The sequence below is a fragment of the Paludibaculum fermentans genome (assembly GCF_015277775.1).
GTDB classification, from domain to species: Bacteria; Acidobacteriota; Terriglobia; order Bryobacterales; family Bryobacteraceae; genus Paludibaculum; species Paludibaculum fermentans.
Genome location: NZ_CP063849.1, coordinates 1037707 through 1095377 on the forward strand (window position 1 = coordinate 1037707; position 57671 = coordinate 1095377).

The 57671-nt window shown below is 62.1% G+C and carries 47 protein-coding genes (2 of these 47 only partly in view); 21 read left to right on the forward strand and 26 right to left on the reverse strand.

Annotated features, from left to right (window positions below; translation table 11 throughout):
• The 3 genes in view from IRI77_RS04125 to IRI77_RS04135 are tightly spaced (at most 3 nt apart) and all read right to left on the reverse strand, a layout consistent with a single transcriptional unit that may run on beyond the window.
• A protein-coding gene (locus IRI77_RS04125; protein WP_194450816.1) for an exo-beta-N-acetylmuramidase NamZ domain-containing protein crosses the window boundary here: on the reverse strand, window positions 1-719 show its beginning. 1609 nt of this gene lie to the left of the window's left edge; the window shows 719 of its 2328 coding nt (coding positions 1-719); it begins with the start codon at window positions 717-719; its stop codon lies off the left edge, out of view.
• Window positions 716-1006 (reverse strand): 4a-hydroxytetrahydrobiopterin dehydratase, encoded by a 291-nt coding sequence (locus IRI77_RS04130; protein ID WP_194450817.1) that lies wholly within the window; start codon window positions 1004-1006, stop codon window positions 716-718. The genes IRI77_RS04125 and IRI77_RS04130 overlap by 4 nt, the downstream gene beginning before the upstream one ends.
• A 3-nt stretch (window positions 1007-1009) precedes the next feature.
• Window positions 1010-1696, reverse strand: coding sequence for an SDR family oxidoreductase (locus IRI77_RS04135; protein ID WP_194450818.1), 687 nt, complete (start codon window positions 1694-1696; stop codon window positions 1010-1012).
• A 22-nt stretch (window positions 1697-1718) separates the two neighbouring features.
• Here IRI77_RS04135 and amrB point away from each other — a divergent pair, with 22 nt between their 5' ends.
• Window positions 1719-2948 carry an AmmeMemoRadiSam system protein B gene (gene amrB / locus IRI77_RS04140; RefSeq protein WP_194450819.1) on the forward strand — a complete coding sequence of 410 codons (1230 nt, stop codon included), beginning with the start codon at window positions 1719-1721 and terminating at the stop codon, window positions 2946-2948.
• 261 nt (window positions 2949-3209) lie between these two features.
• Here the strand turns inward: amrB and IRI77_RS04145 are convergent, their stop codons facing one another.
• The 4 genes from IRI77_RS04145 to IRI77_RS04160 are packed head-to-tail and all read right to left on the reverse strand — an operon-like array spanning window position 3210 to window position 6584.
• Window positions 3210-4385, reverse strand: a complete 1176-nt coding sequence (locus IRI77_RS04145; RefSeq protein ID WP_194450820.1) for a VWA domain-containing protein — start codon at window positions 4383-4385, stop codon at window positions 3210-3212.
• 20 nt (window positions 4386-4405) lie between these two features.
• Complete coding sequence (locus IRI77_RS04150) at window positions 4406-4912, reverse strand: MogA/MoaB family molybdenum cofactor biosynthesis protein (RefSeq protein WP_194450821.1); 507 nt, start codon at window positions 4910-4912, stop codon at window positions 4406-4408.
• Entirely contained in the window at window positions 4909-5373 is a 465-nt protein-coding gene (moaC, locus tag IRI77_RS04155; protein ID WP_194450822.1) for a cyclic pyranopterin monophosphate synthase MoaC, read from the reverse strand. Before moaC ends, IRI77_RS04150 begins: the two co-directional genes overlap by 4 nt.
• Complete coding sequence (locus IRI77_RS04160; protein WP_194450823.1) at window positions 5370-6584, reverse strand: molybdopterin molybdotransferase MoeA; 1215 nt, start codon at window positions 6582-6584, stop codon at window positions 5370-5372. The genes moaC and IRI77_RS04160 overlap by 4 nt, the downstream gene beginning before the upstream one ends.
• Window positions 6585-6613: 29 nt before the next feature.
• On the opposite strand from IRI77_RS04160, the gene IRI77_RS04165 reads away from it, so the two are divergent.
• Genes IRI77_RS04165 through IRI77_RS04175 form a run of 3 tightly spaced genes read left to right on the forward strand, consistent with a single transcriptional unit; the run spans window position 6614 to window position 10619 of the window.
• Entirely contained in the window at window positions 6614-7984 is a 1371-nt protein-coding gene (locus tag IRI77_RS04165) for an amidase (RefSeq protein ID WP_194450824.1), read from the forward strand.
• Window positions 7924-9204 (forward strand): M16 family metallopeptidase, encoded by a 1281-nt coding sequence (locus tag IRI77_RS04170; RefSeq protein ID WP_194450825.1) that lies wholly within the window; start codon window positions 7924-7926, stop codon window positions 9202-9204. The genes IRI77_RS04165 and IRI77_RS04170 overlap by 61 nt, the downstream gene beginning before the upstream one ends.
• On the forward strand, window positions 9201-10619 hold the full coding sequence (locus IRI77_RS04175) for a M16 family metallopeptidase (protein WP_194450826.1): 1419 nt from the start codon (window positions 9201-9203) through the stop codon (window positions 10617-10619). The genes IRI77_RS04170 and IRI77_RS04175 overlap by 4 nt, the downstream gene beginning before the upstream one ends.
• Before the next feature lie 64 nt (window positions 10620-10683).
• Here the strand turns inward: IRI77_RS04175 and IRI77_RS04180 are convergent, their stop codons facing one another.
• From IRI77_RS04180 to IRI77_RS04215, 8 genes are all read right to left on the reverse strand, one after another.
• Window positions 10684-11322, reverse strand: coding sequence for an NF038129 family PEP-CTERM protein (locus IRI77_RS04180; protein ID WP_194450827.1), 639 nt, complete (start codon window positions 11320-11322; stop codon window positions 10684-10686).
• Between the two features lie 13 nt (window positions 11323-11335).
• Window positions 11336-11791, reverse strand: coding sequence for a hypothetical protein (locus tag IRI77_RS04185; RefSeq protein WP_194450828.1), 456 nt, complete (start codon window positions 11789-11791; stop codon window positions 11336-11338).
• Window positions 11792-11848: 57 nt separating this feature from the next.
• Window positions 11849-14194 carry a choice-of-anchor L domain-containing protein gene (locus IRI77_RS04190; RefSeq protein ID WP_194450829.1) on the reverse strand — a complete coding sequence of 782 codons (2346 nt, stop codon included), beginning with the start codon at window positions 14192-14194 and terminating at the stop codon, window positions 11849-11851.
• Window positions 14195-14454: 260 nt separating this feature from the next.
• Window positions 14455-15705 carry an enolase C-terminal domain-like protein gene (locus IRI77_RS04195; protein WP_228486592.1) on the reverse strand — a complete coding sequence of 417 codons (1251 nt, stop codon included), beginning with the start codon at window positions 15703-15705 and terminating at the stop codon, window positions 14455-14457.
• Window positions 15684-16493, reverse strand: a complete 810-nt coding sequence (locus IRI77_RS04200; protein WP_194450831.1) for a 50S ribosomal protein L11 methyltransferase — start codon at window positions 16491-16493, stop codon at window positions 15684-15686. The genes IRI77_RS04195 and IRI77_RS04200 overlap by 22 nt, the downstream gene beginning before the upstream one ends.
• 10 nt (window positions 16494-16503) lie before the next feature.
• On the reverse strand, window positions 16504-18093 hold the full coding sequence (locus IRI77_RS04205) for a long-chain-fatty-acid--CoA ligase (RefSeq protein ID WP_194450832.1): 1590 nt from the start codon (window positions 18091-18093) through the stop codon (window positions 16504-16506).
• A gap of 309 nt (window positions 18094-18402) precedes the next feature.
• Window positions 18403-18945, reverse strand: a complete 543-nt coding sequence (locus tag IRI77_RS04210) for a cupin domain-containing protein (protein ID WP_194450833.1) — start codon at window positions 18943-18945, stop codon at window positions 18403-18405.
• 432 nt (window positions 18946-19377) lie between these two features.
• Window positions 19378-19800 carry a hypothetical protein gene (locus tag IRI77_RS04215; RefSeq protein ID WP_194450834.1) on the reverse strand — a complete coding sequence of 141 codons (423 nt, stop codon included), beginning with the start codon at window positions 19798-19800 and terminating at the stop codon, window positions 19378-19380.
• 584 nt (window positions 19801-20384) lie between these two features.
• Between IRI77_RS04215 and IRI77_RS04220 the strand changes: the two genes are divergently transcribed.
• Window positions 20385-21065 carry an SMI1/KNR4 family protein gene (locus IRI77_RS04220; RefSeq protein ID WP_194450835.1) on the forward strand — a complete coding sequence of 227 codons (681 nt, stop codon included), beginning with the start codon at window positions 20385-20387 and terminating at the stop codon, window positions 21063-21065.
• A gap of 16 nt (window positions 21066-21081) precedes the next feature.
• On the opposite strand, the gene IRI77_RS04225 is transcribed toward IRI77_RS04220, so the two are convergent.
• Window positions 21082-21939, reverse strand: coding sequence for an NHL repeat-containing protein (locus IRI77_RS04225; RefSeq protein ID WP_194450836.1), 858 nt, complete (start codon window positions 21937-21939; stop codon window positions 21082-21084).
• Between the two features lie 837 nt (window positions 21940-22776).
• Here IRI77_RS04225 and IRI77_RS04230 point away from each other — a divergent pair.
• Both IRI77_RS04230 and IRI77_RS04235 read left to right on the forward strand, forming a co-directional pair.
• The gene (locus tag IRI77_RS04230) at window positions 22777-23787 is read left to right on the forward strand and encodes a DUF1801 domain-containing protein (RefSeq protein WP_194450837.1); all 1011 of its coding nucleotides are present in this window, start codon (window positions 22777-22779) and stop codon (window positions 23785-23787) included.
• 495 nt (window positions 23788-24282) lie between these two features.
• Window positions 24283-25434 (forward strand): mandelate racemase/muconate lactonizing enzyme family protein, encoded by a 1152-nt coding sequence (locus tag IRI77_RS04235; protein WP_194450838.1) that lies wholly within the window; start codon window positions 24283-24285, stop codon window positions 25432-25434.
• A gap of 95 nt (window positions 25435-25529) precedes the next feature.
• On the opposite strand, the gene IRI77_RS04240 is transcribed toward IRI77_RS04235, so the two are convergent.
• Entirely contained in the window at window positions 25530-29756 is a 4227-nt protein-coding gene (locus IRI77_RS04240) for an InlB B-repeat-containing protein (protein ID WP_194450839.1), read from the reverse strand.
• Window positions 29757-29992: 236 nt separating this feature from the next.
• Window positions 29993-30523: a GNAT family N-acetyltransferase gene (locus tag IRI77_RS04245; RefSeq protein WP_228486593.1), complete on the reverse strand. Its 531-nt coding sequence runs from the start codon at window positions 30521-30523 to the stop codon at window positions 29993-29995.
• A gap of 329 nt (window positions 30524-30852) precedes the next feature.
• On the opposite strand from IRI77_RS04245, the gene IRI77_RS04250 reads away from it, so the two are divergent.
• Window positions 30853-31866: a phosphotransferase gene (locus tag IRI77_RS04250; protein WP_194450840.1), complete on the forward strand. Its 1014-nt coding sequence runs from the start codon at window positions 30853-30855 to the stop codon at window positions 31864-31866.
• An 83-nt stretch (window positions 31867-31949) separates the two neighbouring features.
• On the opposite strand, the gene IRI77_RS04255 is transcribed toward IRI77_RS04250, so the two are convergent.
• Entirely contained in the window at window positions 31950-35465 is a 3516-nt protein-coding gene (locus IRI77_RS04255) for a TonB-dependent receptor (RefSeq protein ID WP_194450841.1), read from the reverse strand.
• 280 nt (window positions 35466-35745) lie between these two features.
• Between IRI77_RS04255 and IRI77_RS04260 the strand changes: the two genes are divergently transcribed.
• On the forward strand, window positions 35746-36705 hold the full coding sequence (locus IRI77_RS04260; RefSeq protein ID WP_194450842.1) for a ketopantoate reductase family protein: 960 nt from the start codon (window positions 35746-35748) through the stop codon (window positions 36703-36705).
• Window positions 36706-37068: 363 nt separating this feature from the next.
• Window positions 37069-37701, forward strand: coding sequence for an HDIG domain-containing metalloprotein (locus IRI77_RS04265; RefSeq protein WP_194450843.1), 633 nt, complete (start codon window positions 37069-37071; stop codon window positions 37699-37701).
• Window positions 37702-38436: 735 nt separating this feature from the next.
• On the opposite strand, the gene IRI77_RS04270 is transcribed toward IRI77_RS04265, so the two are convergent.
• The 6 genes from IRI77_RS04270 to IRI77_RS04295 all read right to left on the reverse strand — a co-directional run bounded on the left by IRI77_RS04270 (window position 38437) and on the right by IRI77_RS04295 (window position 46126).
• On the reverse strand, window positions 38437-39645 hold the full coding sequence (locus IRI77_RS04270) for a tetratricopeptide repeat protein (protein WP_194450844.1): 1209 nt from the start codon (window positions 39643-39645) through the stop codon (window positions 38437-38439).
• 774 nt (window positions 39646-40419) lie between these two features.
• A complete protein-coding gene (locus IRI77_RS04275; RefSeq protein WP_194450845.1) occupies window positions 40420-40803 on the reverse strand; it encodes a VOC family protein in 384 nt (127 codons plus the stop codon).
• Window positions 40804-41019: 216 nt separating this feature from the next.
• Window positions 41020-42969: a hypothetical protein gene (locus tag IRI77_RS04280; protein WP_194450846.1), complete on the reverse strand. Its 1950-nt coding sequence runs from the start codon at window positions 42967-42969 to the stop codon at window positions 41020-41022.
• 238 nt (window positions 42970-43207) lie between these two features.
• The gene (locus tag IRI77_RS04285) at window positions 43208-43420 is read right to left on the reverse strand and encodes a hypothetical protein (protein WP_194450847.1); all 213 of its coding nucleotides are present in this window, start codon (window positions 43418-43420) and stop codon (window positions 43208-43210) included.
• Window positions 43421-43493: 73 nt separating this feature from the next.
• The gene (locus IRI77_RS04290; RefSeq protein ID WP_194450848.1) at window positions 43494-45722 is read right to left on the reverse strand and encodes an ArnT family glycosyltransferase; all 2229 of its coding nucleotides are present in this window, start codon (window positions 45720-45722) and stop codon (window positions 43494-43496) included.
• Window positions 45719-46126 carry a hypothetical protein gene (locus IRI77_RS04295; protein ID WP_194450849.1) on the reverse strand — a complete coding sequence of 136 codons (408 nt, stop codon included), beginning with the start codon at window positions 46124-46126 and terminating at the stop codon, window positions 45719-45721. Before IRI77_RS04295 ends, IRI77_RS04290 begins: the two co-directional genes overlap by 4 nt.
• 553 nt (window positions 46127-46679) lie before the next feature.
• On the opposite strand from IRI77_RS04295, the gene IRI77_RS04300 reads away from it, so the two are divergent.
• The 11 genes from IRI77_RS04300 (at window position 46680) to IRI77_RS04350 (ending at window position 57432) form a co-directional block, all read left to right on the forward strand.
• Entirely contained in the window at window positions 46680-47345 is a 666-nt protein-coding gene (locus IRI77_RS04300; protein ID WP_194450850.1) for a hypothetical protein, read from the forward strand.
• Between the two features lie 375 nt (window positions 47346-47720).
• Window positions 47721-49022, forward strand: coding sequence for a class II aldolase/adducin family protein (locus tag IRI77_RS04305; protein WP_194450851.1), 1302 nt, complete (start codon window positions 47721-47723; stop codon window positions 49020-49022).
• A gap of 4 nt (window positions 49023-49026) precedes the next feature.
• Window positions 49027-49776, forward strand: a complete 750-nt coding sequence (locus IRI77_RS04310) for a (Fe-S)-binding protein (protein WP_194450852.1) — start codon at window positions 49027-49029, stop codon at window positions 49774-49776.
• Window positions 49773-51137, forward strand: a complete 1365-nt coding sequence (locus IRI77_RS04315) for a lactate utilization protein B (protein WP_194450853.1) — start codon at window positions 49773-49775, stop codon at window positions 51135-51137. The genes IRI77_RS04310 and IRI77_RS04315 overlap by 4 nt, the downstream gene beginning before the upstream one ends.
• Window positions 51137-51733: a LutC/YkgG family protein gene (locus IRI77_RS04320; RefSeq protein WP_194450854.1), complete on the forward strand. Its 597-nt coding sequence runs from the start codon at window positions 51137-51139 to the stop codon at window positions 51731-51733. The genes IRI77_RS04315 and IRI77_RS04320 overlap by 1 nt, the downstream gene beginning before the upstream one ends.
• Window positions 51734-51869: 136 nt before the next feature.
• A complete protein-coding gene (locus IRI77_RS04325; protein WP_194450855.1) occupies window positions 51870-52451 on the forward strand; it encodes a hypothetical protein in 582 nt (193 codons plus the stop codon).
• 51 nt (window positions 52452-52502) lie between these two features.
• Window positions 52503-53840, forward strand: coding sequence for a glycosyl hydrolase family 28 protein (locus tag IRI77_RS04330; protein ID WP_194450856.1), 1338 nt, complete (start codon window positions 52503-52505; stop codon window positions 53838-53840).
• Between the two features lie 21 nt (window positions 53841-53861).
• The gene (locus IRI77_RS04335; RefSeq protein ID WP_194450857.1) at window positions 53862-55058 is read left to right on the forward strand and encodes a Gfo/Idh/MocA family protein; all 1197 of its coding nucleotides are present in this window, start codon (window positions 53862-53864) and stop codon (window positions 55056-55058) included.
• Window positions 55059-55060: 2 nt separating this feature from the next.
• Window positions 55061-55834, forward strand: a complete 774-nt coding sequence (locus tag IRI77_RS04340) for a cysteine hydrolase family protein (RefSeq protein ID WP_194450858.1) — start codon at window positions 55061-55063, stop codon at window positions 55832-55834.
• Between the two features lie 28 nt (window positions 55835-55862).
• A complete protein-coding gene (locus IRI77_RS04345) occupies window positions 55863-56981 on the forward strand; it encodes a DUF362 domain-containing protein (RefSeq protein WP_194450859.1) in 1119 nt (372 codons plus the stop codon).
• Window positions 56982-56994: 13 nt separating this feature from the next.
• Window positions 56995-57432, forward strand: coding sequence for a RidA family protein (locus IRI77_RS04350; protein ID WP_194450860.1), 438 nt, complete (start codon window positions 56995-56997; stop codon window positions 57430-57432).
• Here IRI77_RS04350 and IRI77_RS04355 read toward each other — a convergent pair.
• A protein-coding gene (locus IRI77_RS04355; RefSeq protein WP_228486594.1) for a selenocysteine synthase crosses the window boundary here: on the reverse strand, window positions 57429-57671 show its final stretch. The gene runs 912 nt beyond the window's last position; only the last 243 of its 1155 coding nucleotides appear in the window; its start codon lies beyond the right edge, outside the window; it ends in the stop codon at window positions 57429-57431. The two genes, IRI77_RS04350 and IRI77_RS04355, sit on opposite strands and share 4 nt — an antisense overlap.

Here is a 57671-nt window from a genome sequence, read left to right on the forward strand (position 1 = left end):
GTGGGGTCGTGCACGACACCACGCAGCACCGCGCCCTTCCACATCTCGGTGGGGGCGATTCGAGGCTTCCACGAGGCTGGCGGATTGAACATCGATTCCTTCATGCCCAACGGTAGGAAGATCTCCCGCCGCGCGTACTCGTCCAGCGGTACACCACTCACTTTATGGACAATCTCGCCGAGCAGCTCGAAATTGATGTCGGAGTAGATCATGCGCTCACCGGGCTCGGCCACCGGCTTGTCCACCAGCGCCTTGGAGATGCCCGTTTCGTAACCCGACCATTCCGGTGTCAGGGTGAGGTCTGGCCGCAGGCCAGAGAAGTGCGTCAGCAACTGCCGGATCGTGATGTCACTCTTGCCGCCCTGAAAGCCCGGCAAATATACAGTCACCTTGTCGTTCAGCCGGATGCGTCCCTCGTCAAAGAGCTTCATGATCGACGAGGTGGTGGCGACCACCTTGGTCAGCGAGGCCGCGTCGAAGATCGTGTCCAGCGTCATGGGCTCCACGGACGGCACCAACGCCCGATTGCCATAGGCCTTGAAGTGCAGGATCCTGCCCGGCTGCCCGATCAGGGCGACGGCGCCGGGAATCCGGTCTTCCTTAATGGCTTCTTCGATTACGCGGTCCACATCCGGCGATGCCGAATAGGAAACGGGCGCCTGAGCCAGTAGCGTCTGCGCCACGAGAGCGCACAGCGGAGCGAGTTGTATCAACTTCATTGCAGTTTCTTCGCGAACGATTCCATCAGTCCGGCCAGTTCCAGGTCTTTCTTCGTGATGCCGCCGGCGTCGTGCGTGGAGAGGTCCACCACCACGCGGTTGTAGACGTTAAACCACTCAGGATGGTGGCCCATGCGCTCAGCGGAGGTCGCAGCCAGGGCCATAAACCCAAAGGCGTGTGTGAAGTCCGGGAACTTATACTCCCGATGCAGCTTGCCATCCGCCAATTTCCATTCAGGCAGCTTGGCCAAGCCCGCCCGCAGTTGTACCGCAGTCAGTTTCTTCATCGACTAAGCCTTTCCATAGACAGGAATCAAAGCGCCACTCACGTCCGCTGAGGCGTCCGAGGCCAGCCACACCAGCAGTCCGGCAATCGAATCCGGCTTCACCCACCTGGTGAAATCCGCGTCCGGCATGGCCGCCCGGTTCGCAGCCGTGTCGATTGTCGAAGGCATCACGACATTCGCCGTGATGCCGGTAAACTTGTTCTCCGCCGCGATGACCTGCACCAGGGAGTCCAGCGCCGCCTTTGAGGCCGCATACGCGGAAAGCCCGGCTGGCGCTGTCTCTCCGGCGCGCGAGCCAATCGCGATAATCCGCCCGCGTCCAGCGGCCCGCATCGGTTTCAGCGCGGCCCGGAACACGAGGAACGGCGCCCGTGTATTCAGCGCAAACATCTTATCCCAGGTCTGTTCCGACGTATCCTGCGTCTCACCGTCCGTCGCAAACCCGCCCAGCACGTGCACCACGCCGTCCAATTGACCACGTGCTTCCAGCACCGTCCGTACCGCGGCCTCCGCGCCTTCCGCCGTTGTCAGGTCAGCGGGCACCGCCAATTGTGCGGGATTGGAACTGTCTACTTTCCGCGCCGACGCCGCAACAAATGCGCCGGCTTCCACGAATGCGGCTGTCACGGCTTCGCCCAGTCCGCCTGTCGCACCGGTTATCAGTATGGTCTTGCCCAGGAGCAGCTTCATGAAATCTCATTATGATGGAGTGGTGTCTAAACCTCTACCGCGCCTGCGCATGGACCTCGACTTCATGCCTTCCCCCGTCGAGGACCGGCCTGGCCTGCTGATGCGTGACCCGTTCCACTACTCCGACGTCACGCTCATCATCCCGCCGCCCCTCGTGCCCGTCCTCTCCATGTTCGACGGAGAACAGACCGAGGACGCCATGTGCCGTGTCCTGCTCGAAATGACCGGCGATGTCCGCGTCGGCGAGCTGCAGCGCCACCTGCTGGAATCTCTCGATCAGGCGGGCTTCCTCGAGGGCGAACGATTCGATGAGATGCGCGCCGCGACGGAGCGGGCTTTCGCCGAGTCCGGCATCCGCGAACCGGCCCACGCCAACGTCGCCTATCCGGGCGATCCCGCCGAACTCGCCGCCTGGATGACCGAGAATATGGACAGCGGCGGCGCCCGCCCTGCCGCGGCAGCCGGCGGACTCATCGGCATCGCCGCTCCGCACGTCAGCCCCGACGGTGGTTGGGATTCCTACCGCGCCGCCTATCAGGCCCTCACGCCTGATCTCGCCGACAAGACCTTCATCGTCCTGGGTACGTCGCACTATGGCCAGCCTGAGACGTTTGGTCTCACCCGTAAGCAGTTCGTCACGCCGTTCGGTACGGCCCAGACCGATCTCGATCTGGTGAACCGCCTCGCCGCCAAGGCGCCTCGCGCGGTCCGCATGGAAGATTACTGCCATGCGATCGAGCATTCCATCGAATTCCAGATCGTGTTCCTGCAGTCGATCTATGGCCCCAACGTGAAGGTGCTCCCCATCCTGTGCGGCCCGTTCGGGAAGAGTCTCTACGTGGGCGGAAAGCCCGAGGACGACGACGGCGTAGCCGAGTTCTTCGAGGCTCTCGGTGATCTCTACGCCCGAGAGGCCCAGCGGTTGCACTGGGTGCTCGGTGTCGACATGGCCCACATGGGCCGCCGCTACGGTGACGAGCTTGTGGCGGAAGCGCATACCGGCGAGATGCTGGCCGTGGCAGCACGGGATAAGGAGCGCATCGAACAACTGGCGCTCGGCGACGCTCGGGGCTTCTGGGATCGCGTCCAGCCCAACCACGATGACCTGAAGTGGTGCGGCAGCGCCCCCTTCTACACGTTCCTCAGCAGCGTCCCTCAGGCGGTCGGTCAGCTCCGGCACTACGAGCACTGGAACATCGACCCGGAGAGTGTCGTCAGTTTTGGCGCCATGGCATTTCACAAGGATATGTGAGTACTAGTACAATAAAGACACGTCCTATATCCCTCAGGGGATAGTCAGTTCATGAGGGGGACTAGACAATAAAGGGGTAGAGAACAAGTTTCTCCTCCTCCAAATTAAACGGCCGGCCATCACCTCCTCCGATGACCGGCCAGTTTTTTGCCCCGGCACAAACAGAACCGCCCCCTGGCTGTCGCAATCGCCGCGCCGGATCCGGCTGCGAACTGCGACCCCAAGGGGGCGGTGGCTGACTCCTAAGTCTTTACTTCCCAGTTAGTTCGGAACGCCGGCCATCCAATAGCCGGGCCGCGTCCGCACCTTCAGGCCGGGCCGGTTCACGGTCACCTGGATCTTGTGGAACCCGCCTTCGATTTTGTTATTCGGCGAGTAAGACAAAATGTACTGCGCACGTATCTCTGAGCCGATGGCCGCAATCGCATTCTCCAGATCTTTCTGGGACATGAACGAATACTCCCGCCCACCAGTGAACTGCGTGTAGACCTCGGCTGGATTCTTGATGAAAATGGCCTTGGTCGCCGTGAAAATCTCTTCGATCACCGGAACGAAGTCCACTCCATAGCCGGGGGCGCCGAACACCTGGCTCTGCGTCGTCGGATCGTTGCTGACGATGCCGGGCATCGGGCGCGAGCCCGGAGGGAAAGGGTTGGGCCGTGGAACGCCGGGCTTCTCGCCAAAGCGCGTGATGATGCGGCTGATGTTCAGCGTGAACACGTCGATGTTGTACAACTGGAGCTCGGTGGCCACTTCCTTCACCTTGGCTTCGCTCGAGCGGTCCATCGTCTCGGAAACCAGCAGAATCGTCTTGCGGCGGTCTTTCTTCGACCGCAACATGTGGGCTGCTTCCTGGATGGAGTCGTTCAACCGGCTGGTCCGGCTGCCCGGCTTCAGCTTCTCCACCGCGGCGTTGATCTTCTCGGCATCGTTCGTGAAATCCTGCAAAACCTCCACGCGATGGTCGAAGCCGATCACGGCCGCCTCGCCGTCCTGGCCAATCAGCAGGTCGTGCATGACGTTGCCCATCTGCTTGATCTTCGGCAGCACCATATCCACGTTGCTGCTGCGCTGGATGCAGACCACCATCGACAACGGCAGGAACGTGACGTCGCGGCTGATCTGCTGCGCCTTTTCGTTGTCCAGCAGGACGAAGTCCTGCGGTTTCAACCCGTTGACGGTGTTGCCCTTCTTGTCGGTGACCGTCGTCGGCACCAGCACGACCTGAACCTGCGTCCGGAATACGGTATCGCCTTCGTCTGCCTTCTGGGCGTCGGGCTTTTGCCCTTCGTCCTTAGGCGCCGGCGTCCCCGGAGCAACCCTCTTCTGGTCTGGCGGTTTGGGGGCCGGTGTGCCCGGCATGATCCTCGTCTGCGTCTGCGCCGGCAGCATGGGCAGCAGACAGATGGTGGCGATCAAAAGGACGATTCTCATCATAGAGTTGGATGCTTCAGGACCTACCGGCGTTTCGATTCGTCTGGACCCGCTTCGGAATGGGCGGTGTTGCCCGCCAGCAATTCCACAATGTGGGGTACGAGATCCAAGATAGCATCCATCGACTGCCGGGCTCCCTTGGGCGATCCCGGCAGGTTCACGATGAGACACTGCCCCCTCGTTCCAGCTACAGCGCGCGACAAAACGGCCCTCCGCGTGTACTTTAGGCCGGCCGTTCGCATGATCTCGCCCAATCCGGGCAACTCCTTCTCCAGCACTGCCTTAGTGGCTTCCGGAGTGACATCCCGGGTGGCCACGCCCGTGCCGCCGGTGGTCAGGATGAGCTCGCATCGGGGGCTCCACTCCGCCACGGCTGCACTAATCTGCACGGCCTCGTCAGGCAAGGCTTGCCTGTGGACCACCGTCCAGCCTTGAGACTCGCAGAGTCCGGCCAACTCCGGTCCGGATAGGTCTTCCCGCGTCCCGGCACAGGTGGAATCAGAAATGGTGAGAACGGCCGCCCGGATCACCGCTTGTAGTGCCCCGACTTCCCGCCCGACTTCTCCACCAGCTCGATGCGCTCAATCGTGATCGACTTGTCCAGGGCTTTCGTCATGTCGTAAATCGTCAGTGCCGCCACGCTCACGGCCGTCAGCGCCTCCATCTCCACCCCGGTCTGCGAAGTCGTGGATACGGTGGCTTCCACCGCGATGCCATCTTTCTTCACCTTGGCGTCCACATCAACATGCGAGAGCGCCAACGGGTGGCACAACGGAATCAGCTCGTGGGTTCGTTTCGCCGCCATGATCCCGGCGATCCGCGCCACTTCCAGCGGATTCCCTTTGGGGTTGTCAGGCAGGGCCTTCAGCACCGCCGCCTTCATCCGCACAAAGCCGCGTGCCTGAGCCGTGCGCTTGGTGGCTGACTTCTCGCTGACGTCCACCATCCGCGCCACGCCCGCCTCATCGTAATGCGATAGCTTCTTCTTCATCGCGCCATCACTCCAATCCAATCACCAGCCGCATACTCGCCCTTTTCCGGATCCGAGACCAGGTAAGCGTTCGCCCGGGTCAGCGCCGCGATATCGCCCGACCCTGACCACCCAATCGGCGTCAGCAATCCTTCTTCGTCCAACCGCGCCGGCAGGAACCGCGTCAAGCCGGTCTTCTGCCGGAACGGCGACTTCAGTTGCGCGCCGGTAATCGCCAGCATCGGTTCGACGACTCCGCTGATCAGTTCCAGTGCCGCGCGGGCGAAGATCTCGAAACACACCATGGTCGACGCCGGATTCCCGGGCAATCCAAAGAAGAACGTGCCCTGGGCTTGTCCGAACACGCACGGCTGTCCCGGCTGGATCAGCACGCGGTCGAAGTACATCTCCGCGCCGAAACTGTGCAGGGCCGTCTCGACAAGATCGTACTTGCCTGCCGAGACACCGCCCGACAGCAGCAGCACGTCGCACTCCAGGCCGTTCGCAATCAGCTCCTTGGTGATCTCCAGTTCGTCCGGAGCCACGGGCAGGACCACCGCCTCGCCTCCGGCCCGAATCACCTGCGCCGCCAGCGACCACGTGTTCGAATTCCTGATCTGATGTGGCTCCGGCTTGGTCTCCACCTCCACCAGTTCGTCGCCGGTCGCCAGAATCGCCACGCGCGGCCGCTTGTAGACCGCCACTTCCGCCTGGCCGATCGATGCCAGCAGCGCGATCTCCGCATACCCCAGGCGGATGCCGGGCCTCAGGATCAGCGCGCCCGCCACGGCATCGCGCCCCTGTGGATTCACGTTGGCGCCCATCTCCAGTGCTTTCGGCACATCCACGCGATCGCCTGCCACCGTGGTGTGCTCGACCATCACGACCGTATCGGCGCCCTCAGGCACCGACGCGCCGGTCATAATCTCGACGGCTTCGCCCGGCTCCACCCGGCAATCCGAGGACTGTCCGGCCCGGACCTCTCCGACGATGGTGAAGGTGCCTGGCAGGTCGGCCGCGCGCACCGCGAACCCATCCCGCATCGAGCGTGGTTCCGGAGGGTAGTCTCGATCCGCGAAAGCAGGTTCAGCCAGCACGCGGCCGGTGGCCTGCTCCAGCGGCAGGAATTCCATATGTGGAGTGACACGCGCGGCCCGCACGCGTGCCAGCACCTCACTCCGGGCCTTCAGAAAAGAAAGGGCTTCCACTATGCCCAGTGTAGCAGCGGCCATACAGTTGCTACCCTGTTGGAATGTTCGATTTGCTGGGACTCACAGAGATGGCGGGCGCCGTGGCGCAAGGTTCCATCTCTCCCCTCGAACTCACCGACATCCATCTCCATACGATTGAGGCCAGAAACCCGGGCATCAACGCTTTCATAGAAGTCTATGCGGAGCAGGCACGCGCTCAGGCCCGGGGCCCTCTGTCAGGCCCTCTGGCGGGCGTTCCTGTCACGGTGAAGGACTCCTTCGATATCGCCGGACGCGTGACGAACTGCGGCAGCCTGTTGCGCAGCGAGGCCGTCGCCTCTCGGCACTCCACCGCCGTCGAACGCCTGCTCGACGCGGGCGCCATCCTCATAGGCAAGACGTCGACGCCCGAATTTCTTTACTACTACGAGACGGACAACCGCCTCATCGGCCGCACCAATCACCCGTGGGACGAGACCCGCACCAGCGGCGGCAGCAGTGGTGGGGAAGCGGCGGCCATCGCTTCCGGCATGTCAGCCGGCGGGGTGGGCAGCGACGGCGGCGGCTCCATTCGGGAACCTGCGCACTTTTGCGGCATCTGCGGACTCAAACCCACGCCCGGACGCGTCGGCGCCGGAGGGCATTGGCCCGAAATCGCGCATCCCACCGGCTTCATGGGCGTGGCCGGACCCATGGCGCGCACGGCCGCGGACGTTCGCCTGCTGTTTCAAGTGCTGGCTGGCTACGACCCCCGCGACCCCTTCTCCGCGCCGGTGCTCCCGCCGCCCCAGCCGTCGCGCCACGCCCGCATCTTCGTCATCACCGGCTACCGTACTGAGCCCGCCTGCGCCCAGGCGGCCGAACAGGCCGTCACGCTCCTCAGCGGCCTTGGCCACTGTGTCGAGGAGTTCCCTTTCGCCCTGATCGAGAAGGCCCATGAATTGTGGCGCCTCCTTTTCGTCGACTACCTCACCGCGGGTATTCGCCACATGGTGCGGGGCAGGGAAGAGGATTGCTCGTGGACTGGCCTGGAACTCACCCGCTACGCTCGCGAAACTGTAGATGCATCGCGCCTGGCGGGCATCCTGCTGGAGCGCGATCGCATGCGCGCCCGCCTGCTGGAGTTCCTGGGCTCCGACGCCGTCCTGGTCGCCCCCGCCTTTGGCGTGACGGCCTATCCCCATCGCCAGTGCCCCATGGACCTGATGGAAGCCATCCGGCCTGTCTCGCCCTGGAACCTGTTGGGCATGCCGGCCCTGGTCGTCCCCATGCTCAGCACGCCTGAAGGAATGCCCGCGGGCGTCCAACTGATTGGCGCCCCCTGGACCGACGAATTACTGCTGGACCTCGGAGTCCGGTTCGAAACTGCAAGAGGAAGCCGATGGCTGACGCAAAGATCTTCGCCTACGACTACGACCAACACGACTACCCCAACGGTCTGAGACTCATTACCGTCCCCGCGCCCTACCCCCAGGTAGTCAGCCTCTATATCGTGGTGCAGGCCGGCTCGCGCAATGAAGTGGAGGAGGGCCGCAGCGGTTTTGCCCACTTCTTCGAACACATGATGTTCCGCGGGACGCCCGCCTTCCCGCCAGAGCGGTATGAGGCCGTGCTCCAGGAGACCGGAGCCTCGTCCAACGCTTATACCGATGACGACCGCACGGTCTACCACACGACCCTCACGAAAGAGGACTTCGAAACCCTGCTGGCCATGGAGGCCGATCGTTTCCAGCACCTCGACTATCCACTAGAAGGATTTCAAACCGAAGCCCTGGCCGTCCTCGGCGAGTACAACAAGGACAGCACCGAGCCCATCAACAAGCTCATGGAGGTCCTGCGCGACACGGCTTTTGACGCGCATACCTACAAACACACCACCATGGGCTTCCTGCGCGACATCGAGCGCATGCCGCAGATGTACGACTACAGCCGTACTTTCTTCGACCGCTTCTACCGCCCCGAGTACACCACTCTCATCGTGGCCGGCGATGTCGACCCCGCCGAAGTCCGCGCCCAGGTGGAGCGGCACTGGGGCGCATGGCAGCGCGGCAGTTACATCTGTGCGCCTGCTGTCGAGCCCGCTCAATCCTCGCCGCGCGAGGCGCACATCCCCTGGCCCACGCACACGCTGCCCTATCTGCTCGTCGCCCACCACTCACCTGCGTATAGCGACGAAATTACTGATGGGGCCGCCCTCGACATCATCAGCTTCCTTGGCTTCTCGGAAAGCTCGCCGCTCTACGAAAAGCTTGTCATCGAGGACCAGAGCGTGGACCTCCTCTGGGCCAGCAACGCCGATCACGTCGATCCCTACCTCTTCACCGTCATGGCTCGCGTCAAGGAGGACCCGATGGTGCCGGACGTCCGCGAGTCCATCCTCGCTACCTTGCGCGGCTTTGCGGAAACGCCCGTCGACGACTCTCTGCTGGCGAACGTAAAAAGCCATCTGCGCTACCGTTTCGCTCTCAGCCTCGACAACAGCGAAGCCATTGCTTCGACGCTCGCGCATTACGTCTCGCTGCGCCGCACGCCGGAGACCATCAACCGTCTATTTTACCTCTACGAGCAGGTCACGCCGCAGCTCCTGCAAACCGTCGCCGCCCGTTTCTTTCAGCCCAACGGCCGCACCATCGTTACGCTCGCCAATGGAGACGCGAAGTGAAGTTCATCACTCTCCCCGACACCACGCCGCTCATCAGCCTCCGCGTGGTCTTCCAGACCGGAGCGTCGCAGGATCCACCGAACCAGGGCGGCGTTGCCTGGATGACCGCCATGATGCTGGCCGGGGGCGGCAGCCGCACCCTCACCTACAAGCAGATTCTCGACGCCTTCTTCCCCATGGGCCTCTCCGTCGGCTGCCAGGTGGATAAGGAACTCATTACCTTCACCGCCGAGGTCCACGCCGATCATCTGGAAGAGTTCTATGAGATCTTCCGTGGCATGTTGCTCGATCCTGGCTGGCGCGCCGACGACTTTGCCCGCCTGACTGACGATGCCGTCAACATGCTGGAAGTGGAGCTCCGCGGCCAGAACGATGAGGAACTCGCCAAGGAGATCCTCTACCAGCGTATCTACCAGGGCCATCCTTATGAACGCCACGACGCCGGAACCGTCTCCTCCTTGCAGGCCCTGGCCCTGGATCAGTTGAAGGCCTTCTACCTGGCTGAATTTGCGTCCTCGAACCTCATCATCGCCATCGGCGGCGGCTACCCGGATGGCTTCGAGCAGCGCCTCCGCAAGGACTTCTCGGCGCTTCCTCTCCGGGCCCGTGCCGGCGTCGAGATTCCGCCTGCGCCGCCAGTCGCTGAGACCGAACTCTATTTGCTGGAGAAGCCGGCCCGCGGCGTTGCGATCTCGCTGGGGTTCCCCATCGAAGTGCGCCGCGGCCATCCCGATTACCCGGCCCTGCTGCTGGCGACCTCCGCGTTAGGCCAGCACCGCATGAGCAGCGGCCGCCTCTTCACGCGCATGCGCCAGTATCGCGGCCTGAACTATGGCGACTACGCCTATATCGAATACTTCCCTGGAGGGATGTACACCCTCCAGCCCAGTCCGAACCATGCGCGCGCCAACGACATCTTCCAGCTTTGGATCCGCCCGGTGGATCGGGAACAGTCGTTGTTCGCTCTCCGGCTGGCCCTCCACGAGCTCGAAAGCTTCGTCACCGGAGGGCTGTCGCAGGACGAGTTCCAGCGCGCCCGCAGTTTCCTTTCGAAATACGTCAACCTGCTGCTGAAGACGAAATCAGAGGAGCTTGGGTATGCGGTGGACAGCGCCTATTACGGCATCCCGGCGTATCCCGATTATGTGCGGGCCGGCCTGTCCCAGTTGACGCTGGAGGAGGTGAACGCCGCGATTCGCCGCCATCTTCGCTACGACCGACTGCGCATCGTGGCGGTGGGCGAGGGCATGCAGGACTTCAAGGATGCCATCCTGGAAAATCGCGTCTCGTCCATGACTTACAACTCGCCCAAGCCGGAGGAGATTCTCGAGGAAGACAAGGTCGTGGAGCGCAGGCCGATCCTTGTGCTGCCCGGCTCCATCGTTATCGCCGGCGCCGATGCCGCGTTTGCCTGAGCTCACGCAAATCAGAGGTGGCCGGAGGCCCGATACCCTCCCCCCGGCCACCCTTTCCAGGGTCTTACCTCTTGCGCGCCCGCAGGGCCAGAAGCCCGAGTCCCACCAGGCAGATGAGCCCTGTCGACGGCTCGGGAACACCCTGAAAGTCAGCCGTCGCCGCGCCCAGCACCGGGTCATCGCCAACGGCGATCCCCTGATACTGACTGATCACTGGAGGAGTCTTCAGGTCGACGAAAACCAGTTCGTTCGCCATGCCGGTAGTCGACACCTCCAGGAGTGAGCCGTTCAGAATCGCGAATGAGAAGCCGTCCGGTGTCGGCGCCACGTAGTTGCCGGTCACTGTCACCTGAAAGGCAAGCAGATTGCCCGGCACAAACGGCTGGTAGAACGTGTTGAAGAACGACGTATCGTTCATCACCACACTGCTGGACAGGTCGCCCGTCACGCCGCCCAGCACTGTTGCCGCCCCGCTCGCCGACCCTCCTCCAAAGGTGAACGAATCAATCGTCACCGTGTTGTTGGCGATGCCGTCCCCGTCCACCAGCTGGAACTCAATCGAATACGGACCGGTCACCCCCGTCATCAGCGGCGTTGTATCAATACTCACCAGAATCACAGCGGCCTGCGAAGGCACTGCCATTAACAACAGCAGCAACGCGCCCGCGGCCGCCTTGGCCATCAAGTTTCTATATGCCGACATCCATTCCTCCAAATCACTTCAGTTTGAAATTGTTTGCTTTGAGAACCTGCTTCAAGGCCTCAGTGCCGTGCTCACACAGGACATGATCAGTCGCGCTATACGCCCGGCCGCCCTCCAGTCGGTACACCATCAGGTTCTCCGGCAGCGATCCACCCAGTGGGACCAGCAGCGCCATAACCCGCACCTGCCGGCCTTCCAGCTCCAACAGCGCCGGTTCCGGATAAATCACCTCCACCGCGGCCGCCTTCCGCTCCACTGCCTGGATCCTGTCCGGAGTCACCAACAACAACATGCGGTTCTTTGCTCCTGCCAGCAATCGTTCGCATTCATGCTGCACCGCGTCCGCCGCCGCACCGGTCAATGTCCGCGTCTGGCCCTTCTCGTGCACCAGAACACGCACTCCATCCGCCGCTCGCGCCGCGCCGGCGGTCAACCACACGCACCCGAGTAGAAGCAGAAACCAGTTCACAAGTTCCTTCAGAAGAGGGCGCCGTGACGGTCCGCGGTGCCCCCTCCAGGCACAGGGCTATTTGTTGATCACGATCTTGTCCAGCAGGATCGCCGTGTCGTAGATGCTGTCACCCACGTCACCCGCCGCGAAGGTCAGCGTCACCGGCTTGCCTTCGTTGGCTGTCGCAATGGCCGCCACGTTCAATGACGCCGTCTTCCAGCCATTGCTGTACGCATCACCCCGGTCAAAGCTGAACGGCACCTTGTAAGTCGCCGCGCAGATGGAGTCCACGTTCACGTACATCAGGTTCGTCGTTCCCGATTCTGTTGTCACCGACACTCGGAAGAAGTCCTGATACTGTGTTCCGCACCACTCCTTGAACTCCTCCGAGGTGAAGTTCCAACTGAACGTCAGCGTCTTCGCCTCCTTCGGCATGCAAACCTTCTGGCTGATCTGGCCCGACGACGTCGTGTAACCCAGGCCAGTCGAAATGATCCCCATCTGGACGCCATCCTGGGGATAGAAATAGCCGCCCAGTTGGGTGACGACGCGCCCGTCGCCCTCCGCCGTCCAGGCGCCCAGGTTGCCGGACTCGAAATCACCGTTCTGCAGCTCATTCCCCAACCCCGCTTCCAGGTTGGTCGCGCCCGTCATCTTCCACTCCGCCGGCGGAGTGTTGCCGTCCTTCAACCCGGCCGTGAACGACTCACCCGTGGTCACCAGGTTCGTCGAATCCAGCACCCACTTGTTGAAGAAGTCTTTGGTTCTTTCGGCTGCAAAGTCCACATTCACATACTCGCTATACGCCAGGTACGTCTTCGCCCCCGCCCCCGTGAATGCATTCGCCATCGTGCTGTTGTAGAACGAACGGCACGCGTTGATGAACACCAGGCTCGACGGCATCCCGCTGTTGTAGTAGCTGATGAACGACGGCAGAATCGCGTAATTCGCACTGTCTCCGGTCAGGATCGCGAGTCGCCCCTTCTTTAAATCGGTCTGATACGTTGCCTTGTTCGCCGTCGTGGCCGTCTGACCAGTCAGGATCACCACCTGCGCGCCCCAGAAGCTCCAGCCGAATTCGTCCTGCCACGTGTTCAGGATCCCGCTGTAGTAAGTGCCCCCATGTCCGTAGTGAATGTAGACGCCATAGTTCTTCAGCATCTTGAATGCATCCACCGTCACCGCGGCGTCCTTCAGCCAGGTCACGTCGTACTTCGGACACGTTGACCCCTCGAACAATGTCTTCATGCTCGCGTTCGGGTCAACGCCCGAAAGGCTCGCCCAGTACGGGGACAACAGCAATACCTTCTTGTTGCCTACTTCGACATTGCCCGCGCTGGCCATCGACACCGGCGCCTTCATGCCAAACCCGCTTTGCGCCGTCAACTGCGCCTGCTCCTGCGCCGGGCCGCCCAGCGTCCCTCCCGGGTTCAACATCAGGCCGCCCAGGATCCCACCTTTGTATACAATCCAGATCCCGTTGTCTCCGCCTGAGAAGCCAGCCTGGTCCACCGTCCCGTCCGCCAGAATCTTGTTCAACGTATCCTGCAGCGCGCCGTTCTTCCCCAGCGTGCCCACCTTGTCGTTGAAGTTCTTCAACGCATTCTGCTGCAACAGCGTCAGGGCATTGAACTCCGAATCCGCAATCGGCTTGTAGGCCAGGACCGTGAACAGGTTCGACAGCGTCGTCACTCCTCCATCCACCGACTTCACCTTCAACCGGTACGTCTCCTCCGCCGCCGAACTCATGCCGGCGATCATAGAGAAGATCCCGTCTCCCTGGATCTCATCGCCGTTCCCCAGCGCACCGTTGTCGTACATCGTTCCAATCGTCCCAATCACGTTATTGCCGGCATCCACCCGCACCACCGTCACCGTCGGCTTGGGTGAGCCCGACGGGTAGGGCACCAGTGCACGCATGGTTACGTTCGTCGGCGTGTTGATCGGAAATCCGTCCGGCGACACCGTAATGCCGCTGATCGGTTCCAAGGTCGCCAGCCCCGCAAACACCCTGCCCGTGTACGCAATCGCTGCATACGATGGATTCGTGAACTGCAGCACCACCGCCGCCGTCTCACCGGGCATCAGCGTGTTGTCCGAACCAACATTCACCGCCATCGTCGGTGCGCTCGCCAGCGCCCCCGCACAGCCCGCTCCCCCCGCTGAGTTGGCCAGCGTCACTCCGCTAGTCAGATTCTGCAGCGCAAAGTACAGCGGCCCCTGCACCACCGCCGCACCATTATTCTTGAATGTGACCGTCTGAATGAACTTGTCACTCCGCCGGTCCAGCCTGTAGCCACTTCGCGTTGCACTGACCTTCGCCGTCACTTCGGCGCTGCAATCAATGGCGGCGAAGGCCGGCAATGCCGCCAGTGTGCCGAGTAAGCCAGCAAACACTACGAGACAACGAGTAAATCGCACAGATACCTCCGAATCGGGCAACCACTGGTTGTGATCCTAGGCTTACTCGTCTATCTACACAAGGACGGGACAGTTAATTCCTATACACTTAACTCCACATTGGCCTCGCCGCCGCGCACTCCTGCGGCACGCATTGCCGTTGTGTGGCATTTGCTGAGGAAGCATCCATCCAGACTGGTCAATGCAGAATTGTGCTACACACCGTTAGGCTGCCTCAATTAGGGGGTGTCCGGACGCCTACTTTGGGGACGTAGCGGGTCTTACACTTTGAACAGTGTCTTCTTCTCCACCTTCGCCTCGTCAAATTCGATCCCGAAACCCGGCCCGTCCGGCAGCGCAATCCGCGCCTGCACCGGCGTCATCTGGTTCTTCTCAAACCAGTAGTACGACCTCATTTTGGTGATCAGGTACTCCGCCCGCGGGCACACGGCCGGGCTCTGCGAGGCAATCACATGCAGCGCCGCATGAATGCTGTGCCCATGCGGCAGCACCTGCGCGTCGTACAGCGAAGCGATGCCGCAGATCTTGACCAGCTCGCTCAACCCGCCGCACCACTCCGGATCCGCCTGCACCACGGAGATCGCGCCCGACTCCAGATACCGTTTCGTCTCCCAACGGCCGTAAAAGTGTTCGCCCGAAGCGATGGGGATCGACGTCGCCTTGTGCAGCGCCACGAACGACTCCAGCTTGTCCGGATTGAACGCCTCTTCCAGCCAGCGTGGATGGTACTTCTCCACCTGTTTCGCCCACGCGATCGCGTAGTCGAGCGACCAGCCGGAGTAAACGTCGAACATGAGCTCGACATTCTCACCCACAGCCTCACGCAGCGTCCGCACCAGCGCGACATTCTTTTCCAGACCCTCATCGCCGTCGCCTGGTCCGTACGCCAGGAACCATTTCTGATGGCGATAGCCCGCCGCCTTCAACTCCTGCGCCTTGCGGAATGCCGGCTCCAACTCCAGCGAGAACCCGAGGCACGATCCGTAGACTTCCACATCCGCGCGGGTCGGCCCGCCCAGCAGGCGGTACACGGGGGTCTTGTAATACCGGCCCCGCAGATCCCACAGGCAGTTGTCCACCGCCGAGATCCCCATCAGGTACAGTCCGGCCCGTGCATGGCGGTTCGACCGCCACATCTGGTCCCATAGCGCCTCGCCGGCCAAGGCGTCCTTGCCCATCACGAACGGCTTGATTTGAGTCTCAATGACAAGCGCCGCCTCCTGGTCCACCGGCCCATACCAGCCCTCCAGCCCATCGGCGGTCTTGATGTTCAGGTAGATCGCATTTACCGCCGACTCGCGCTGGGCCTGCGGAGTGTCCTTGTATGGCTTCGGCCTCAGCGCGTCATAGATGTGCGTGGGCTGCACCTGATACTGCCCGTCCTGGCCCGGTGTCACCATCCGCCGGCCGGCCAGCCGCCACATCTCCACGGCCGAAATCTTGGAAGCCGCCGGAGCCGCCACGAGGGCCGGCGCGGCCGCCAACGCACTCAGGAATTGTCTTCGTTCCATAGGACCAGGCATACCCACTCGTTCTTCTCGATCGTCTCCGCCAGTTCGAATCCGTGGCCCAGCATTGCCTGTCGTACTCGCCCAGCATGCCGGTCCGGAAAGCCGGACAGAATCAGGCAGCGCCGCGCCACGCGGGCGTACTCCGCAGCCAGCGCCTCGTGCGTCACCGCGTTGATATTGGCCACCAGCAGATCCACCGATTGCGACCGCACAGCCCGCGTCGAGCCCGCGAAGACGTGTGGCGGCAGCCCGTCCGTCAATAGGTTCCGGTAGGCCACTGCAATCGAATCGTATTCGATGTCGCAGCCGGCCACATGCCGCGCCCCCAGCAGCGCCGCGGCGGCCATTAGGATCCCGGTGCCTGCTCCGACATCCAGGACGACGGCGGCGGGCGGCAGGTGCTTCTCCAGTGCCTCCAGGCACAGTTGCGTTGCCGGATGATCGCCCGTACCCAACGCCTGGCCCGGATGAATCGTCAGCCGCATGCGCCCGCGCGGAGTCGGGTCTTCGTCCCACTCGGGAGCCAGATACAGCTTCTTCCCGATCTCGAAGGGTTGCCAGGCCTGCCGCGAGGCCTGTTCCCAATCAATCTCCTGGTCCGCTTCAATGCGCGGCTGGAACGGGGCAAAGCGCTGCAGCAGCCCCGTGGGGTCGTCAAACCACGCCCGCAGCTGGCAGCGCGCACCCGGGAGAGACTCCTCCTGAATGCCGCTCGCACCCTCCTCCCATAGCTCCGAGGAGAGCAGTTCCGCGTCTTGCTCCGGACACTCGAGGAATAACGAATACATTGTGATCGGGTTAGCCTTGTACCCGCTTCTGTTTATCAGACCAGAATCTCTCGCGCAAGATCAGCTTCCGGATCTTCCCCGTGCCGGTCTTCGGCAAGGGCTCGTCGATGAACTCGCAAATACGCGGCAGCTTGAACTTGCCCAGTCGCGTCTTGAGGAAGGCCATCAGCGCCTCTTCCGTAAGTTCATAGCCCGGTTTCACTGAGATCACTGCAGCCGGCACCTCGCCCCATTCGGTGTCCGGAGCCGCCACCACCGCGCACTCCAGCACCGCTTCGTGCATGCAGATCGCGCGCTCCACCTCGATCGACGAAATGTTCTCGCCGCCGCTGATGATGATCTCTTTCTTGCGGTCGACGATGTGGATGTAGCCTTCCTCGTCCCACACCGCCATGTCCCCAGTGTGGAACCAATTGTTCCTCACGACGGCGGCGGTTGCGTCCGGTTCGCGGTAGTAGCCCGACATGATGTTATCGCCTTGGGCCACCACTTCGCCGATCGTTTGGCCGTCCTGGGGCACCGGCTTGTCGTACAGATCCACCACCTGGACGCGGACCCCCAATATGGGCCAGCCGGCCATCGCCTGATGGCGGTAGCGGTCCTGGTCGTCCGCATAGACCACAGTGGATTTCTGCCGCGCGCAGGTCAGCACCGGGCAGGTTTCACTCAATCCATATCCGGCACGGACGTCGCAGTGAAACGCGGCCTCCAGCTTCGCAACGAGCTCCGGCGAAGCGGCGGCCCCGCCAAGCATGATCACCCGCATGCTCGACAGGTTGTACTTGCCCAACTCCGGCGAGTTCAGCAGCATGTTCGCCATCGTCGGTACCAGGCTCATCTCCGTGGCCTGGTGCTCCTGGATCAGCCCGAGTACCGTCACCGGATCGAACCGCCGCACCATCACCTGCTTGAAGCCGTTCATGGTCGAGCACTGGGGCTTGCCCCAACCATTCGCATGGAACAGCGGAATTGTATGCAGGTCGACTGTGTGATTGGGATCCTGGGCCAGGTTCAGCACCCCCAGCGCGTGCAGGTAGAGGTTGCGGTGCGTCAGCATCACACCCTTGGGCGTGCCGGTGCTGCCGCTGGTATAGAACAACTCGGCCGTGGCGTTCTCGTCCACGGAGAAGATGTCGGGCTCCTCGGGACGGCCCTCCGCCAGCAGCGCCTCATATGGAAAATCGGCCAACTCATGGCCATCATCCAGCGACACCCAGCGTTCCACTGTCGGGCAGTGCGGCTTCAGCTGTTCGACCAGGCCGGCGAAGTCGTTCTCGAACAGCAGCACCTTCACACCAGCGTGATTGAAGATCGTGATCAACTCACCGGAGGACAGCCGCACGTTCAGCGGCATGACGATCGCCCCCGCCTGGATCACGCCGTAGTAGCCTTCCAGCAGCTTGTGCGTATTGAAGCTCAGGTACGCCACGCGGTCGCCCGCCGTCACGCCGTGTTTCGGCAGCGCCGTCGCCAGCTTCTGGCATCGCTCGGCAAACTGCTGATAGGTGAACGACCGCGGGCCGCAGACCACTCCGGTCTTCTGCCCAAACAATTCCTGCGCCCGTTGCAGGCAGCGCAGGGGAGTGAGGGGCACATTCATGGGGCGCCTCCAAGGCGTGGATACGAGCCGCAAGCTCGCGTTGGATCTTCGGACCGGACGCGCTCAATAGTAATCGGCGCAGCTCATATAATAGCCGCATTTCTCGCACACCAGCTTGCACCGGTGCTGCAAGAGCCGGGTGGAGCAAACCGGACACCAAAGCATCGGCTCCTCCGCATCGCTCGCCACATTCGAAGATCCTGCCTTCTCCGTCTCAGGCTGCCTCTCTGATTTCGCCCGCGCCTCGTCGCCGGGCAGTACAACATCCATTCGATCAGTGTACTCCCGGGACGCTCAATGCACCGGGTTCTAGAATTCGACCGGCCGGATCGTCTCGGTTCCCAACTTCCGCCCCAACTCGATCATTCGAGGCAGGTCGGCTGGGTTGAAGGGTTCCACCTGATCCGGCAAATCGAAACCCGCCGCCGGCGTTCCCAAGGTCCGGAACCACACCTCAAACCCGCCCGGCGTGCAAACCGTGATCGCCCGCACAAACTCCGATTTGATCTTGAAGGTATGCGGGATCCCTCGCGGCGCGAACACGACGCTCCCTGCCGGAGCCTCGATAATCGCCTCGCCCACCATGAACCGCATCGTCCCCTCCATCACGAAAAAGGTCTCGTCCGAGGTGTAGTGAATGTGCAGGGGCGGCTCGCTCCCCGGCTTCTGCACGCTCTCCCAGACCGAGAACTGCCCGCCCGTCTGTTCGGCCGAGAGCAGGATGCTGATCACCCCGCCACCATACCGGTAAGTGTTCTCCAGGCTCTTCCGGGTAATCACCGGAGCCAACTGCGCAACTGTCATCTTCGACCTCCACTCGAAGACGCGCGGGATCCACTGTACCCGGCTCATCCATCTTTCGAGGGGTGGCAGCGGCGTAAGGTGCCCTCTGCTCTGGAAAGAGCCTCAACTGCTACCACCCAGCACATCCCGCGGAATTATGCCGGACGTGGAAATGTGCAGAGAGATCGAGGCGTTCCCGAGCGGGAATATTCCCCCGCGACTTCACTTCGAGCGCAGGAAATATTCCCGCACGGGAATCTTCACGTGGAAGAAGGAAAAGGCTGAGCGGGTTCTGCCCGCACTGCAGAGGGTCGAAACTGCGAACCAGGCGACAGAGTCGGTGGCTGCACGTAGAAGGGGCGTTCGATTTTGGCCGAGGACGGTTTTCGGAACGTATAGGCCTGTAACCACAAACAATCTGGACCGGATCCGGTGTCGGGTCTGAGCATTGGATTCAGGCAACCACTTCGAGTTCCATAGCCGCAAACATCGCAGGTCTACTCAACGCCGCATCACTTTGCGCAACGCCCGCCGAATCTCCGGGCCAAACTCCAGGAACAGATTCTGGGCCATCACCTGACCGGTCAACTGCGTCCCCAACTGGTAGCCCTTCACCGAAACCGCGTACCGCGCCGGGTACAGGCTTGCCCCCACATAGCCGCCGCCGAAAGAAGCCGCCAGGTTCGATGGGTCGAACCGCCGGACCCCGTGGGCATCAGCCGAAAGCACGACCCCGGAAAACGCATGTCCCACCCGCCGCCACCCGCCCTCGCAGCCGCAGCGCTGGTACCGCGGATCCCTGCCCAACAAAGCCGCCGAGCCCGAATTGATCAGCCCGCGCGACGTCTGAATTGCAAACTGGGTCCCCAGTCGCCGTCCGAACCCCTCCGCATCGCGTTCCCATTCCACTGGCCGGTCACGCACGTGAGCTCCAAGGGCTGGACCCAATGTCCGGAAGAGCGCTCCCGTTGAGAGGAAGTTATTGTGTACCAGCACCGAAACCCGCTGCTCACTGGTCAGGGCGGGGTCGCTGCTCAGGCGCGTATTCCAACTCAAGGAAGGCGATTGGCCGAATGCGGCGCAACTTGCCAAGGAAAGAAGAATCCCGGCAACCAGACGGACTCGATGGGCCGGGCCAAATCTGGGTACAGCCGAACTCATCCGGCGGGCCTCTGCCGGCTCATCCGGGGGCGGCAACAGTCGAACAATCCAGGCAGGCTGAAGGAGGCGATCAGGCATAAAGGTAGTGCTTATCGGGACTCGAAGGGGTTTCCAGGGGCGGTCAGGACCCTGCGCAGTGCTAGACTCCGGGAGCTCAAACCGCCTGCCGAACGATAGGATGCCCGCAGGGCGGCAGCGGATTTAATCTTCTTCAGGGCTCGAAACCAGGCCTGTGCGCCGAGACTCCGAACCGCAGACTTTGCCGTGCCGTACGACCCAATCAGCAGCAACGGATACCGGGTGCTCTGGAGGAACTGGAAGCCGTGCTACGCTGAGTTGACTGCCGGATGCCCGAACAGAATCAAGAACTTGCCGCCCGTCTGGCCGGAATTCAGATCAAGCTGGACCAGCTTCGGGCCGCTGATCCTGCCCTGACAGTCTTCGGCTCAAGAACCCACAAGTACCGATTACGACCAGCACTCCCGCCTAAAGCCCTGTCGGAGCTGGAGACGCATTTGGGCGTGGAACTGCCGGACGAATATCGCCTCTTCGTTACCCAGATCGGTCATGGCGGGGCTGGCCCGTACTACGGACTCTTCCCGCTGGATAGTCACGACCCGGAAGACCTCACGCAGCCGGACCTGGCCCGCAAACCGTTTCGCTGGACGGAAGCCTTCAACCCCTACGACTGGGAGGATCCTTGCAGTCACGAGGATGTCTGGTGCGACGACGAGGAAGACTGGGGCGAGGAAATGGACGACGTGGATGCTGATGGCGTAGACGAGGAAGTGGTAAATGCTCCGCGCCAGATTATTCTGGGTGTCCCGGGCGCCTTGTATATCTGTCATCAAGGCTGCGGCATCCGGTTCTTCCTCGTGGTGAACGGGAAGAGCCGAGGTGAAGTGTGGCGGGACGCTCAGAACGACGACGCAGGACTGCGGCCGGAGTGCGATGGCCGCGGCCGGCACCTGAGCTTTCTGGATTGGTATGAGAGCTGGTTGGATGACAGTCTGAAAGCGACGAGTTAGGGGAAGGAGCTTTCCCCTACTTCACATCCTCCAAAAGCTTGAACCGGTAAACCAGCCCGTCCCCAGGGGTTGCCGCTAGCGTCCGTCCCTCAAATCCGAGGAGCAGCAAGACCGGATCGCGGAGATCCTGCCCCACTAGCAGTGTCCTCACCCAGCTATGGTCCTGCCGGTCCAGTGTCCAGTATGTGGGCCGCTTGTTCTGGATCGCGGTCATCACGACCTCACCACTGGAGCCAAATGCCATAACTCCAGATCTCGACTCGTTCGCTGGTCCATCCAGCCGCAGCACTTCACGCCCCTCAAGATCGAACTCAATGTACTCATTGCCGTTCGTCATCCAGCCCACGCGATCGGCTGATGCCCGCAGCGAGGACAACACCGTGGCATCCCGCGGTTTGTCGACACCCGGATCATCTCCGTGAATGACCTGTCCCCGCGCCTTCACCACCCGCGAATCGATCTCTCGTCCATCACGGTCGAAGCGCTTGAGTACGTTCTGCCGCCAGCCGCCCGCTCCCTCGCGCGCCGGACCGATACTCCACAGCGTTCCATCGGGCGGCAGCGCGACCACCTGTGGTGCGCCGTCCGTCACCCATTTGACCAATTGCTGCTTGCGATCCGGTTGAATTCTGAGAAGAAAGCACCGTCTGCCGCCTTCATCACTGAATGCGGAACCAGATGCGGCAACTACCCCGTCCGCATTGCTCGAAACTGCATAGATCGTGAGCCGCTGAGCGCCAGATATGGCGAGAGGGATTCGCTCGAGTTCCCCCTTCAACCCGAACCGGACGAGTACCGGCGCATCCGACTGATTGTGCTGCACGATGAGCACCGCGCCGGCGCTCACGAACGGGATGAACGTTCCGCCTGCCATGAAGTTCTCTTGCGATTGTCCCTCCAGCCGGTAGATCCGCCGTTCCTGAGACCACGTGCTACACGGAACAAGAACAGCCAGGAGGAGCAATGCCGGAAAGCGGCAAGCTGGCGCGCGCTTCGGCCTGTCATGCCAGCTCCTTCATAGGTTGTGCGGTTGATTCTCTCCGACTGTCGTGTTCGCAGCAGATCTCTTCGGAGGTGACGGCTTCCCGGCCGCCTGCAGCATAAAGGCGGTGGTATTCGAAGTCAAGGAGATGGCATTTGCGTGCGTTAGTTGGGCCGGCGAGGCTATCGTCAGAGAGTGTCGCCCAGCGTCCACTTCAAAACCTGCTGGCCCCTAAGGTGTCCCCAGCTGGTACGGAGGAACGGCAGGAGATGACGGTTGTCCTCTCAGGCAGGCGAAGCATATGCGATTCCTGCCTTGTTAGGATCTGGCGCGACAAGCCGAGATTCAGCCTCGAGTTCATCTTCCTCCCTCTAAACATTTTCAAACTAACAGCTAACGAGCAGAGGCTGGGATCAGGCTCGACGAGGAACATTGCGAGAGTGCTACTTCGGAGTGCAGTGCTGCTCGCCCCAGAATGCCCGGCACCAATTCAAACACAGTGGCTAAAGGAATCTCCGGCCGCATCCAGTCTGCGCCAGCATCCCTCCTGCTGCTCTTGCGAGAGAGATGGATCAATTTAGGGGAGGCACGTGGAACTGGCCTTTGGGATCGAGTTGAGAGTGAGCAGGCGGAGTTGGTGACGCGGGTCAGCGACAGACAGATTAAAGTCGCAAACCGATCCGTATTCTCTAGTGCGGCTGAACACAAACGGCCCTATACTCCCTGTCTATGCTCCATTCGAAAAATTCACTCCTCGACGACTACATCGGTCGCTCTCCTCAGTTCGCGCAGCCGATCCTAGCTCACCTGCGCAAGCTGGTCCACGAAGGCTGCCCTGAAATTGAAGAGGACATGGTATCTAGTCGGCCGACGTTCCTGCATCGAAGCAAGGGAATTGCTAGTATGGTCGCATTTGATTCTCATTGTGTATTTAGTTTTCTGATGCCATCTGTTAATCAGAAGATTGCGGAGTCCGCAGTTTTGGAAGCGCAGTTGAGCGGTTCGCTTTGGCATCTGAAAACACTTGAAGATGTTCCAGCTGATGAGATCGTGCGCGCTTTCGTTCGTGAAGCGGTTGATGTTGTCGATTCTCGGCTTCGCCTTTCCTATGGTGTGGTCATTCGGCACTCACTTCGGCGAGGTGCCCTGTTTATGGTCGGTGCATTTATTATGGCCGTATTCTTTCCAACCGTAATTGCTAACATTGAATACAATCGAAGGTTAAATGAGAAGAGAATTGGTCTGGCTCATGACGTGATCGAGCACGATGCGCAGGTGAATGCGCTAATGAGTGAGATGAAGATCCAGTTGAACATATTCTGGATCGAAGCGCACGACCCCGCAATTGTTAAAGTCACACCAAAGAGTGTAAGTGCAGCTAATGCAGAGTTTAACAAGCAGTGGCAGCGACTTAACGCGCTCGCGTGGTATAAGTACTGGAATCTGCTTGCCGACGCGTACGCCACTCGCGCTATCAAGCGGAGCGAGTACGGCGAGCTTCATAAGGCAATAACTGAATGGACTGACGCTACTGCAAAAACGAATGAGTCTTTAGGGGCCCTGGAGATATCGACTCTCTATAGGCCTGATCTCAAAAGCCGCACCAGTCTTATTAGCGCAATAGAAGAGAATAGAAAGAGGCGCGAAGCGCTTACGTACCAAATCTACTCGGTTATAATTAGTAATGCAGAGCCGGGTGTTTGGAAAGATCTCAGGGGCGTTTTCGGGAGTCGCGAGTGAGTCGTGGGCGTTCTTTGGGTCTTAAGGGTGATGCAGGATATTTAAAATTGCGGTTTGTTAAGTGTCCTGAGCGGAGGACGTTAAGGGCGGAAAAAGATTCTAGTTTTGCTTGGAAGGTGTTTGTGGCGCGCTAAAGAGTATTCTGGAATTACATCTACGGTGAGTGTATGGTGTGGTTAGGGAAGCGTTGTTAATATTATGGCGTAGAGAAGATGGATGGTATTAGCCGAGGAGGTGAGATTTGGCTTTGGGTGGTAGAGTCGTAGTCTGGCCGAGCGAGGGTCTCTTTTAGATGGAAGGGATCGGTAAATGAGATGGATTAGATGTCCATTGCGACTTTGAAGCACACCAAGCTGTAAGCCGCCATGCGCTTTGAGGGCAATTTCAAACGTTAGGGAGGATAGGTGGGTAGAAAACCAGTTACCTCACCGCCACCCTCCACCCCACTCTGATATCCTCACCTCGGATCCCGGCCCAGCAGCCGCCCCCACTACCATGAAGATCACCAACGTCCGCCCCCTGGTTATGGGCACTCCCTGGCGCAACCTTACCTTCGTTGTCGTCGAAACCGATGAGGGACTCACCGGCCTCGGTGAAGTCCGCATGATCAATAACACCGAGGCCCTCCTCGGCTACCTCGCCGAAGCCGTCCCCCGCTATGTCATCGGCAAGGATCCCTTCGACCGCGAGCTCATCGTCGACAACATGCGCCTGCACGACTATAGCCGCGCCGGCGAAGTCGCCATGAGCGGAATTTCCCTCATCGAGATGGCCTGCTGGGATATCGTCGGCAAAGCCCTGAACCAGCCCGTCTACCGCCTGATGGGTGGAGCCGTCCGCTCCAAAATCAAGGCCTATGCCAATGGCTGGTACACCGTGGAACGTACCCCGGAGGAGTTCGCCAAAGCCGCCCGCCGAGTCGTCGACCGCGGCTATCGCGCCGCCAAACTGGACCCCTTCGGCGCCGGCTTCTACGAACTCGACCGCCAGGAACGGCTCAAGTCCATCGCCCTCGTCGAAGCCGTCCGCCACGAAGCCGGCCCCGACTTCGACATCTTCGTCGAGATGCATGGCCGCTTCAATCCCGCCACCGCCATCCAGATCGCCCGCGACCTGGAACCGTTCCATCCCGGCTGGCTAGAGGAACCGGTGCCGCCGGAAAATCTAAAGGCCCTCAAGAAGGTTGCCGACGCAGTTCACACCCCCATCGCCACCGGGGAACGCATCCACACCCGCTTCGAGTGCCGCGAGCTCTTCGAACTCCAGTGCTGCGACATCGTACAGGTCGACCTCTCCCACTTCGGCGGGATCTCGGAGGCCCGCAAACTCGCTGCCTGGGCCGAGGCCTACTACATGCTTGTGGCGCCTCACAATGTCTGCGGACCCGTCGCCACCGCGGCCAATGTCCACCTCGCCGCTTGCACGCCCAACTACAAGATCCTCGAACACTTCAACGACTTCGCCGACGCCTGGGTGCAGGGCGCGGTCGATCACTACCCGCAAGTGGTGGATGGATACTTCTCCCTACCGGACCGCCCCGGCCTTGGACTATCTCTGAATGAGGACTTTGTCGCCGCTCACCCGCGTGAGAACGTCCACTTCAATCTCTACTCAGAGGACTGGCACAAACGGCAGGCCAAGCAGTAGGAACAGCAGCGCGCTGAGCACTTAAATATGACGCACAACGCCCAGTTTTCCTCGGGCCGGGGCAGGGAAGCCGCCGGCCCGCTTGGAATCCGGCCCTATGGGATCGTCCAGGTGCCCGTCTTCACCCAGCCCGAATCCCTGCCCAACGGATCAAGTGTCCGTTGATACATGTTCTTGGCCCCGGACATCGGTGCCTTCAATGTCAGCGGCACATATACGATGTCCGTCCCCGACGGATGCAGGACGCCGGCCTGTGCCGTGTTCACTGTACAGGCACTGCTGTCCAGGGCATTCGAAGCCACCCCAGGCGTGACCGGGCCGAGGAAGAACCCAACATCGCTCGAGTACATCCAGAGGCCGTTGCCCGCTCTGTCGTAGTGCACGAAACAGAACGGCTGGCCGCCGCCATTCGTCGCCGCGGCGATCAGGAACTGTGACCAGCCCACCGTCGTATCCTCGAAGCCCACGGGGTCCGGATAGAGGAGCGTGAAGGTTTGCTGCGCCCCAGCGCCCGATGCCGGCTGCGCGATCGTCGTGCTCAACGGCGTCGTGACCGTGCTCCAGGTCCCGCGCTGCACCCAGCCCGTGTCCAACTGGCCCACCGTCTTCGCCCTGAGGTAGACGTTGAGGTTGGCCGCTCCCTTGAATGCGACGTGCGCGTTGAAGGTCAGCGTCGCCGCATTCTTTACCACCGTCGAGGCCTTCGTATTCAAGCCGCACAGCGTGTTCTGCAGCGCTGCACTGGCGACACCCGGCTGAACCGGTCCCTGGAAGAACCCAGAATCTCCGTAGACCCAGAAACGATCACCCTGGACGTCGTAGTGGAGGAAGCAGTACGGCTGTCCGCCGCCGTCAGGAGCCGCCGCCAGCAGCAGTTGCACCCAGGCGATGTTCCGGTAGCCGAGCCCGGCCGAGTAGACCGCGCTCAGTGTCGTGGAGGCGCCGCTGCCCGACGAGGGCGTTACGCTCACCGCATTCGGCTGCGGGTTGAGTGTCGCGAAGTTGGCCGTGACGCTACGCGGCCCCAGCATGCTCAGCGACTGGGGATTGTCGGTGCCGCTCAGGTCCCCTGTGAAGCTGGTGAACATGTACCCCGCGGCGGGAGTACCCGTGAATTGAACCGTCTGATTGCCTTCATACCAGCCATCGCTACTGGTGGGCGACACCGCGATCGTGCCGTACCCGCTGGGCGCGGCGCTGGCTGTGAGCTTGTACTTGGCGCTGAAGTTCAACGTATACGCCGTCGCCTGCATCGGTGTGATGGTGCGCGTGGTGCCCTTGTAGCCGTCGCCCCACGACTGGAAGGTGAGCTTCGTGCTGGGGTTCGGTTGAATCGGAAGAGCCGAAACCGTCACCACATGCGGTTGGCCGAACGTCAGTTGCAGGTTCTGCGATCCTGTGTAGCTGACGCCGTCCACCGAGTAAGTGCCCCCCGCGGGCTGGGTGCTGAAGGGCACGGTGATCGTCGGGGGACCGGAACTTACGGCCACGTTGTGTTCCGCGCCGGCGGCGATTGCGGTGATACCGGAAAGGCCGCCTGGAATGGTAGTCTGCCCTGAGTTATTCGCTCCCCAGGTGAGGAGAGTGCCATCCCACTTGAGGGCAAGGGCGTGGCCCGAGCCGGTTGTCAATGTCTTGACATCCGCAAGCCCGGCCGGAATCCCGCTCAGGATGGAGGCCGGATTGTGGCCCCAAACGACAACGCTGCCATCTTCCAAGACGGCCGCGCTGAAGTGAGCGCCCGCCGATACCGAGGCAGTTGCTTGCAGATTCGCCGGCACGCTGCTCTCTCCGTTCGTGTTACTGCCCCAGGCAATCACCGTCCCGTTCCGCAGCACCGCCAGCGAATGATCTCCGCCCGCCGCGATCGCAAGGGCATCCTGCACCGTGGCTGGTACCGTAGTCTGGCCGCTGCTGTTGTCGCCCCAGGCCACTACGTTTCCTGCGCTGGTCAAAGCCAGGCTGTGCAACTGTCCGGCGGCAACGGCGATCACTGCCGGCATCGAACCCGGTACGGTCGCCTGGCCGCTGCTGTTGTCGCCCCAGGCCACAACTTGGCCATCCGAGACCAGGGCCAGCGTATGATTGCCGCCCGCGGCAACGGACACCACGCCTTCAAGGTTCGCCGGCTTCTGGGTCTGCAATAGCGTGTTGTCGCCCCAGGCTGCAACCTTCCCATCGCCCAACAGAGCCACCGTATGCTTCGCACCCGCCGTGGCCTCCACAATGTTTGTCAGGCCGTTCGGAATCGCGAGCAGCCCGCCCTGGCTATTCCCCCAGCCAGCCATCGAATTGGTTGCGGCAAAGATCGGTGCCGTGGCGCGGGCTTCGCACGAGGCGCAAGTCGGATTCGTGGCAATGCTGACAGTCACCTGGTTGCCGGCTGGAGAGGCGGGCATTGGAGCAACAATGAGGATCGCCGGGTACTCCTGTCCCGGAGGCAGCGCATCCGCCCGGCTGCAGCTTGCACCCGAGCAGGTCCACCCCGTTCCGGTCATTGCGGAGGGCACTGCGCCGCTGAACGTAACTTGAACCCCAGTCTGTGCCGAGGTTCCGGCGTTCAAAACCCGCGCCACGTACGCGGCGTTCTGCTGTCCGCTGATCAGCGAATGCAGCGGTTTCAGGGTCAGCCGGAAGGTGGCTTGCGCCGATGTCACGAAGCTCGCTGCCAGGCTGTGGGGCGCATTCATGACAACCCGGATGGGGTTGTTGCCATCGGATCCCTGCGCGTCCATGTTGAAGTTGGAAAAGAGATACCCGTTGCCCGGTGTCGCCTTGACGAATACCGTGGAACCCGCGTCATACAACGCGCTGCCCGGGCTGATCGTCCCTCCGGCTGCGGCGGAGGTAGTCAGCAAAAACTTGGTCTTGAAGTCGGCAGTATAGAAGCTGTCCGCCGTGCCGGCGTTGATCGTATGTGTGGCGGCGCCGCCGTCACTCCACGCCCGGAAGTAATATTGGATCGACGCGCTCCCGCCGGGCTGGGCGGCCGTGCTCGAGATCGTATGTGTGCTGCCCGGCGCCACGCGCAGGGAGAAGGGCAACGACGCTGCGACGCCGTCCACGCTGATCGCGGGCCTTACCGTGGTGTGCGTGTCGGCCAGATCCAAAGCCTGCGCCGTGCCCTGGAACGAAATCGACACGGTAGGAGTGGAAAGCACGGCCATGGTGTAGGAATACGCGCCGGCCACGGCCGTCGTTTGCGTCAATCCGTTCGCCTGTGCCGGGCTGAAGAATGGCTGAGTGCCCCAGCCCCGGGCGGTTCCATCCGCCTTCAAGGCCACCAGGTAAGAGGATCCGGCCAGCGCCGTGACTCCGCTCAGGCCCGATGGGACCGCGGCGAGATCTCCGCTGGTCACCGCCTGCCAGACCAGGACCGTTCCGTCGAGCCGGACTCCGGCGCCCGTCCCATTCGCCACCGCCAGCACCTGGGAGAACCTCTCAGTCACCGCCGGCACCGCGGGCGAGCCGCCCCACGAGGAAACGTGCCCCATGGTATCCAAGGCCACGACAATGTCTGCTCCCATCGAGAGCTGCACCGTATTGGTCAAGCTGCCGGGGATCGTGAGTACCGCGCTGGAGCCTGGCGTGATCGCCGAGACCAGGCCATCCGCCCGCACAGCTAAGGCCGCTGTGTTGTGCGCCGCAATCGATACGATGTTTGCGAGTCCGGACGTATCCGGCGGAGCCGAAGTCCGGCCCCAGGCCACAACCGTCCCGTTGCTCTTCAGCGCATAGGAATGGAGTTCGTCGGTTGCGATGGCGATCACTCCCGTGAGAGCCTGCGCCACCGCCGGAGTGCCTCGGCCATAGCCATCCCACTGGACAACAGTGCCGTTCTTTCTCAGCGCAAGCGTCTCGCTCTCGGACACCGCCAGCGCCACCACGTCGGACAGCGCCGCCGGCGCGTAGGAATATGGTGAATTGGCTACGTTCCCCGAAGAAAATCCATACAGCCATCCCTCCGAAGCGACATTCGCCACATCCGTAGCCAGGTTGTCGGCGATATTCCAATCCCCACCGCCCGATACGGTCGCCATGTTGCTGATCGACGACGGAGCGTTGGCTTCCACTGAGGCGATCACCGTGATGGTCGGCAACATCTTGCCCGGCTGAAGGCTGTCACTTCGGTAGCAGGTATTCGACAGGCACGTCCAGCCCGGTCCCGACATCGAAGTCAGATGCAGGCCCGACGGCAGGGTTTCAAACACCGAAATGACGCCCGACGTCGAACTCCCGCCGTTGTTCGTCACACGGATCAGGTAGACAGCATTGGTCTGGCCTCGCAGTAAACTGCTCGTGCGGGTCAGCGAGATGCTCATGTCGGGGCTGTAAGCGGCCGTGGCCTCGGTTGCGGGACGTACCAGGTTTTGCAGGAGAAGCGGCGCGGCCGGAGCCAATGAGTGCCGTGCTCCCTGCTGGCCTGCCAAAGAGGACGGAATCGTCAGGGTTAAGTACGAAACCAGAATGGAAATCGAAACGGTATTGATGCGCAAGGCGACCTCGGCATAAGAATATCAAATCTGTTTATCTTGTATTGAAGTCCGGAGCCGCTGGCCTAAACGTCAAGCCGGTAACGGCATTTCCTTGGATGCCCGGTCTGATGGATGATGCAGTTCTCCGGTACTTCCACGATCTCCGCAAATTTCGCCCCGGCGAGTTCCGCGCTTCTTCGGGAGCTCAGGTTCTCTGGATCACATGTAATCCAAATCACATGGAGAGAAAGTATGCGCGCAGCCGGAATCAGCAGCATTAGGCTCCTGGCCGCATAGCGGTGGCCTCGAAACGCGGGAAACACGGTATACCCAATGTGGCCGGCATAACGTTCGATATGGACACTGGAGCCGGCCCGCAGGTTGATTCCGCCAAACTCCGCACCGGTCTGCGCATGCACCATGCGGAAGAAGTAGGTAGGAGCCTTGTGCACTGGATGTGGCTCCAACTTCACAAACTGCAACCGCAGTTCGCCGTCCTCCAAACGCATCGATGCGATCTCGTCCATGCCAGATTTTATTATCTGATCTTCCGGGCTGCCCTTGATCAGCCCGGCAGTAGGCCGCCGCCATTGCGCCGTTCCGGCGTCGATCATGAGCGAACATTCGAGAGAGCGAGAGGAGGAGGGAGGAGGGGATGGCGGGTTCAGTTCGCCGGTGGAAGGGTGGACTCAAGCCCCGATAGCCTGCTGCCCACTTAGAGGATAGCAAGTTAAATCATTGAAAACAAGACTGGATTTTTCGGTTTCATTCGCTTAGCATCGTCCTTGCCAAGCACCCCGCCTCTCAGCGAAATTCGCCCGTTGCCGGATTAGCCTGCGGCCCGTGGCTGCGGTCGATCCATGCCTGCGCGGCGAGCTTCCACCTGGGGACACCGGTGCGTCATCAACCCGGCCTTTCCATTCCAACCCAAAGGGAGGACTTCATGATTCCACAGGAAAAGAGCGAAGCCGTTGCGCGCGGCTTGCGCGAAGCGTTCGGCGTCTCCGAGTTCGAAAACATCTCCATTCTGACCGGAGGTCACACCTCGTCCCTCGTCTTCCGCATCACCGTGGGTGGCTCGCCCTACGTGTTAAAGATCATCCTGCGCGCGGAAGATCCCACGCGTCACTACACCTGCATGAAGGCCGCCGCCGAGGCCGGCCTGGCCCCGCGCGTCCTCTACACCAGCGTGGAAGACAAGATCTCCATCACGGACTTCGTGCAGGCTCAACCCCTCGCCGCGCCGGAAGCGCACCTCCGCCTGCCCGTCCTGCTGCGTGCGCTCCATGCCCTCCCGCCATTCGGACGAGCTCCCTTCAACACCACCTGTACCTTCCTGCTGAACAAAGGTCCAATGCAGGACGCCTTCCTGCAGAGAACCAAGACTTCCGGCATCCTGCCCACCGGGGTGTTGGAGGATCTCCTCGCCCGCCATACCGAACTGGCCGCCGTTTATCCGTTTGACGATGCCGAAATGGTGTCAAGCCACAACGACCTGTTCAAGCCGGACAACATCCTCTTCGACGGCCAACACCTCTGGCTGATCGATTGGGAGGCCGCCTTCCTGAACGACCGGTATGCGGACCTGGCAGTGGTGGCCAATCAGATAGTGACGAACGAGCAGGAGGAACACGCGTTTCTCCGGGCCTACTTCCGAACGGAACCCAGCGGCTACCAGTTCGCCCGGTTCCACCTCATGCAGCAGCTCTCCCACCTCTTCTACGCCCTGGCCTTCCTCTCAATCGGTTCGCAGGGCAAGCCCGTTGATTGGAGTGGACCCGCACCGGAGTTCGGGGCGTTCGCCCAACGAATGTGGGCGGGGGAAGTCGACCTCGCGGACAACGAAATGAAGCTCACCTATGGTCGGGTCCACTGGGAGCGGCTCCAGCAAAACGTGAGCCAGGCGCGTTACCGGGAAGCCCTCGAGATCGTGTCAGGGCAGCACTCCACGCCCTAGGTCCCGTGGATCCTCCACCAGCAATCAGGATAGGCCGGAAAACTGGGCGCAAGCTCCACGTCTTGCGCCCCCAACGATCCGCGCTAGAAGCCCAACCGCAAACCAAAGCGGAACTCCCTCGACCGCCCCATCGCATCGCCCGACTGCGTCGCCAGGATCCGCCCGAAGTTGGAGCTGTTGGCGCTGTTGGTCGGATTCGCGAAGTGCGGAGTATTGCTCAGGTTGAACGACTCCCCGCGGAACTGCAGGTTGATGGCTTCCGTGATCTTGAACGTCCGGTAGAGGCTCAGGTCCGCATTGATCACGCCGGGCCCGCGCATCGTATTCCGCCCCACCGTCCCGAACCGGGCTCCTGTCGGACGCGCAAAGGCCGTCGTGTCGAACCACGTCCCATCGTCCCCCACCAGGCCCAGCTTCGCGACGTCCGGCTTCACCTGATCCGCCGTCTGCAGGTTGCCCGGCATATTCAGGCTCGAACCCGAAGCCGTGACGGTAAACTGCCGTCCCTGGTACGCCGCGAACAGTCCGTTGAACTGCCAGTCGCCCAGCACCGCCGCCGTCAGCCCGCTGGTCGCCCACTTCTTGGTCTTGCCGAACGGCAACTCGTACACATACCCCACTTGGAACATGTGCGGGATATTGAAATTCGAGTTCGCGCGGTTCCGGTCGAAGACACTCGCCGCGTTCCAATTGAACGCAGTCCAGTCGCCGTAGCTGGCCTGGTCAATGGCATGAGAATACGTGTACGCCCCTTTGATCAACAGCCCGCTGGTCAGCCGCCGGTTCACCGACGCCTGCATCGAGTGGTAAATGCTATGCGTTCGGCCGTTCCACTCGCGGGTCGTCGCCGTCCGCCCGAACCGCTGATACAGCAGGCGGCCGTCGTTGCCCGAACCCGGGATCTGCGACGCATTGATGTCCAGGAAGGCAAAACCGTTCACCGATGCTGTCGCCACATAGCCCAGCGACGCCAGAATCTCACCCGGCAGCTTGTGCTCCACGATGAAGTTCCACGACTGGATGTAGCCCCGTTTCATCTGCTCGTTCGCCACCGGATAACCCATTTCATCGGAAGCCGGCAGCGGAATCCGGCCCTTGCTGATATCCGGACAGCAGATCGGGATGATGCCGACGTTCGGACCCAGCGGCTGGTTCGGGACCCCCGCCTTCACATAGTTCGGATCCGTGGTCACCGGTTGGTAGCCGTTGACGCCATCAAACACCGATACCAGCGTCAGTGGATACCAGCCGCGCAGCGCCTGTGCACCCCACGGATGCGAGTGGTAAGTGATCCCGTACCCGCTGCGGATCACTGTGTTGTTGCCCAGTTGGTAGGCCAGACCGATGCGCGGGGCGAACAGTTTCTTGCTGTAGCCCACTCCGGCATCTCTCGGAATCCCGCCGTAACCGCCCACCAGCACCTCGTTCGTGGAGGGATCGTACGACTCAACCCCCATGCCGGCCGAACGGGTCCGCGTCGGATAGAGCTCCCAGCGCAACCCCAGGTTCAGAGTCAGTTTGGAACTCACCCGCCACCGGTCCCGCACGTACAGCGCGTACACATTCTCCATGCTGTTCATCTTGATGAACTGGCTGCTCTTGCCTGTCTCATTCGAGGCGCCCAGCAGAAAGGCCCCCATCCCGTTCCAGGTCTCCTCGAACGATGGAGTCCCGTTCCGGAACCCCACCGTCTGCTCCAGCGCCGCCGGGTTCAGCGCCGTCAGGCCCGAGGCAAAATAGAACGCGCCGCGCGGACCTTCGCCCAGCTCCGGCTGCCAGTGATTCATCAGGTGGTGCAGAAACTCGAAGCCAAACCGGATGTCGTGCCTGCCCTTCATCCAACTTGCGTTCGTATTGAACGTGATCGATTGGTCGTTGCGGAACAGCGGGTTCCAGCCCTCGGTATTGCCCAGGCCGGAGTAGTCGGAAATATAGAACGCGGGCATTCCGCTTTCCTTGGGATCCGGGCCGTTGGTGCCGGGGATCCCCAGCACGTCGAGCCCGAAGTTCGTCCCCAGGTCCGGCGACTGCACGTTCTGCCCAAACCGCGTCCAGCCCAGCGTTCCGTCAATCAGGAACGTCGGCGAAACCGTATAGGTCTGCCCGATCGCCGCCAACTGCACCAGCGTGTGCCCTTCACCCACGCCGCCGTCGCACAGGCACCCGCCGCCCGCCGCGCCCAGGCCGAAATCGCCGCGAACCAGTGCATCCATCACGCTGTACTTGCCCCAGATCTGATTCTTCGCGCTCCGGTTCCAGTTGATCTTCGCGTCCAGGTTGTTGCGGTTGAGCCGCTGCGTACCCTGGTTGAAGTAGTTGCTCAGGTCGCCCGCCTGGTTCGCGTGCGGTACCAGCGCCAGCAGCTTCTGCATCGGCGCGTTGAACCGTGAACTGGGGATGACGTTCAGCCGCCCGTTACTCGAAAAGACAGAGCGGCCTGTGCCGTCCATATTGCCGGAGTACGGATCGAAAACCATGCCTTCCCTCAGCGCCGTCAAACCGCCCTCTGTCGTCGGCACGGAAATCTGCCGCCCTTGTGCATCCAGAATCTGGGAGCCCAGCTTCCTGCTGAAGTCTCCGGCGCGGAAGTCGTCCGTCGGGAGCGAAAAGAGGCTCGACCGTCCCACTCGCTCGAACGTGCCCTCCCAATCGGTGAAGAAGAACAGCTTGCCCTTCTTGATCGGCCCGCCGACGCTGCCGCCGACGATATTCCTGTTCCCGTTCGGCTTCTTCGTCGTGCCCGTGCGATTCTCGTCCCAAAGCATTGCGCGTGTGACATTGTTTGCATTGAATCCAAACGCACTGCCGTGGAAACTGTTTGTACCGGATTTCGTGGCCACCGTTACCGCCGCGCCCCCGGTCATGCCTTGATCCGCATCGAAGTTGTTGGTGGAGATGTTCACCTCCTCAATGCTCTCGACGGGTGGGACATACACCATGTGGTGTGGCATCGTCACCAGGATGTTGGCCGCGCCATCCACCCGCGTATTGTTCGCGCCGCGCTCCTGCCCGTTGATATTCGTGCTCAGGTCGCGCTGTGGCGTGTCGATGACGGCATTCTGAAACTGCACCGGCGTCGCGCCCGGCACCAGGTTCATCAGCGTCTGGTAGTTGCGGTAGCCCGACAGCGGCAGGTTGGTGATCGCTCGCGACTCAATGTTGGTGCTGACGTCGGCCTTGCTGGTCTGCAGGACGGCCGCGCTGGCCGCCACCGTAATCGTCTCAGCCACGCCGCCGAGCTCCAGCCGCACGTCCGTCCGCGTTACGTTGTTGATTCGGACGTCCACGCCCTTCTGCGTCACCGTCTTGAACCCGGGCGCCGTGATGGACACGTCATAGCTGCCTTCCATCAGGTTCTGGATGGCGTAGTAACCCGATTGGTCCGTGTTCGCTTGCACCGTCAACCCGGTGGAGGTGTTGGTGACCGTCACCGCCGCCTTCACGACGACGGCACTGGACTGGTCGGTTATGGTTCCGACAAGGGAGCCGTATAGGACTTGGGCAATGGCAGGAGGCGCATTCACGCCTAGGAAGGAGAAGCAGGAGATTGCAATGGACAGCAGAGTCCCAACCCCGGAAGTCACCCTTATGTTTCGCATTCTTTGGTCCCCTAATCGACGAATTAATGCGAGATCTCTGGTGAAAAGTACCGCATATTCGCTCCGCCGTCAAGACATTCGTTTCCGTTATTTTAATAGCGCCGGCGGACGCGACTCAGCAGCGATTCCGGGGGGGTGGTGTATCCGTGTATTCGCCAGTGCTCCATCAGGGCCAGGCCCTGGAAAAACGGGCGAAGGCGGGCAGCCGTTCGTTCTCGCCCGTCCACGGCATGGGGCTCCACCGGGGCTCTCGCAACCCCATACGATATGATGGATTTACATGCGGACTACTGAAGATTTTCCGCCGGTTGTGGTCGTCGGCGCGGGCGCCGTCGGATGCTATTTCGGAGGAATGCTGGCCCGTTCCGGAGTGCGCGTCACCCTCATCGGCCGCTCCTCTCACGTCAACGCCATCCACCGCGAAGGAGTCTTTCTCGACGCCCTGCATGTCAAGGCGCGGATCCCCCTCGCCGCCACTACCAGCATGGAGGAAGGTCTCCACGGCGCCGGCGTCATTCTGTTCTGCGTCAAATCGGGCAGCACCGAGTCCACCGCCCGCGAAATGCAGCCGTTCCTGCCACAGGGAGCCACCATCCTGAGCTTCCAGAACGGCGTCGACAATCCCGCTCGGATCCACTCCGCAATCCAGGCCTACCCCATCCCGGTCGCCGTCTACGTCGCCGCCGAGATGACCGCGCCTGGCCGCGTCACCCACACCGGCCGCGGCGATCTCATCATCGGCCACCAGGCCGGCTGGCCCCAGCGGCCCGCGCTGGAACCGCTCGCAACCATGTTCGAGCAGGCCGAAATCCCCTGCCGCATCTCCAGCAACATTGCAGCCGATCTTTGGGCCAAGATGGTCATGAACTGCGCCTACAACGCCATCTCCGCGCTCACGCGCTCCCAATACGGCCGCATGGTCCAGTCGGAACCAGTACGCGCCTTCGGGCTGCGGGTCATCGCTGAAACCGTGGCCGTCGCCCGGGCCGAGGGTGTCCTGTTGGAGGAACAGCCCATGATCGACGCCGCCCTGGGCCTGGCCGAAAAGATGACCCGCGCGACCTCCTCCATGGCGCAGGATCTGGCCCGAGCCCGCCCCACTGAGATCGACTCGCTCAACGGCTATGTCGTGCGCCGCGGCCAGGCCCTGGGCGTCGCCACACCGGCCAGTGAACTCCTGGTCGCCATGATCCAACTGCTGGAAGAATCCGTGCTGGCAAGCGCACCGCGGACAAATTGAGCCGCGCATCTCAGTAAGCCGACAGACCCCGGAAGTCTGCTCTCAAGGCCAGCGGCACCGTCCGCCCGGTGCCTGCAAAGTTCGAGCCGCAACCGCCGCTGGGATACCTTTGCTGGGAAGAGGGTGGCGGACGGATCAGGGCGGAAACTCGAAAATCTACATGCCAACACGAGCGCAGCGATAGCTCACCACCGCGTCCTATAGAGCCCCGAGCGCGTGCGTGCCGGATAGCCCAACGACAGCCTCCAGTCGACCCCGGACCGATACCACCGGAACAAACGACAGCATCGGACCATCCAACGAAAGTCTCCAATCAACCAGTCGCTGGCCCCGCATCCCGTAAAAGTGAAACCATCAGGAGACATGCGAGTGCGAATCCCCCGGATGCTCCCCACCCTGCTGGTCCTGGCGCCTTCACTGCTGGCCCAGGCCCCGGATCCCCAGCCTGACAGCGTCCGGGCCCGTCAACTCATCCAAACCCGTCTCCCCCAGGAGAAATATCAGCGCCATTCTACGGCCGTGGAGGCGATCATGCGAGAACTCGCGACGCCCGGCAAGGACAACATCGACCACTGGGCCCTAGCCGGCTTGTTGCACGACATCGACATCGCGGAAACAGCGAACGACCTCACCCGCCACGGAATCGTAGGAGCCCAAATCCTCCGGCACGCCAACTTCCCCGGCCCGGTGGTCTACGCAGTCGAAGCCCACGATGACCGTGCCGGCGTCGCCCGCACGAGCCGTCTGGACCATGCCGTGTACTGTGCGGATCAAGTCTACTGGCTAATCTCCGCCACGGGCCACACAATCCCATCCGGGCAGCTCAACGCAGCAAACCCCGAAGCCCTCTGGGAGCAAGCCCAACAAGTGGCATCGAAGAAACCGATTCTGGACCAAATAACGAAAGAATGTGCAGCAATCGAACGAACCATGCCGCAAGCCATAGCCGCCGTCCAGGCCGCATCCAGAAAGCTCCAAACCGCTGCGAGCAACTAGCCATCCCCAACCGCAGCCCGTCCACCCGCCCGCGACCGCGCCTTGAACCGCGCATAGAGCCGCGCATAGAGCCGCGCATAGAGCCGCATTGAGCCGCGACCGTAAGGGAGCGGGGGAATCCCCGAACGCCCCCATTCGACCCCCAGCGAAGCCCCCGTCGCGAACCGCGAATGGCAAGGTGCGGGCCACGTATACCCACGCAGCTTCAATGCAGCGGAGCGGCCCCCGAAAGCCCCAAATCGACCAGTTGGCAATCGGACTCATCCCAGGCAATCGAGACTCTTCCGGGCCATAACACTCACCCAACAAGTAGCATCGAAGAAACCGATTCTGGACCAAATAACGAAAGAATATGCAGCAATCGAACGAACCATGCCGCAAGCCATAGCCGCCGTCCAGGCGGCGTCCAGAAAGCTCCAAACCGCTGCGAGCAACTAGCCATCCCCAACCGCAGCCCGTCCACCCGCCCGCGACCGCGCCTTGAACCGCGCATAGAGCCGCGCATTGAGCCGCATTGAGCCGCGACCGTAAGGGAGCGGGGGAGCCCCCGAACGCCCCCAATCGCCCCCAATCGCCCCCGCATCACGGCCCCCGTTGCGAACCGCGAATGGCAAGGTGCGGGCCACGTACACCCACGCATCTTCAATGCAGCGGAGCGGCCCCCGAAAGCCCCAAATCGACCAGTTGGCAATCGGACTCATCCGAGGCAATCGAGACTCTTCCGGGCCATAACACTCACTGCCCGGTCCAGGCATAATCGGCCGACCACGCTGCCAATGCGTCCATCTTGGTCCCATTCTCCTTTGCCCACTCCATCTGACCCTCCACCGGGGCCGCCTGCCACACGCGCGCCGCCAGCGCCTCCGCGTGGCCCGCCTTCTGCAGGGCTGCAAAATACGGTGCGTAGAACTTCGCCGCGAACCCGCCTTTCGGGTGCGAGTTCGCCAGCGCCTCACAAAACACACTGACCAGGGAAGCCCGCTTCTCAAACGGAGTGCTCTTCTTCGGGGCCTCCTTGCTGGCGTCCACAATCAGGTCGCCTGCTTTCACAATCGAGATCATCAACTCTGCTGGCCCGAAATCGCCCTCGTCCTTCAGGGATTTCCGAGTCTCCACCATGGTGATTTTGATGTGATTCGCATCTTCTCCCTGCGTCACATTGCCGGCAAGCGCAGCTTCCAGCAGCGGCAGTGCCTTCTTGGCTCGGGGGCCCTCCGGTTCCAGTTGCAGGAAGCGCGCGTAGGCCAACGCCGCAGGGATGCGATATCCCATTTGACGATAAACATCTCCCAGTACCGCGTGACTGCCCGCATGAGTTGGGTTCAGCGCTAACGCTCGCTGAACCGCGGCTTTTGCCTGTGGCAAGCGTCCTGCCCTTTGGAGCGCCACCGCCAGATTGTAGCGCGGCATCGCTTGTTCAGGGGCGCGTCGGATGGCCTCTTCATACACTGCGATTGCCTCTTTGGATCTCCCCAACTCATCCAATGCATTTCCGATCAGAATCGGAAACTGAGATGGTCCTTCCGTCCGGCACTGGACCCCGCGCATCCCCACCTCCAGAGCCTCGGAAAACCGCCGGCTTTCGAAGTAGGAATAGGAGAGTTCGTGCAACGCGGTCACCAGCCACGGCTCCTCGGCCAGTACCTGCTGGTACTTGGCGATCGCCTCGTCATACCGCCGCGCGTCATGCAGCGCCACACCCTCCCGCACCATCGTGGCTTGTGCCGGAGTCAGATCTGCGCAAACCCGGTCGGGCTTAGGAATCACATTCTTCCCGTCGAGGGGGGGGCAGGGACAGGCTGAAAAAAGAAAGGATAAAGAGGACGCGTGACATCTGAAAAGGTATCCGCAAAGGTCAGGCACGATGCGATTCGTGTCCACTTTACTGACCCCGTTGGACGCAAAATGGTTCCAGTCGAGAGGCCATCTGGACACGCGGTCCATCTCACCAGGCGCGTAGGCGGGTGGAGGCCCTGCGTTTGACAATCCGGCAGAGGAAGTTAAGTATTTTCTGAGATAGGCGGCAAGATGGTGTCGCCGGCTCGGGAAATTGCTGATTCAATTCCATGAATGCGTGGCCGCTTGGTCCATCGGCAACCCTGTTTCCAGCCAGTGATCTTTCATCGGGAGAAGGAGACAGAGCAAGGCGAGCGAATTATCGGACAAAGCCGCCGCGTCCTCCGAGGCCGCCAGGAGTTCACACCGCCAATCGCGACTGGCAAGGAGTCGCAGTATGGCCCCACGGGCCGCAAACGCGGAGGAAGCCGCTTTCGGAGCGCGACTGAAAGGAGCGGGGAAGCAATGGCAAGCCTCCAACCAACCAGCGAAAAGGGCCGTACCCCGAGTTGCGCGCCTTCAACGGAGCGGGCCACGGCCCCCCTTCGTCTTCAACCGAGTCTCAGAATGCCCCCCGGCCCGCCAAAGTGCAGGAAGCCGCATTGAGCCGCGACCGTGAGGGAGCGGAGGAGCCCCCGAACGCTCCCAATCAACCCCGCAGCGCGGCCCCTGTTGCGAACCGCGACTGGCAAGCAGAGGGCCACGGCCCCCCACGCATCTTCACCGGAGTCCCGCATGGCCCCCCGGCCCGCCAAAGCGGAGTAGCCGCGGATCCAGCCGAGACCGTGAGGGCACACACCTCAGAATCCAAACCCATAGCGCCCTTTCTACCAGCAGACCCTCGACAGCCTCGTCCTCCCCACCCATCCCGCCCCGCACTCCTCAGGGCTCCGTGCAAATCTCGATCTCGTGGCCCTCCGGATCCTGGACCTCAAAGAACTCAGCACCCCCGACGGCCTGAGTTGGGCCCATCGGCACGCCCCGTTCCTGCAGGAACCCGCGCGCTTTTCGGATGTGCGAGCAGAAGAGCAAAGCCCGTTCATCCTCAACTGAGCCGCCAAACGCGAGGACGTGCCTCCGATCCCGTATCAGAATCGTGGGGGCTTCATTCCCCGGCAAGCACAACACGATATCGGAGGCCAGCGAATCGTCCCAATCCTCCGGCACCGGGCATTCCTGACAGGCAAAGCTGGAAATCCACCAGCGTTTCTCTGCTTCAGGATCCGAGCAGCAGACACCCACGAATTCGGTCCAGAAAAGAGGCATAATCTCGGTTCGCGACAGCTCCCTCAATTCGCCATCATATCGAGGGTTCCAGCCCGCTTCCATCCAAAGGGCCATTGCTTCCGCTCGAAGGCCGCCCGCTGAGGCAAGCTGTCTGCGACAGAAGTCCCCCTGTGCGATTCCAGCGACGGCAGCCAAACCGCCAGGCGGAAATCCGGGACGCCGCGGCCTCCGGACCGCAATCCTGCCGCACGCGCATCATCGCGACGGCCAGTTGACGGACCGCCACTCACAGGCAACCGGATCTCGGAACGACGCACTGGAGTCGGGCAACAGCCGGAACCACTCGACATTCTCACGGGCAACACCCTCGAAGGCATCTTGGAGGGAGGCAAAGTCCGACACAAACGGGCTGAGCAGCAGGCCCGATTCCGCCGTCGCTGGCGTGACGTGCACGAGAAGGCGGCGGCCCGATGTGGTAGAGATTTCCATCAGGATGCGGGGCACACGGAAGACGGCTCTACGAAGCTCGCCAAGGTGAGTGCGCCGGAAGGAGAGCCCGGCGAGCATCATTCTTCCGGCCGGTGGCCGCGGAGCCGTGATGGTCTCTCCAAAACGAATCGTCTGGTGAGCGATGACCGCGGGGGCTGTGCCGGAGAAGATCCGGCTGTTTCTGCTTTGGCGCAGCAGCAGCCGCTGTTCCTGATTGTCGGCCGCGATGCTTCGATAATTCGCCAGTACCGTGAGCCAGGTAAGCGGCGTGTCAAACACCATCAGCCTCTCATCGACAACCGCATGTTTCACAAGCAGGAACTCCGGCCGTTGCGGGCTGGCAAAATGCGCGGCAACGAAGGCATCCAGCTCTTGGGTGTAGGCCGTAAATAGCTGCAGCGAGGGATTAGGTTTCCACGTGAGCCCGTTGGCTGGAATCACGCTAAGTTCCTCTGGCAGGGAATCGATCTCCTGACCATGAGCACGGACAAGCTCGATCCACGCGCGTGGCAACAGGGAGTGAGCGAGATTCTCTTCACTGACGCGGCGCAGCGACGCGCGAAACTCCGAAAGCCGGGTCACTTGACCAAGCCTCCTCATGCCTGCCACTCCAGAGAGATTCAGCAGGTACTGAGGGGCTGTGAGTTGGGGGATGCTCTGGAATCGGAGCTCGCACCCAATCGAGGACGGAATGCAAACAACCGCCGCAAGGATGGCAATCATTTTGTGGCGGGAGGATCTCGCCCAGTAGAGAAACGGAATCGCGCACGTCGTCGCGGCAAGTCCAAAGAAGGCCGACATGTGCCCATCCTGCCTCGAGAAGCCGTGCTTGAATGCCAGGAGCAAGGGCGCGGCGAAGAGGAGCAGGGCAGTGTCTTCGACACCCGCCAGATAGGCGAGGGCGGGGATCAGGACAAGAAGGCAAACACAAGCTGCTAGGGTCGCTTCGTCTGGTCCCGCCAGGCTCATGGCAACGCTGATCTCGGCACTGGAGGCGAATCCAAGTCGGACGGCTGTCAGGAGATTGGGCCAGCTGTGAAAATACCGTACGGACAGGACGGCCAGCGCGACAACATGTGCGAAAAAGGTGGAGAGGGCCAGCGGAAGATTGCCGCGGGCTCGCGAGGTCGTGCAGGTAATGCAAAAGAGAACAACCGCGGGGATGGACCAGAAAGCCACGCTCCATTTAAGGAACGGCAAAATGGCAAACAGAACACCGCCTGCGATTCCTAATCCTATCCTCTCTCTCATTCTCCCTCGATTGGAAAGACCTGCGGCAAAAAGGCAAATGGTCGCAACCAGGAGAAGCTGATACTCAGCCCAAAGCCCAGTGGATGCTCCGGCGAGAAACACAAAGGCAAAGAGGTACGACGGAGCACCGCCCATCTGCGCGCGAATGCGCCAAAGTGCGAGTCCTGCAATAACCTGTACAGTGATCCAGAACGCGAACGCGATCGGGACGTTGTCGGCTAGCTCTCCAGTTACGAGCAGGAAGCCGAGTGGGCCGTATGGATGAATAATGTCCCTGCCGTACTCAATAGGGCAGTGCGGCAGGTAGTTAATGGCCCATTGCCAAGATGGGTCAAGTCCAGGGGAGAAGGGAATATAGACGCCCGGAAGCGTCCCAATGAGGATGTAAGCGAAGAAGAGCGACGCGGTAATGTCGGATGCTAAAATGCATGTAGATCTACTTACTATTGAGCAGTTACTGGGCACTGAATGAAATTCTTCTTGTCTGTCGTCTTGTGCGCAGGGAAATAGCGCTGATTGTGTCGAGCGTGGCTGGCGCGTGCCTCAGGCCAGTAGTGCCTGGGGCTAATGCGAGGTCGGCCGGATTACAGTCGGAAGGCTGGCGATCAGGTGATCTCCAAGCAGGTCACCACAGACACACGAATCGTCGGCGTGATATAGGAAAGCAGCGGATGTCTGCGGGATCCGAGGCAAAAACTGGACACTAAATCAGTGCCGGAGCCCCGCCGTTGCAAACGCGGTAGACCTTGCCGTACGGGTCGGCATCCTGATTGCGGATCCGCCAGGCCGACGAGAAATAGACAGCCCTTCCATTTTGCGCAGACGCCTGTGCGCCTGCGGACTGAGGGGATTTCGGCATGCTCAGCTGCACCGCCGCCAGGAATGAAAACAAAAGCGGTAAAGAATAACTGCTCATTAGGCTCTCATTCCAAAGACCCCGGCGCTGGTCCCCCAACTACACCCGGCCCTCCTAAATGGGGGCCCATCCCTTAACGAGGAGGCTCTCCTGAAGGGTCAATGCGCAACAGGTGGTACCCGTCCAGCGCCGTCACGTGCGTCACGCCCCATGCTTCGGGATGATTGAGCACTTCGCTCCCGCCATAGTCTTCCTCTCTCAACAAAAGCCAATCCACCCCGCTCGCCCGGATCTCCCGCATCACCACACGGCGGTACTGCAATGGCAGCGGCACCACTCTGGATTCTTCCTGCGTGTAGACCTTCTGCCAATGCCCCGCCTGCTCGACCCATACCTCCAGGGGATGATTCTTCTGGGCTGCCCCCGCCGTGAGCTCCACGCCATCCAGATTCACCGCCTCGGGAAACTCCACCTCGACATAAAGACCGGGCTCCAGGTTCCGCCCCGATCTCCAACGAGAGGCCGCGCTGTTATCGAAGGCGAGCGGGAGTTCCCATCGATTGGCCGCTGCGTCCAGCCGCCATCGATCATTCCTCGGCAACTCCTTCTCGCCGTCAAACAGCCTCAGTTCGTTGATCTGCCAGTCGACCGGACCGGCCCCGCTGGCCACCACTCGTATCCCTCGAACCGGCACCCTCTCAAACTTCATGCGGCGGCGCCAGGTTGGCATTCGGTCCGCAAACAGAGCGGACGCCAGCATGTCGAACGTCCTGCTCCCCAGCGCCGAGGTGTACCCATCGACAATCTCCCGGTCGTGATACGCCTGTAGACCAAAGGATGTCGAAAACACACGCGCTCCGGGTGCCACGCGCCGGTTGAGTTCCAGCCCCATCCGGTAATCCCCCAGTCGCTTCGACAGATACTCACTCTCCGGCGTCAACCTCAGCGCCGCTCTCCAATCCACCGCACCGAGTTGCCATGCGTAGCGATGCGCGTACCGCTCGACAACCCCGGGCCACGACAACACGGCATGGGCCGCCACGACCGCCAGTCCCACGCCCGGAACGGACGTACACACCCACCCCAGCAGAAGAGACAGGAACGGCAGGCAGGGGAGCAGAAAGCGTGCGCCAATATTGGAGAAGTACGGCAGTCCGCAAGCCACGAACATCAGCAGCAACTGCCGCCCGGCGCGCCATCTCAGCCCCGCCAAGGCCAGTGGGGCTAGCAGGAACACCGGGCCCACCAGTCCCGACAGCCTGTATCCGCGCACGGTCGCTTCCAGCGGGATCTCTGGCCAGCTCACCCCATTCATGTGAGCCAGGTTGGACTGCCATTCTCTCTCCACTGATCCATAGAAATAGGGCGAAGGGAAGAACTGATTCAGGAATGGATACACCGGGTTGCCGGTGAAGATGGCGTTCTTGGCCAACCAGGGCAGAATCATCACCCCCGCCACAGCCGTGACGACTGCCAAGTCAGGCCAGGCTCTTCGCCTATTCCGAAAGTGCGTGTGGCACACGACGCCCAGCGCATACAGCACCACAGGCAGCGCGGTGTACTTGGTGGCACACGCAAAACCCGCCAGCATCGCGCCAATCCACAGCAGGCCTCTCTCCTGGCGCTTCACCCAGAGTTGTATCGCCGCAAAACTTCCAAAGATCGTCGCAGCCAGGGCGGCGTCAACATAGGCGGACGTCCCGTCCCTCCCCATTAACGGCGAGGCAAAGACCAGCAGCCCGCCCAGCACCCCCGCGGCGGGCCGGCCCTCCCGCTTCGCGTACGCAATCATGCCGAAAGGCAACACCAGCAGAAATAACAGATGCACTAGCGCAGCCGCGGAATGCCTTCCAAAGGCGTAGGCATACAGGAACAACATCTCCACCCCAAAAGGGAAGTTCGCATACATGTTGGTCCTGACCGCAGTGAAGCCGTGATTCTCGTAATACCGCCTGACAAAGCCCAAGTGATAAGCTGCTCCATCCGGGCTCATCTCCGGCAACAGCGCGGTGACGAAATAGTACACGCCGAATATCAGGTACACGCAGCAGAACGCAGCGGCCCAAACCCTGGGCAAGGGTGGAGAGTCGGTCTCTGGCGGAAGCCGGGATTCTCGCACCCGGTACCGCAGCACAATCGCACCAACGGCCAATCCGGCCAGCACCGGCCAGTAGACAACCTGCAGGCTGCAAGCCACAAAGAGCGTCAGGCTCAACAGCGCGGCGCCCACGAGAAACCCGAAGAACTTCCATTCCAACCCGGTCAGCCTGACCCGCAGTAGGATCAGTGTCAGCTCACCCAAGTTCAGGCAGACCAGCCCAGTGAGGCCTGCGCCGGTGACTACCTCCGCTAGTTCTCTCAACGCGAAGCCCGCCGAAAACCCACTGACTTCGCCAGCACACCCAACTTCATGCCATCGGTGGAAACCAACACTTTGTCGACGTCAAAGCCGGCCTTGGCCGGTTGGCGCGAAACCAAGGCCGTTCTTGGCACGGGGAATTCCAGCGTGTAGATCTTCGGCTCATCGAGTAATTTCGATCCGACAGTGACGCCATTCACTTGGAAGGTAAGTGTCTGGGGGCCCGTCTTCTTCATCACCTCGCCCACGGCAAGCACCTGCACGGCCAGCATCCACGGGCCATCATCCTCAAGCCAGCACTGGACACGCGGCTTCTGGTTGGTCCACCGATACTCGGAATCGGAGCCGCCGGGCAGAATGTCCGAAATTGCCTTCGCAGGCGACCCGTCCGACACGAGGATTGCCATGGGTGCTTCGGTCTGGACCTCTGCCCCAACAAGCAACGCTTTCTGCTTCGGCAGTCGAAAGTCCGGAAATCCCGCCCGCCCAATGTGTAAACAGACCGCCAATATGAGAACAAAGCTGGATATGACTGCCAGCGGCAGCGCATCCTGTCTGCTGCTACGCGTAAGCAGCGGCTGGGGGCAGGCCGCGGCATCGCTCTGTGAGAGCGGCCCATCTCGTAGTATTGAGTCACTCTTTGTAGGCAATCCGTTCCTAAGACTCACGGGGTGCCAGGATTGCTACGCTGCCGAGCAGTAAAAGCATTTTCAGCACGACAAGCCCGGCTCATCGCGAGACCAGTCCCGTCTTGGGGGGCATTGTTTCTGCAATCCGGAAAGCGAAGTCAGGTATTTCGGCGATAGGCTGGAACGCCGTCACAGGAATTGCAGAACTTTATTTCCTTTCATTGCAACACTTCGTTTGAAGAAAAGGCGAAGCGGTCTTGACCTCTCCAGCTAACCTGGAATCGCGCCGGCTTTCCTGCCGGCTTTTTGCTTTTCTAAGGAGACATTCATCATGGCTTCCGCCGCCCAGCTCACCGCCAACCAGGCCAACGCCCAACTGTCCACTGGACCCGTCACCGTCCAGGGCAAAGCCCGTTCCGCCCAGAACGCCCGCCGCCACGGCCTCACCGCGCGCTCACCCCACATCTCAGAAGACGACTGCGCCGAATTCGCCGCCCTCGAAGCTCGCCTTCTCCGCGAGACCCACCCCAAGTCCTGCCTCGAGGAAGAGGTTTTCCACCGCATCCTCGCCCACACCTGGAACCTCCGCCGCATCGAAACCTTCGAGTCCGCCATCCTCGCCGAAACGGACCCAATCGACTTCTCCGAGACCGACGCCGCTCGCCTGAACCACTTCGCCCGCTACCGGCGCGACCTCGAGCGTTCCCTCTATCGCGCCATGAACGAACTCCGCAAACTCCAGACCGAACGCGCGACACTGCAACTCCAGGGTCCCTTTGCCATCCATGCCGTCACCGAATCCACACCAATGGCTGAGGTGACGACCCTGCTGCCGCAACTCCGCGAGGTCTTCAGCGGATCCCATACTGACCAGGTCACGGCCCGCGTCCGCTTCACCTCCGGACCGAAGGATGCGATCCAGTTCAGCAAGTCCTGGACCGCCGCGTGGCTCAAGGTCGTCAGGGCCGGCAAACCTGCCGTGGAAGCCGCGGCCTGATTGCTCTCACCCCGTTCCACTCAGCCTGTCCATGTCCTCGCCCTTCATCGGGCGGCCAGATCCTTGATAACCTCACCGCCCAGTCTCCCTAGGGGGAGCGCTGGCCTCAGGCACCATGCCTGAAGTGTGTCCGCTCCCCTCTCTTGTCCCTCCCGTCCGCTCACTTACTGCCGGAGCCTCAGCGATGGGCTCTCCTGGCGAGCGGTGGCAAAGTCCCCTCGCAACCGCTCGACGAAACGAACCCGCTGCAAACCATCCGGCCCCTCTACACGGCACAATAGTGGATACGGTGCTCGACGCAGACATCTTCAATCCGGCCCGCCCCCGTCCGTTGGCCGCGCCCGGCGCCACCTGCGTTCCCACTGAGAGGACTCCATGAACCCCTACCTCCATCCCCGTGACGAAATCCTGCGCCTGATGGAGCGCATCTACCGCTACCGCATGACCACCACCTCCGGCGGTAACCTCTCGATCCGCGAACCCAACGGCGACGTCTGGATCACCCCCGCCCGTGTCGACAAAGGAGCCCTCCGCCGCGAGGACATCGTCCTCGTCCGCGCCGACGGATCCGTCGAAGGCACCCGCAAGCCCTCTTCCGAATTGCCGCTCCATCAGGCCATCTACGCGGCCCGGCCCGACGTCCGGGGCATTGTCCACGCCCACCCGGTCGCCCTCGTCGCCTTCAGCATGGTGCGCGCCGTCCCCGACACCCGCCTCTTCCACCAGTCCTGGCACGTCTGCGGAGCCGGCGGCTTCGCAGCCTACGAACTCCCCGGCAGCGCCGCCCTCGGCACTACCACCGCGGCCAGGTTCAAAAAGGGCTTCAACTGCGTCATCCTCGAGAACCACGGCATCGTCACCGCCGGACCCGACCTCCAGGAAGCCTTCCGCCGCTTCGAAACCTTCGAGTTCACCGGCAAAACCATCATCAAGGCCCACCTCCTCGGCCGCCCGGTTCACTACCTCACCGACGCTGAGCTTGCCCTCGCCCATCAGCGCGAGCCGCTCCCGGAACCCACCCTCCCGGCCACCGAAGCCGCCCTGCCCACCAGCGAAGAGAAGGAAGTCCGCCACCGCCTCTGCGAATTCGTCCGGCGCGCCTACCGCCAGCGCCTCTTCATCAGTACCCAGGGCAGCTACTCCGCCCGCGTGGACCCATCGTCTTTCCTCATCACGCCCTACCAGATCGATCGCGGAGTCATCCAGCCCGAAGACCTCGTTCTCGTCCGCGACGGCCAGGTCCCCGCCGGCTCCGAACCCAGCCGCGCCGCCGCCGCCCACCACGCCATCTATCAGGCTCACCCGCACATCGGCTCCATCATCAACGCTTATCCCGTCAACGCCACTGCCTTCAGCGTCACCGGAGCCATGGTCGACACCCGCACCATCCCCGAAAGCTATGTCGTCGTCCGCCGCCCCGCCATGGCGCCCTATGGCCTCCAGTTCGACGACCCCAAGGCGCTCGCCGCCATGCTCTCCCCCATGCAGCCCACCGTCATCCTCGAGAACGACGGTGTCCTCGTCACCGGCTCCGACGTCCTCGAAGTCTTCGACCGCCTCGAAGTCATCGAGTCCACCGCCGAGGCCTTCATCAACTCGCGGGCCGTCGGCGAGCTCTCGCCCATGTCCGATGAAGTCATCCGCGAACTCGACCGTGTCTTCCTTGGGATTAAATAGGATCATGCCGAAAGTTGGGCTCTTCATACCGTGCTATGTGGATCAGCTCTATCCACAAGTCGGTCTTTCTACCCTCCGCGTCCTGCGAGGCCTCGGCCTCGACATCGAGTTCCCTGAGGAACAAACCTGCTGCGGCCAGCCCATGGCCAACTCCGGTTGCGGCGAGGACGCCCGCCCGCTGGCCGAGAAGTTCCTGCGCATCTTCGCCCGCTACGACCACGTCGTGGCCCCCTCCGGCAGTTGCGTCTCCATGGTCCGCAACCACTATGAACAGTGGCTCGCCGGCAAACCCGGCTTCGAGCACCTGCGCGACAACACCTTCGAGCTCTGTGAGTACCTCGTCGACGTTGCCAAGGTCACCAGGGTGGACGGCGACTTCGCGCGCAAGGTCGGCCTCCACATGAGCTGCCACGGCCTCCGCGAGCTCCGCATGGCCAGCTCTTCCGAACGCATGGTTGCGCCCTTCAACAAGGTCAAAGTCCTCCTCGAGCAACTCCGCGGCATCCAGCTCGTTGACCTCAAACGTCCCGACGAATGCTGCGGCTTCGGCGGCACCTTCGCTGTCGCTGAAGAGGCCGTCTCCTGCCTCATGGGGCAAGACCGCATCCGCGACCACGAGCAGGCCGGAGCCGAGGTCATCGCCGGCTTCGACATGTCCTGCCTCATGCACCTCGAAGGGCTCCTCACCCGCGACAAAAAGCCCATGCAGGTCCTCCACGTCGCCCAGATCCTCGAACATGCGAGGCTGTCATGAAAGGCCACGCTGAGAGCGCCGCACCCTTCGTAGCCAACGAGCCCCGCGCCCACTGGCACGACGAGTCCCTCTGGTTTGTCCGCGTCAAACGCGACCGTCAGGCCGCCACCGTCCCCGAGTGGGAAGACCTGCGCTCCACCGCCTCCGCCATCAAGGCACACACTCTCTCCCGCCTGGCCGACTACCTGGAGGAGTTTGAGCGCAACGCCACCGCCAACGGCATCCACGTCCACTGGGCCCGCGATGGAGCCGAGCACAACGCCATCGTCCTCAAGATCCTCAACGACCACGGCGTCAAGCGCCTCGTGAAGTCGAAGTCGATGCTCACCGAGGAGTGCCACCTCAACCCTTACCTCGAAGCCCACGGCATCGAAGTCACCGACACGGACCTCGGCGAACGCATCGTCCAGATGCGCAAGGAACCGCCCAGCCACATCGTCCTGCCCGCCATCCACCTCAAGAAAGAAGACATCGGCGAGCTCTTCCACATCCAGCTCGGCACGGAGAAGGGCGCGTCCGATCCCAAGTACCTCACCGAAGCCGCCCGCGGCCACCTGCGTGAACGCTTCCTCGGAGCCCAGGCCGGCCTCACCGGAGTCAACTTCGCCATCGCCTCCACCGGCGGGGTCGTCGTCTGCACCAACGAGGGCAACGCCGATATGGGCACCAGCCTGCCGCCCATTCACATCGCCTCCATGGGGGTGGAGAAGATCGTCCCTCGTCCGCGGGACCTCGCCATCTTCCTGCGCCTCCTCGCCCGCAGCGCCACCGGCCAACCCGTCACCACCTACACCTCCCACTTCCACGGCCCGCTGCCCGGCGGCGAAATGCACGTCGTCATCGTCGACAACGGCCGGGCTCGCATCCTGGGCGAAGAGGCCTTCCGGCGCTCCCTCAGTTGCATCCGCTGCGGCGCCTGCATGAACACCTGCCCGGTCTACCGCCGCTCCGGAGGCTACAGCTACGGCTACACGGTGCCCGGCCCCATAGGCTCAATCCTGGGACCCCAACGGGATCCAGCCGCCTACGGCTCGCTGCCCTTTGCCTCCAGCCTCTGCGGCTCCTGTACCGACGTCTGCCCCGTCAAGATCGACCTCCATCACGAGCTGCTGGCCTTCCGCCAGGAATTGGCGAAGAAGGGGTACCTGCCCTGGCAGAAGCGCTTCTCGATGTGGGTCATGGGCCAGGTACTCGCCCGGAAGTGGGCCTTCCTCCTGGGCGGCCGCCTGATGCGAACCCTCATGCCCCTGTTGCCGAGAGCCCTGGTCTACGGCCCCTGGAACCCCTGGGGCAAGCAGCGCGAACTCCCCCCGATGCCCAGGGAATCCTTCCGCGATCTCCTGAAGAAGGAGCCCAGGTAATGGCCACGCCAACCACCAGCCGCGACACCATTCTGAAAGCCATGCGGGCCAATGCCCCCCAGCTCCGCCCCCTGCCGGACCCGCCCCAGGCCATCGTCTACCCGAACCCGCTGGAGCACTTCGCCGCCACCCTGGCCGGGGTAGGAGGCCGCTTCCTAAAAGCCACGGACGAAGCCGATCTCCAGCTCCAACTCGGCAGCCTGGAAGTCTTCCAGAGGGCTACACGGATCGCCTCCACGGTACCGTCCCTCCCGGGTAACGTCGATCTGGAAGCCCTGAAGAACCCCCACGAACTGGAAGGTATCGACCTGGCCATCCTGCCCGGAGACTTCGCGGTAGCCGAAAACGGAGCCGTCTGGGTCCCCGGGACGAACCTGGGTCCGCAACGGGCGATCTTCGTGATCGCCCAACACTTGGTCCTGGTCATCCAGGCGAGCACGGTAGTCCACAACATGCAGCAGGCCTACGAGAACCTGAACCTGCAGCGCCCCGGCTTCGGAGTCTTCATCTCCGGCCCCTCGAAGACCGCCGACATCGAGCAATCCCTCGTAATCGGAGCCCATGGCGCCCGGAGCTGCACCGTCATCGCGCTCTAGGGGACCAGTGCCAACAGAGCCATGAGCGTCACCGAGCGGATAGCCAACCGCAATTCCGCAGCCCTTTCCGCTCAAACCCTGGCTCCTATCCAACATCCATTCGCATTACCCGCCCGTACGTAAGAGAATAGAATCCATGAGGTGGTTTCTCTTTTTGGTCGCGCTGGCCTCGGCTTCAGCCCAGCGCAAGCCTGAGCCCGGTTGCCAGTGGGTCCAGTGGGAAAGCGAAGACCTGGGCCTGCGGATGTCCGTGCAGAAGTGCGAAGGCCGGGCAGCCCGCGAGTTCAAGGTCCTCAACAACAAGATCCGGATGGTCAACCCAGGCCAGGAAGCCGCCATGGGCAACGCCGTCATCGAGGTCTGGGAGAAGCCCCCGCGCCAGAGCGTCCAGGAAGCCATCAACCGCCGCTTCTATCCCAAGATGACCTCGCGCCAGCAGATGGGCTGTGTCGTCACCGATGCGGGCGAGAAGTTCCCCCTGGGCGACCCCAACAAGCAGGTCTTCCAGATCACGCCCAACGCCCTCTACAAGAGCGAGGCCGACAAGATCCGCGAATCGGAACCCGGCGCCGAGGTCTGCGGCCTTTACGGCGAACTCGACCAGAAGCAGTACTTCGAATACCATCCCACGGAGTCCAAGATCCGGTATCTCTTCATCCGGCTGGGCCTCGATACACCCATGTTCGACGAGCGCTCCATCGAACTTGCCGCCAAGTGAGGCCGCACTCAGGTCAGGCAGGTGGTAGAATCCTGCACGAGTGAGAAGTTAGTGAAGCCCCTCTGCATCAGCCTGCTCATCCCCGCCGCGCTCTTCGCCGGCGCCACGGTTTACAATCCCCCGCATGGGGTCGAACAAGATAAGGTCTTTCAGGTAAAAGTCGCCGGCCAGTCCTCGTTCGTCTACAGCCTGCCCGTCGGCGGCATGACCTACTTCTCCTACTCCTCCTTCGCTCGCCGGGCCGACATCGAGATCACCGTCGCCCGGCCCGTTGAGACCGTGGCGATCCGTCCCAAAAGTCTGAACATCCGCCCCGTCGTCACCGGCAACGTCATCACCTTCCGCCTCGACCGCACGGCCCAGCTCAGCATCGAGATCAATGGCGACACCAAGCACCCGCTCCTGCTCTTCGCCAACCCGCCTGAAAGCGCTCCGCCCAAACCCGGACCCACCGGAGTCCACTACTTCGCCGCCGGCACCGTCCACAACGTGGGCCGCATCACCGTCACCAGCGGCCAACTCGTCTACATCGCCGGAGGCGCCATCGTGCGCGGCTCCATCTTCATGGACCAGGCGAGAGACGTCCACATCTTCGGCCGCGGCATCCTCGATGGCAGCCTCTACAAGCGCGGCGAATCCCGCATGATCGAGATCAACCGCTCCAGCGACGTTGACATCGAAGGCATCATCGTCACCAACAGCAAGCACTGGACCATCCCCATCACCGCCTCCGACAAGGTCACCCTGCGCAACGTGAAGCTCGTCAGCGACAACGACTGGGACGACGGCGTCGATGTCGTCGGCAGCACCAACGTCACCGTCGATCAGTGCTTCATCCGCACCAAGGATGACTGCATCGCCATCAAGGCAGGAGTCGACTACTTCACCAAGTTCAACAACCAGCGCGACGTCAGCAACGTGATCGTCAAGCGCTCAGTCCTCTGGAACGGAGCCTGGGGCAACGGTCTCGAAATCGGTTTCGAAACGCGCGCCGCCAGCATCAGCGGCATCCGCTTCCTCGACAACGACCTGATTCACGTCGAAGGCCCCGAAGGCACGTTCACCATTCACAACGGCGATCGCGCCGTCGTCTCCGACGTCATCTACGACAACTGCCGAGTCGAGGACGCGCAAGGCCTGCTGGTCGACTTCAAGATCCTGAAATCGCGCTACAGCAAGGACGAGGAGCGCGGCCAGATCCGCAACATTCAGTTCCGCCACATCCGGGTCGATCACAAGGAAATCCCCTCGCTGCTGCAGGGCTTTGACGCCAAACACCAAATCGGTGGTGTAGTCTTTGAAGACGTGATTGTCGATGGCCGCAAGTGGACGTCCCTGGTCGATGCCGGGATAAAAGCCACGCACGCCGAGCAGATCACTTTTAAATAGGCAATCCGGAGGCGCAGCGCAATGCCACTGAATCGCAGAGTCTTTCTCATGGGAGCAGCGGCGGCCGCGCAGAGGCTGTACGCGGCGGATAAGATCTCGCTGGGCGTCATCGGTAGTGGCGGACGCGGCACCTTCGTCATGGGCGTCTTCCAGAAGGACCCATCGCTGCGGGTCGGCGCCGTCTGCGACGTCTACGAGCCCAACCTGGAACGCGCCCTCTCCGAGGCGGCCAAGGCCCAGGGCGGAGCCGCCCCCAAGGCCTACCGCAACTACCACCAGTTGCTCGACGACAAGTCCCTCGACGCCGTCCTCATCGCTACGCCCGAGCACTGGCATCACCGCATGGTCCTCGATGCCCTGGCCGCAGGCAAGGACGTCTACGTCGAGAAGCCCCTCTGCCACACACCCCAGCAGGGCGTCGAACTGGTGGAGGCCGAGAAGCGCTCGAAGAACATCATCCAGGTGGGCATGCAGCGCCGCAGCTACGACCTCTATCAGGAAGGCCGCCGCGTCGTCGCCGCAGGCACTTTGGGCGACGTCCGCATGGTCCGCTCCTGGTGGCTGAACACCCAACTGGGCGGCGAGAAGGTGGCTCAGTTGAAGGGACCGCTCGACTGGGATCAGTGGCTCGGCTCCGCCGCGAAGCGACCCCTGGATCCCGACATCTTCAGCCGCTGGCGCCTCTACGGCGAGTTCGCCGGTGGCATCGTGGCCGACCAGGGCGCACACGTCTTCGACGGCATCCACATGCTGATGGGCGCCGGAGCCCCGCTCGCTGTCACCGCTGCCGCCGGCCGTCCGCACGCGGCCAGCGGCGATACGCCGGAGTCCGTCGTCGTCACGGCCGAATACCCCGAGGACTTCATCGGCGTCTTCACGATCAACTACGCCGCGATGCGCTACAAGAGCCGCTACGACCAGATGAACCACCTCGACGGCGGCAAGGCGCGCATGGACATCGGCCGTGAGGATTTCCGCGTCTTCGCGCAGGGCGGGGAAGAGACCCCCATCCTCGAGAAGCGCTCCGAAAAGGGCTTCGGCTGGGCCACCGATCTCCACGTCAGGAACTTCCTCGACTGCGTCCGGACGCGCAAGGCCCCCGCCGCGCCCATGTGGCTCGGCTTCCAGGCGGCGCTCGTCGTCCAACTCGCCAACCTGTCCCTCAAGAACGGCCGCCGCATGAAGTGGAACCGCGCAACCAACCAGGTGGAGGTGTAACGATGCAACGCCGGACCCTCATCCTCTCGACCATCGGAGCGGCCCTGGCCGGCCAGTCCAAGCCCATGCTGAAACTCCGCAAACGCGACGAGGCCAAGGCCATCGAGTTCACTGAATCGCTGGACCCGCGGCACTCCGCCATCATCCTCTGCGACATGTGGGACAAGCATTGGTGCGAAGGCGCCAACGGCCGCGTCGCCCTGCTTGTCCAGCGCACAGGGCCTCTGCTGGAGAAGGCGCGGGCCAGCGGGATGCTCATCGTCCACGCTCCGTCCGACACGATGGACTTCTACCGGGACGCTCCCCAGCGCAAGGCCATGCAGGCGCTGCCCAAGGTCGATCCGCCCAAGCCGCTGGACCTCAGCTCACCCGCTCTGCCCATCGACGATACCGATGGTGGCTGCGACACCCCCGGCGACAAGCAGCACAAAGCCTGGTCGCGCCAGCACGCCGGCATCGTTATCGCGCCCAACGACCTCATCTCCGACCAGGGCGCCGAGGTCTACAACGCGCTGCGGGCGCGCGGCATCCAGCGCCTGTTCGTCATGGGCGTCCACACCAACATGTGCATCCTCAACCGCACCTTCGCCATCAAGCAGATGTCGAAGTGGGGTGTCCATTGTGTCCTGCTGCGCGACATGACCGACGCTATGTACGACCCGCGGGACCGTCCGTTCGTCAGCCATGTCCGCGGCACGGAACTCGTCATCGAGTACATCGAGCGTTACTGGTGCCCCAGCACCACGTCCACTGATCTCATGATCGCCCTGGGCTGAGCGTTATACTCTGACCCAGAGGGACTGCATGGATCGACGAATCAACCGTAGGGATTGGCTCGCCACCGCCGCGGGCGCCACCGTGGCCACTCTTGCCTTTGGAGCAAAGGTGGCCGCTGCCGCCGAACGAACGAAATGGGGCATGCCCGGGCTTTATCCCGGCCGTGTCATCGAAGTGAATCACCCCGGGTCGATCGTCTCCGGCCAGTATCAGCCGGCCGTCATCCGGGAGATGATGCAGCGCGGCATGAAGGACCTCACCGGCGCCGGAGGCTGGGGCGAGGCGTGGAAGCAGTTCGTCGAGCCCGGTGACGTCGTGGGCATCAAGCTGAATCCCGTCGGACGGCCGCACTGCATGTCGGACGCCAGCGTCCTGCACCAGATCGTCGATGGCCTGAAGGCCGCCGGCATCAAGGCCCAGGATATCGTCGTCTACGACCGCTACCGCTCAGAGTTCCTCGAGGCCGGCTTCGACAAGTGGCTGCCCGAGGGGGTTCGCTGGACCACCGCTGTGGACGGCGGCGACGGCGTGCAGCAGGACATCAAAGGCTATGATCCGGATCACTACATGGACATGGCGCTCGTGTTGCCGGGCCAGGATATCTCGAACGAAACCGCCCGCCGCTCCTACGCCGCCCTGTACATCACGAAGCAGGTCAACAAGCTCATCAACGTCTGCCTGATCAAGGATCACCAGTCCGCCGGTGTCACCGTGGCGCTCAAGAACCTCTCCCACGGGCTCGTCAACAACGTGGCGCGCAGCCACGCCACCAAGTCACTGAACGCCTGCGGCGCCTTCATCCCCGCGTCCGTCTCGATCCCCATGATCCGGAACAAGGCGGTGCTCCACATCTGCGACGGCATCAAGGGCGTCTATCACGGCGGACCGTTCGCCCGGCCTGAGTTCGTGTGGGAGCATAAGTCGATGTACTTCTCCACCGACCCCGTCTCGCTCGACCACATCGGCTGGGAGGTCATCGACGCCCAGCGCGCCAAGGTGGGTAAGAAGCCGTTGGCCGACGACCTGCCCGACAAGTTCAGCACCTTCGTCCGCAAGCAGCCCGAGCACGTCGAGATTTGCGGGGCGATGGGGCTCGGTGTGTGGGAGCGCGGCAAAATAGACTTGCGCAAGGTGACCCTGGGCTGATACAAGTCAGCGCATGGCCAATTCTCGCCGGAAGTTCATAGCCGGTGGCGCCGCACTTGCTGTGCCCGCCGCCGCTGCCGCACAAGACAAAGTGACGAAGAAGGTCCACTACAGGGGTGAAAAGCCAAAGAAACAGCCGCTGTTCTCCGGCGCCGTGTCCCTGGGCAACCTGCTGTTCATCGCCGGCAAGGGCGCGCATGTGCCTGGCGACATCAAGGTTCACACCAAGATTGTGCTGGACGAGATCGAGGCTGAGTTGACGAACGCCGGCTCCTCCATGGAGAAGGTCCTGAAGTGCAACGTGTACATCAAGACGATGGCCGACTACGCCGGCATGAACGAGACCTTCCTCGGCCGCTTCGGGATGGAGCCGCCCGTACGCACCACCATCGCGGCCGCCGACATCCCCGGCAACTCGCTGGTCGAGATTGACGTGATCGCCTATATCTAGGCGCTGGCTTGCTTCAGGATCTCGGCGACGCGGCGGGCCACCACCTCCGCGTCGCCCGGCTGCATCATCCAGACCGTGAAGACGAGCATCTCCTTATTCGTCATGGGACACGCCTCAATCGACGGCGAACCCTCGCGCAGCGCCTTCAGCACATCTGGAGGGGCGATCCGGATCGCACCCTGATCCCATTTGATCTTCAGGTGCGGGGTGTGGTTTGCGATCGGCGGCACCTCCACTGA

Bases quoted from the DNA above. Each gene is read 5' to 3' on its own strand.
- IRI77_RS04205 (WP_194450832.1), bottom strand. From the start codon at position 18,093: ATGAATGTGCCCCTCACTCCCCTGCGCTGCCTGCAACGGGCGCAGGAA.
- IRI77_RS04170 (WP_194450825.1), top strand. From the start codon at position 7,924: ATGGCTGACGCAAAGATCTTCGCCTACGACTACGACCAACACGACTAC.
- IRI77_RS04130 (WP_194450817.1), bottom strand. From the start codon at position 1,006: ATGAAGAAACTGACTGCGGTACAACTGCGGGCGGGCTTGGCCAAGCTG.
- IRI77_RS04180 (WP_194450827.1), bottom strand. From the start codon at position 11,322: ATGTCGGCATATAGAAACTTGATGGCCAAGGCGGCCGCGGGCGCGTTG.
- IRI77_RS04305 (WP_194450851.1), top strand. From the start codon at position 47,721: ATGAACCCCTACCTCCATCCCCGTGACGAAATCCTGCGCCTGATGGAG.
- IRI77_RS04250 (WP_194450840.1), top strand. From the start codon at position 30,853: ATGATTCCACAGGAAAAGAGCGAAGCCGTTGCGCGCGGCTTGCGCGAA.
- IRI77_RS04220 (WP_194450835.1), top strand. From the start codon at position 20,385: ATGCCCGAACAGAATCAAGAACTTGCCGCCCGTCTGGCCGGAATTCAG.
- IRI77_RS04225 (WP_194450836.1), bottom strand. From the start codon at position 21,939: ATGGCAGGCGGAACGTTCATCCCGTTCGTGAGCGCCGGCGCGGTGCTC.
- IRI77_RS04160 (WP_194450823.1), bottom strand. From the start codon at position 6,584: ATGGCCGCTGCTACACTGGGCATAGTGGAAGCCCTTTCTTTTCTGAAG.
- IRI77_RS04210 (WP_194450833.1), bottom strand. From the start codon at position 18,945: ATGAGCCGGGTACAGTGGATCCCGCGCGTCTTCGAGTGGAGGTCGAAG.
- IRI77_RS04320 (WP_194450854.1), top strand. From the start codon at position 51,137: ATGGCCACGCCAACCACCAGCCGCGACACCATTCTGAAAGCCATGCGG.
- IRI77_RS04310 (WP_194450852.1), top strand. From the start codon at position 49,027: ATGCCGAAAGTTGGGCTCTTCATACCGTGCTATGTGGATCAGCTCTAT.
- IRI77_RS04300 (WP_194450850.1), top strand. From the start codon at position 46,680: ATGGCTTCCGCCGCCCAGCTCACCGCCAACCAGGCCAACGCCCAACTG.
- IRI77_RS04295 (WP_194450849.1), bottom strand. From the start codon at position 46,126: ATGGCAATCCTCGTGTCGGACGGGTCGCCTGCGAAGGCAATTTCGGAC.
- IRI77_RS04260 (WP_194450842.1), top strand. From the start codon at position 35,746: ATGCGGACTACTGAAGATTTTCCGCCGGTTGTGGTCGTCGGCGCGGGC.
- IRI77_RS04145 (WP_194450820.1), bottom strand. From the start codon at position 4,385: ATGATGAGAATCGTCCTTTTGATCGCCACCATCTGTCTGCTGCCCATG.
- IRI77_RS04340 (WP_194450858.1), top strand. From the start codon at position 55,061: ATGCAACGCCGGACCCTCATCCTCTCGACCATCGGAGCGGCCCTGGCC.
- IRI77_RS04345 (WP_194450859.1), top strand. From the start codon at position 55,863: ATGGATCGACGAATCAACCGTAGGGATTGGCTCGCCACCGCCGCGGGC.
- moaC (WP_194450822.1), bottom strand. From the start codon at position 5,373: ATGAAGAAGAAGCTATCGCATTACGATGAGGCGGGCGTGGCGCGGATG.
- IRI77_RS04265 (WP_194450843.1), top strand. From the start codon at position 37,069: ATGCGAGTGCGAATCCCCCGGATGCTCCCCACCCTGCTGGTCCTGGCG.
- IRI77_RS04335 (WP_194450857.1), top strand. From the start codon at position 53,862: ATGCCACTGAATCGCAGAGTCTTTCTCATGGGAGCAGCGGCGGCCGCG.
- IRI77_RS04235 (WP_194450838.1), top strand. From the start codon at position 24,283: ATGAAGATCACCAACGTCCGCCCCCTGGTTATGGGCACTCCCTGGCGC.
- IRI77_RS04255 (WP_194450841.1), bottom strand. From the start codon at position 35,465: ATGCGAAACATAAGGGTGACTTCCGGGGTTGGGACTCTGCTGTCCATT.
- IRI77_RS04350 (WP_194450860.1), top strand. From the start codon at position 56,995: ATGGCCAATTCTCGCCGGAAGTTCATAGCCGGTGGCGCCGCACTTGCT.
- IRI77_RS04325 (WP_194450855.1), top strand. From the start codon at position 51,870: ATGAGGTGGTTTCTCTTTTTGGTCGCGCTGGCCTCGGCTTCAGCCCAG.
- IRI77_RS04230 (WP_194450837.1), top strand. From the start codon at position 22,777: ATGCTCCATTCGAAAAATTCACTCCTCGACGACTACATCGGTCGCTCT.
- IRI77_RS04315 (WP_194450853.1), top strand. From the start codon at position 49,773: ATGAAAGGCCACGCTGAGAGCGCCGCACCCTTCGTAGCCAACGAGCCC.
- IRI77_RS04240 (WP_194450839.1), bottom strand. From the start codon at position 29,756: ATGAGCATCTCGCTGACCCGCACGAGCAGTTTACTGCGAGGCCAGACC.
- IRI77_RS04270 (WP_194450844.1), bottom strand. From the start codon at position 39,645: ATGGACCGCGTGTCCAGATGGCCTCTCGACTGGAACCATTTTGCGTCC.
- IRI77_RS04245 (WP_228486593.1), bottom strand. From the start codon at position 30,523: ATGATCGACGCCGGAACGGCGCAATGGCGGCGGCCTACTGCCGGGCTG.
- IRI77_RS04195 (WP_228486592.1), bottom strand. From the start codon at position 15,705: ATGGAACGAAGACAATTCCTGAGTGCGTTGGCGGCCGCGCCGGCCCTC.
- IRI77_RS04275 (WP_194450845.1), bottom strand. From the start codon at position 40,803: ATGCCTCTTTTCTGGACCGAATTCGTGGGTGTCTGCTGCTCGGATCCT.
- IRI77_RS04285 (WP_194450847.1), bottom strand. From the start codon at position 43,420: ATGAGCAGTTATTCTTTACCGCTTTTGTTTTCATTCCTGGCGGCGGTG.
- IRI77_RS04135 (WP_194450818.1), bottom strand. From the start codon at position 1,696: ATGAAGCTGCTCCTGGGCAAGACCATACTGATAACCGGTGCGACAGGC.
- IRI77_RS04200 (WP_194450831.1), bottom strand. From the start codon at position 16,493: ATGTATTCGTTATTCCTCGAGTGTCCGGAGCAAGACGCGGAACTGCTC.